54 protein-coding genes and 1 pseudogene (1 of these 55 only partly in view) are annotated in these 54,870 nt (G+C 71.5%); 36 read left to right on the forward strand and 19 right to left on the reverse strand.

What is annotated here, in order from left to right; genetic code table 11:
* The 8 genes from priA to ACFVWW_RS31010 form a co-directional block, all read left to right on the forward strand.
* Positions 1-656, forward strand: the 3' portion of a protein-coding gene (priA, locus tag ACFVWW_RS30975) for a bifunctional 1-(5-phosphoribosyl)-5-((5-phosphoribosylamino)methylideneamino)imidazole-4-carboxamide isomerase/phosphoribosylanthranilate isomerase PriA (protein WP_384188095.1). The gene continues 85 nt to the left of window position 1, outside the view; the window shows 656 of its 741 coding nt (coding positions 86-741); the start codon falls outside the window, past its left edge; the stop codon is at positions 654-656.
* Entirely contained in the window at positions 653-1,048 is a 396-nt protein-coding gene (locus tag ACFVWW_RS30980) for a RidA family protein (protein ID WP_384188092.1), read from the forward strand. The genes priA and ACFVWW_RS30980 overlap by 4 nt, the downstream gene beginning before the upstream one ends.
* On the forward strand, positions 1,045-1,800 hold the full coding sequence (hisF, locus tag ACFVWW_RS30985) for an imidazole glycerol phosphate synthase subunit HisF (RefSeq protein WP_386877828.1): 756 nt from the start codon (positions 1,045-1,047) through the stop codon (positions 1,798-1,800). Before ACFVWW_RS30980 ends, hisF begins: the two co-directional genes overlap by 4 nt.
* Before the next feature lie 213 nt (positions 1,801-2,013).
* Positions 2,014-2,967, forward strand: coding sequence for an alpha/beta hydrolase family protein (locus ACFVWW_RS30990; protein WP_384331499.1), 954 nt, complete (start codon positions 2,014-2,016; stop codon positions 2,965-2,967).
* A 183-nt stretch (positions 2,968-3,150) separates the two neighbouring features.
* Positions 3,151-5,952: a LuxR C-terminal-related transcriptional regulator gene (locus tag ACFVWW_RS30995; RefSeq protein ID WP_384188083.1), complete on the forward strand. Its 2,802-nt coding sequence runs from the start codon at positions 3,151-3,153 to the stop codon at positions 5,950-5,952.
* A 125-nt stretch (positions 5,953-6,077) separates the two neighbouring features.
* Positions 6,078-7,349, forward strand: a complete 1,272-nt coding sequence (locus ACFVWW_RS31000) for a PucR family transcriptional regulator (RefSeq protein ID WP_386877827.1) — start codon at positions 6,078-6,080, stop codon at positions 7,347-7,349.
* 94 nt (positions 7,350-7,443) lie between these two features.
* Complete coding sequence (locus ACFVWW_RS31005) at positions 7,444-8,031, forward strand: ArsR/SmtB family transcription factor (RefSeq protein WP_386877826.1); 588 nt, start codon at positions 7,444-7,446, stop codon at positions 8,029-8,031.
* Positions 8,032-8,106: 75 nt separating this feature from the next.
* On the forward strand, positions 8,107-9,363 hold the full coding sequence (locus ACFVWW_RS31010) for an MFS transporter (protein ID WP_386877825.1): 1,257 nt from the start codon (positions 8,107-8,109) through the stop codon (positions 9,361-9,363).
* A 29-nt stretch (positions 9,364-9,392) separates the two neighbouring features.
* On the opposite strand, the gene ACFVWW_RS31015 is transcribed toward ACFVWW_RS31010, so the two are convergent.
* On the reverse strand, positions 9,393-10,025 hold the full coding sequence (locus ACFVWW_RS31015; protein ID WP_384188072.1) for a TIGR03085 family metal-binding protein: 633 nt from the start codon (positions 10,023-10,025) through the stop codon (positions 9,393-9,395).
* Between the two features lie 85 nt (positions 10,026-10,110).
* Here ACFVWW_RS31015 and hisI point away from each other — a divergent pair, with 85 nt between their 5' ends.
* The 11 genes from hisI (at position 10,111) to lgt (ending at position 19,176) form a co-directional block, all read left to right on the forward strand.
* Positions 10,111-10,488, forward strand: coding sequence for a phosphoribosyl-AMP cyclohydrolase (hisI, locus tag ACFVWW_RS31020; RefSeq protein ID WP_384188069.1), 378 nt, complete (start codon positions 10,111-10,113; stop codon positions 10,486-10,488).
* A gap of 23 nt (positions 10,489-10,511) precedes the next feature.
* Positions 10,512-12,023 carry an anthranilate synthase component I gene (locus ACFVWW_RS31025; protein ID WP_386877824.1) on the forward strand — a complete coding sequence of 504 codons (1,512 nt, stop codon included), beginning with the start codon at positions 10,512-10,514 and terminating at the stop codon, positions 12,021-12,023.
* Between the two features lie 62 nt (positions 12,024-12,085).
* Positions 12,086-12,826: a TIGR02234 family membrane protein gene (locus tag ACFVWW_RS31030; protein WP_386877823.1), complete on the forward strand. Its 741-nt coding sequence runs from the start codon at positions 12,086-12,088 to the stop codon at positions 12,824-12,826.
* A gap of 141 nt (positions 12,827-12,967) precedes the next feature.
* On the forward strand, positions 12,968-13,279 hold the full coding sequence (locus ACFVWW_RS31035) for an HGxxPAAW family protein (RefSeq protein ID WP_386877822.1): 312 nt from the start codon (positions 12,968-12,970) through the stop codon (positions 13,277-13,279).
* 99 nt (positions 13,280-13,378) lie between these two features.
* Positions 13,379-13,825: a DUF2752 domain-containing protein gene (locus ACFVWW_RS31040; protein ID WP_386877924.1), complete on the forward strand. Its 447-nt coding sequence runs from the start codon at positions 13,379-13,381 to the stop codon at positions 13,823-13,825.
* 184 nt (positions 13,826-14,009) lie between these two features.
* Entirely contained in the window at positions 14,010-14,819 is an 810-nt protein-coding gene (gene trpC / locus ACFVWW_RS31045; RefSeq protein ID WP_384188063.1) for an indole-3-glycerol phosphate synthase TrpC, read from the forward strand.
* A gap of 67 nt (positions 14,820-14,886) precedes the next feature.
* Positions 14,887-15,057, forward strand: a complete 171-nt coding sequence (gene trpM, locus ACFVWW_RS31050) for a tryptophan biosynthesis modulator TrpM (protein WP_386877923.1) — start codon at positions 14,887-14,889, stop codon at positions 15,055-15,057.
* 129 nt (positions 15,058-15,186) lie between these two features.
* Positions 15,187-16,425, forward strand: a complete 1,239-nt coding sequence (gene trpB, locus ACFVWW_RS31055) for a tryptophan synthase subunit beta (protein ID WP_384188060.1) — start codon at positions 15,187-15,189, stop codon at positions 16,423-16,425.
* Complete coding sequence (trpA, locus tag ACFVWW_RS31060; protein ID WP_386877821.1) at positions 16,422-17,234, forward strand: tryptophan synthase subunit alpha; 813 nt, start codon at positions 16,422-16,424, stop codon at positions 17,232-17,234. The genes trpB and trpA overlap by 4 nt, the downstream gene beginning before the upstream one ends.
* 76 nt (positions 17,235-17,310) lie before the next feature.
* Entirely contained in the window at positions 17,311-18,153 is an 843-nt protein-coding gene (locus ACFVWW_RS31065; protein WP_386877820.1) for a thioredoxin domain-containing protein, read from the forward strand.
* A 69-nt stretch (positions 18,154-18,222) separates the two neighbouring features.
* Positions 18,223-19,176, forward strand: coding sequence for a prolipoprotein diacylglyceryl transferase (lgt, locus tag ACFVWW_RS31070; protein WP_384188053.1), 954 nt, complete (start codon positions 18,223-18,225; stop codon positions 19,174-19,176).
* A 92-nt stretch (positions 19,177-19,268) separates the two neighbouring features.
* Here lgt and ACFVWW_RS31075 read toward each other — a convergent pair whose 3' ends face one another.
* The 7 genes from ACFVWW_RS31075 to ACFVWW_RS31105 are packed head-to-tail and all read right to left on the reverse strand — an operon-like array spanning position 19,269 to position 27,142.
* A complete protein-coding gene (locus ACFVWW_RS31075; protein ID WP_384188123.1) occupies positions 19,269-20,009 on the reverse strand; it encodes an HpcH/HpaI aldolase/citrate lyase family protein in 741 nt (246 codons plus the stop codon).
* A 47-nt stretch (positions 20,010-20,056) separates the two neighbouring features.
* Positions 20,057-21,310 (reverse strand): CaiB/BaiF CoA transferase family protein, encoded by a 1,254-nt coding sequence (locus ACFVWW_RS31080; protein WP_386877819.1) that lies wholly within the window; start codon positions 21,308-21,310, stop codon positions 20,057-20,059.
* The gene (gene rbsK, locus ACFVWW_RS31085) at positions 21,307-22,191 is read right to left on the reverse strand and encodes a ribokinase (protein WP_386877818.1); all 885 of its coding nucleotides are present in this window, start codon (positions 22,189-22,191) and stop codon (positions 21,307-21,309) included. Before rbsK ends, ACFVWW_RS31080 begins: the two co-directional genes overlap by 4 nt.
* The gene (locus ACFVWW_RS31090) at positions 22,188-23,687 is read right to left on the reverse strand and encodes an ADP-ribosylglycohydrolase family protein (protein WP_384331461.1); all 1,500 of its coding nucleotides are present in this window, start codon (positions 23,685-23,687) and stop codon (positions 22,188-22,190) included. The genes rbsK and ACFVWW_RS31090 overlap by 4 nt, the downstream gene beginning before the upstream one ends.
* Entirely contained in the window at positions 23,684-24,895 is a 1,212-nt protein-coding gene (locus ACFVWW_RS31095) for an ADP-ribosylglycohydrolase family protein (RefSeq protein ID WP_384188042.1), read from the reverse strand. Before ACFVWW_RS31095 ends, ACFVWW_RS31090 begins: the two co-directional genes overlap by 4 nt.
* Positions 24,810-26,120, reverse strand: a complete 1,311-nt coding sequence (locus tag ACFVWW_RS31100; protein ID WP_384331455.1) for an ADP-ribosylglycohydrolase family protein — start codon at positions 26,118-26,120, stop codon at positions 24,810-24,812. Before ACFVWW_RS31100 ends, ACFVWW_RS31095 begins: the two co-directional genes overlap by 86 nt.
* Positions 26,117-27,142 carry an ADP-ribosylglycohydrolase family protein gene (locus ACFVWW_RS31105; RefSeq protein ID WP_386877817.1) on the reverse strand — a complete coding sequence of 342 codons (1,026 nt, stop codon included), beginning with the start codon at positions 27,140-27,142 and terminating at the stop codon, positions 26,117-26,119. Before ACFVWW_RS31105 ends, ACFVWW_RS31100 begins: the two co-directional genes overlap by 4 nt.
* Before the next feature lie 239 nt (positions 27,143-27,381).
* Between ACFVWW_RS31105 and ACFVWW_RS31110 the strand changes: the two genes are divergently transcribed.
* The 5 genes from ACFVWW_RS31110 to ACFVWW_RS31130 all read left to right on the forward strand — a co-directional run bounded on the left by ACFVWW_RS31110 (position 27,382) and on the right by ACFVWW_RS31130 (position 36,166).
* Positions 27,382-28,110: a VIT1/CCC1 transporter family protein gene (locus tag ACFVWW_RS31110; RefSeq protein WP_384188033.1), complete on the forward strand. Its 729-nt coding sequence runs from the start codon at positions 27,382-27,384 to the stop codon at positions 28,108-28,110.
* 422 nt (positions 28,111-28,532) lie between these two features.
* The gene (gene gltB, locus ACFVWW_RS31115; RefSeq protein ID WP_386877816.1) at positions 28,533-33,092 is read left to right on the forward strand and encodes a glutamate synthase large subunit; all 4,560 of its coding nucleotides are present in this window, start codon (positions 28,533-28,535) and stop codon (positions 33,090-33,092) included.
* Positions 33,085-34,545: a glutamate synthase subunit beta gene (locus ACFVWW_RS31120; RefSeq protein WP_386877815.1), complete on the forward strand. Its 1,461-nt coding sequence runs from the start codon at positions 33,085-33,087 to the stop codon at positions 34,543-34,545. The genes gltB and ACFVWW_RS31120 overlap by 8 nt, the downstream gene beginning before the upstream one ends.
* 311 nt (positions 34,546-34,856) lie before the next feature.
* Positions 34,857-35,600 carry a vWA domain-containing protein gene (locus ACFVWW_RS31125; protein WP_386877814.1) on the forward strand — a complete coding sequence of 248 codons (744 nt, stop codon included), beginning with the start codon at positions 34,857-34,859 and terminating at the stop codon, positions 35,598-35,600.
* Positions 35,597-36,166 carry a HutD family protein gene (locus ACFVWW_RS31130; protein WP_384188022.1) on the forward strand — a complete coding sequence of 190 codons (570 nt, stop codon included), beginning with the start codon at positions 35,597-35,599 and terminating at the stop codon, positions 36,164-36,166. The genes ACFVWW_RS31125 and ACFVWW_RS31130 overlap by 4 nt, the downstream gene beginning before the upstream one ends.
* Positions 36,167-36,197: 31 nt before the next feature.
* Here the strand turns inward: ACFVWW_RS31130 and ACFVWW_RS31135 are convergent, their stop codons facing one another.
* Entirely contained in the window at positions 36,198-37,406 is a 1,209-nt protein-coding gene (locus ACFVWW_RS31135) for a hypothetical protein (protein ID WP_386877813.1), read from the reverse strand.
* Between the two features lie 142 nt (positions 37,407-37,548).
* Positions 37,549-38,325: an SDR family oxidoreductase gene (locus ACFVWW_RS31140; protein ID WP_384331440.1), complete on the reverse strand. Its 777-nt coding sequence runs from the start codon at positions 38,323-38,325 to the stop codon at positions 37,549-37,551.
* A 207-nt stretch (positions 38,326-38,532) separates the two neighbouring features.
* On the opposite strand from ACFVWW_RS31140, the gene ACFVWW_RS31145 reads away from it, so the two are divergent.
* Complete coding sequence (locus ACFVWW_RS31145) at positions 38,533-39,393, forward strand: helix-turn-helix transcriptional regulator (RefSeq protein WP_384188014.1); 861 nt, start codon at positions 38,533-38,535, stop codon at positions 39,391-39,393.
* Here ACFVWW_RS31145 and ACFVWW_RS31150 read toward each other — a convergent pair.
* On the reverse strand, positions 39,377-40,333 hold the full coding sequence (locus ACFVWW_RS31150; protein ID WP_386877812.1) for an NAD(P)-dependent alcohol dehydrogenase: 957 nt from the start codon (positions 40,331-40,333) through the stop codon (positions 39,377-39,379). The genes ACFVWW_RS31145 and ACFVWW_RS31150 overlap by 17 nt on opposite strands.
* 129 nt (positions 40,334-40,462) lie before the next feature.
* Between ACFVWW_RS31150 and ACFVWW_RS31155 the strand changes: the two genes are divergently transcribed.
* Complete coding sequence (locus ACFVWW_RS31155; protein WP_386877811.1) at positions 40,463-41,155, forward strand: TetR/AcrR family transcriptional regulator; 693 nt, start codon at positions 40,463-40,465, stop codon at positions 41,153-41,155.
* Between the two features lie 40 nt (positions 41,156-41,195).
* Here the strand turns inward: ACFVWW_RS31155 and ACFVWW_RS31160 are convergent, their stop codons facing one another.
* Positions 41,196-42,296 (reverse strand): winged helix DNA-binding domain-containing protein, encoded by a 1,101-nt coding sequence (locus ACFVWW_RS31160; protein WP_386877810.1) that lies wholly within the window; start codon positions 42,294-42,296, stop codon positions 41,196-41,198.
* On the reverse strand, positions 42,293-42,901 hold the full coding sequence (locus tag ACFVWW_RS31165; protein WP_386877922.1) for a DinB family protein: 609 nt from the start codon (positions 42,899-42,901) through the stop codon (positions 42,293-42,295). Before ACFVWW_RS31165 ends, ACFVWW_RS31160 begins: the two co-directional genes overlap by 4 nt.
* A 101-nt stretch (positions 42,902-43,002) precedes the next feature.
* Here ACFVWW_RS31165 and ACFVWW_RS31170 point away from each other — a divergent pair, with 101 nt between their 5' ends.
* From ACFVWW_RS31170 to ACFVWW_RS31185, 4 genes are all read left to right on the forward strand, one after another.
* Positions 43,003-44,031: a helix-turn-helix transcriptional regulator gene (locus ACFVWW_RS31170; protein WP_386877809.1), complete on the forward strand. Its 1,029-nt coding sequence runs from the start codon at positions 43,003-43,005 to the stop codon at positions 44,029-44,031.
* A 25-nt stretch (positions 44,032-44,056) separates the two neighbouring features.
* Positions 44,057-44,473 carry a hypothetical protein gene (locus ACFVWW_RS31175; protein ID WP_384187999.1) on the forward strand — a complete coding sequence of 139 codons (417 nt, stop codon included), beginning with the start codon at positions 44,057-44,059 and terminating at the stop codon, positions 44,471-44,473.
* Positions 44,470-44,769 carry a transcriptional regulator gene (locus ACFVWW_RS31180; RefSeq protein ID WP_384187996.1) on the forward strand — a complete coding sequence of 100 codons (300 nt, stop codon included), beginning with the start codon at positions 44,470-44,472 and terminating at the stop codon, positions 44,767-44,769. The genes ACFVWW_RS31175 and ACFVWW_RS31180 overlap by 4 nt, the downstream gene beginning before the upstream one ends.
* A gap of 64 nt (positions 44,770-44,833) precedes the next feature.
* Positions 44,834-45,463, forward strand: a complete 630-nt coding sequence (locus ACFVWW_RS31185) for an AAA family ATPase (RefSeq protein WP_386877808.1) — start codon at positions 44,834-44,836, stop codon at positions 45,461-45,463.
* On the opposite strand, the gene ACFVWW_RS31190 is transcribed toward ACFVWW_RS31185, so the two are convergent.
* Positions 45,452-46,378, reverse strand: a complete 927-nt coding sequence (locus ACFVWW_RS31190; RefSeq protein ID WP_386877807.1) for a LysR family transcriptional regulator — start codon at positions 46,376-46,378, stop codon at positions 45,452-45,454. The genes ACFVWW_RS31185 and ACFVWW_RS31190 overlap by 12 nt on opposite strands.
* Positions 46,379-46,512: 134 nt before the next feature.
* Here ACFVWW_RS31190 and ACFVWW_RS31195 point away from each other — a divergent pair, with 134 nt between their 5' ends.
* The gene (locus ACFVWW_RS31195; protein ID WP_386877806.1) at positions 46,513-47,769 is read left to right on the forward strand and encodes an MFS transporter; all 1,257 of its coding nucleotides are present in this window, start codon (positions 46,513-46,515) and stop codon (positions 47,767-47,769) included.
* 150 nt (positions 47,770-47,919) lie between these two features.
* Positions 47,920-48,435, forward strand: coding sequence for a DinB family protein (locus ACFVWW_RS31200; RefSeq protein ID WP_384187985.1), 516 nt, complete (start codon positions 47,920-47,922; stop codon positions 48,433-48,435).
* A gap of 33 nt (positions 48,436-48,468) precedes the next feature.
* On the opposite strand, the pseudogene ACFVWW_RS31205 reads toward ACFVWW_RS31200, so the two are convergent.
* Both ACFVWW_RS31205 and ACFVWW_RS31210 read right to left on the reverse strand, forming a co-directional pair.
* Positions 48,469-48,787 (reverse strand): annotated as a pseudogene (locus tag ACFVWW_RS31205) (transposase); the annotation flags it as partial.
* Positions 48,788-48,840: 53 nt separating this feature from the next.
* Complete coding sequence (locus ACFVWW_RS31210; RefSeq protein ID WP_386877805.1) at positions 48,841-49,824, reverse strand: phosphotransferase family protein; 984 nt, start codon at positions 49,822-49,824, stop codon at positions 48,841-48,843.
* Between the two features lie 211 nt (positions 49,825-50,035).
* On the opposite strand from ACFVWW_RS31210, the gene ACFVWW_RS31215 reads away from it, so the two are divergent.
* Positions 50,036-50,473, forward strand: a complete 438-nt coding sequence (locus tag ACFVWW_RS31215) for a hypothetical protein (RefSeq protein ID WP_386877804.1) — start codon at positions 50,036-50,038, stop codon at positions 50,471-50,473.
* Between the two features lie 160 nt (positions 50,474-50,633).
* Entirely contained in the window at positions 50,634-51,869 is a 1,236-nt protein-coding gene (locus tag ACFVWW_RS31220) for an IS701 family transposase (RefSeq protein WP_386877803.1), read from the forward strand.
* Between the two features lie 24 nt (positions 51,870-51,893).
* Here the strand turns inward: ACFVWW_RS31220 and ACFVWW_RS31225 are convergent, their stop codons facing one another.
* From ACFVWW_RS31225 to ACFVWW_RS31235, 3 genes are read right to left on the reverse strand one after another with little or no spacing between them, the layout of a single operon-like run.
* The gene (locus tag ACFVWW_RS31225; RefSeq protein WP_384187979.1) at positions 51,894-52,109 is read right to left on the reverse strand and encodes a DUF397 domain-containing protein; all 216 of its coding nucleotides are present in this window, start codon (positions 52,107-52,109) and stop codon (positions 51,894-51,896) included.
* 29 nt (positions 52,110-52,138) lie between these two features.
* Complete coding sequence (locus ACFVWW_RS31230; RefSeq protein WP_386877802.1) at positions 52,139-52,354, reverse strand: DUF397 domain-containing protein; 216 nt, start codon at positions 52,352-52,354, stop codon at positions 52,139-52,141.
* Positions 52,338-53,177 carry a Scr1 family TA system antitoxin-like transcriptional regulator gene (locus tag ACFVWW_RS31235; RefSeq protein ID WP_384331411.1) on the reverse strand — a complete coding sequence of 280 codons (840 nt, stop codon included), beginning with the start codon at positions 53,175-53,177 and terminating at the stop codon, positions 52,338-52,340. Before ACFVWW_RS31235 ends, ACFVWW_RS31230 begins: the two co-directional genes overlap by 17 nt.
* 365 nt (positions 53,178-53,542) lie before the next feature.
* Here ACFVWW_RS31235 and ACFVWW_RS31240 point away from each other — a divergent pair, with 365 nt between their 5' ends.
* On the forward strand, positions 53,543-53,995 hold the full coding sequence (locus ACFVWW_RS31240) for an ATP-binding protein (RefSeq protein WP_384187975.1): 453 nt from the start codon (positions 53,543-53,545) through the stop codon (positions 53,993-53,995).
* Positions 53,996-54,078: 83 nt separating this feature from the next.
* Positions 54,079-54,606 (forward strand): pyridoxamine 5'-phosphate oxidase family protein, encoded by a 528-nt coding sequence (locus ACFVWW_RS31245; RefSeq protein WP_384187973.1) that lies wholly within the window; start codon positions 54,079-54,081, stop codon positions 54,604-54,606.
* Positions 54,607-54,870: the final 264 nt, after the last annotated feature.

Raw genomic sequence — 54,870 nt, forward strand, 5'->3', positions numbered from 1 at the left:
AGTCCGGTACGGAGACGTCGTACGGCTCCCCGCTGGAGGCCGCTCTCGCCTGGCAGCGCTCGGGCGCCGAGTGGCTGCATCTGGTCGACCTCGACGCGGCCTTCGGCACCGGTGACAACCGCAAGCTGATCGCCGAGGTCGCCGAGGCCATGGACATCAAGGTCGAACTGTCCGGCGGTATCCGCGACGACGTCTCGCTCGCCGCCGCCCTCGCCACCGGCTGCACCCGGGTCAACCTCGGTACGGCCGCGCTGGAGACGCCGGAATGGGTCGCCAAGATCATCGCCGAGCACGGGGACAAGATCGCGGTCGGCCTCGACGTACGGGGCACGACCCTGCGCGGCCGTGGCTGGACCCGCGACGGCGGCGACCTCTACGAGACCCTGGCCCGGCTGGACTCCGAGGGCTGCGCCCGCTACGTCGTCACCGACATCGCCAAGGACGGCACCCTCCAGGGCCCCAACCTGGAGCTGCTCAAGAACGTCTGCGCCGTGACCGACAGGCCGGTCGTCGCCTCCGGCGGTGTCTCCTCGCTGGACGATCTGCGCGTGCTCGCCACGCTGGTACCCGTGGGAGTCGAGGGCGCCATCGTCGGCAAGGCGCTGTACGCGAAGGCGTTCACCCTGGAAGAGGCGCTGGCGGCGGTGGACCGGTGAGCGACGTACGGAAACTCGCGTCCGGCGGCCCGTGGGAGGAGTCCTTCGGCTACTCCCGCGCGGTGGAACTCCCCAACGGCCTCGTCCTGGTGTCCGGCTGCACCTCGGTGGTCGACGGGAGGATCGCGGAGGGCGGCCCGTACGAGCAGACGAGGACCGCTTTCGCCGTCGCTCTCAAGGCGCTGGCCGAACTGGGCCTCGGCGCCGAACATGTGGTCCGCACCCGTATGTACATCACCCATGTCCGGGACTCCGACGACGTTGGACGCGCCCACAAGGAGCTGTTCGACGCCGTACGCCCGGCCGCGTCGATGATCGTCGTCGCCGGCCTCATCGACCCGAGCCTGGTCGTCGAGGTCGAGGTCGAAGCCTTCCGAGGAGCCTCCGCATGACCTTGGCGGTCCGAGTCATCCCCTGCCTGGACGTGGACAACGGCCGGGTCGTCAAGGGCGTGAACTTCCAGAATCTGCGGGACGCGGGCGACCCGGTCGAGATGGCCAAGCTGTACGACGCGGAGGGCGCCGACGAGCTGACGTTCCTCGACATCACCGCGTCGTCCGGCGACCGCGAGACGACGTACGACGTGGTGCGCCGCACCGCCGAGCAGGTGTTCATCCCGCTCACGGTCGGCGGCGGCGTCCGTACGCCCGAGGACGTGGACAAGCTGCTGCGGGCCGGCGCGGACAAGGTCGGCGTCAACACCGCGGCCATCGCCCGGCCCGATCTGATCCGGGAGATCGCCGAGCGCTTCGGGCGTCAGGTGCTGGTGCTGTCCGTGGACGCACGGCGGACGGCGACCGGGTCCTTCGAGGTCACGACGCACGGTGGCCGCAAGGGCACCGGCATCGACGCCGTCGAGTGGGCACAGCGGGCGGCGGAGCTGGGCGCGGGGGAGATCCTGCTCAACTCGATGGACGCGGACGGCACGAAGGACGGCTACGACACGGAGCTGATCGCGGCGGTGCGCAAGCACGTCAGCGTGCCCGTCATCGCGTCCGGGGGCGCGGGCCGGCTCGCGCACTTCCCGCCGGCCATCGCGGCCGGCGCCGACGCCGTACTGGCCGCGTCCGTGTTCCACTTCGGTGAGCTGCGGATCTCGCAGGTCAAGGACTCTCTGCGGGAGGCGGGCCACCCGGTGCGCTGACGCCGCCGGGGCCGACGGCCGTGCGTGCAGACCGGGGAAGACCCGTGAAGACCCGTGAAGACCGGCGACGTCCGGTGAAGACCGGTGAACTTACCGATGCTTGCCGGCCGGGTGCACCGGGACAGTGGCGACCGCCAGTGAAAACGGCGGTTCCGCTCCGGTGCACCCGATGGCCTCCGGCGTGGCCCCGCCACGACCGAGAGGACCCCCCTCGTGCAGCAGCACTCTCAGCCGCGAGCCCACCCCCGTACCCCCGCCACCCCCGGCCGTCCCCGCACCCGCCGGAGCTTATGGGCCGGGGCGGTCGCGGCCGCGGCACTGGTCGCCGCGCTGATCCCCGGCGCGTCCGGTGCGGCCGGAGCGTACGGCGCGCAGGCCGCGGCCAATCCGTACGAGCGCGGCCCGGCGCCCACCGTGTCGAGCATCGAGGCGTCGCGCGGCTCGTACGCGGTCTCCCAGACCTCGGTCTCCGGGCTGGGCGTCACGGGCTTCGGTGGCGGCACGGTCTACTACCCGACGTCCACCGCGGACGGCACCTTCGGGGCCGTGGCCATCTCGCCCGGCTTCACCGCCACCCAGTCCTCCATCGCCTGGCTCGGACCGCGGCTCGCCTCCCAGGGCTTCGTCGTCTTCACCATCGACACCCTCACCACCCTCGACCAGCCCGACAGCCGGGGCCGGCAACTCCTCGCGGCGCTCGACTATCTGACGCAGCGTTCGACGGTCAGCAGCCGGATCGACAGCGCGCGGCTCGGGGTCATGGGCCACTCGATGGGCGGCGGTGGCACCCTGGAGGCCGCCAAGAGCCGTACGTCTCTGAAGGCGGCCATACCGCTGACCGGCTGGAACCTGGACACCAGCTGGCCCGAGGTGCGTACCCCCACCCTGGTGGTCGGGGCCGACGGCGATACGGTCGCGCCCGTCTCCTCGCACTCCGAGCCGTTCTACGAGTCGCTGCCCGGCTCGCTCGACAAGGCGTATCTGGAGCTGAACGGCGCCACCCACTTCACCCCGAACAGCTCGAACACCACCATCGCCAAGTACAGCCTGTCCTGGCTGAAGCGGTTCATCGACAGTGACACCCGCTACGAGCAGTTCCTCTGCCCGCTGCCCAGGCCGAGCCTGACCATCGAGGAGTACCGCGGGAACTGCCCGCACACCTCCTGATCCGGCTCACCGGCCGGGCAACCGGGGTGCCGGTGGCGGTCCTTCCGCCACCGGCACCCCGGCTGTGCCGGGGCACAGTACGGAACCGGCCCGGATGGGGAGGCGCCCAACACCGGCCACCCCACGCACCGTCGGCGGGCGCAAGCCTTCCGAGGTTGTTTACGCAGAAGTAACGTGACGGTCGTGACCCCAACGACGACCGTGCGCAGTCCCCTCCGGCTGTACGGCCGCAGCGGTGAACTCGCCATCCTGGAAACCCTGTTGACCCGGCTGAGCGGCGGGCGCGGCAGCACGCTCGTGCTGACGGCGCCGCCCGGCCTCGGCCGCAGCGCCCTCGCGCTGCACACCGCCGACGGCCACCGAGGACCGGTCCTGCGCGCCGCGGCGGCCCCCGCGGAACGGCTGCTGCCGTACAGCGGACTGCACGCGCTGCTCTGTTCCGCGCAGGTCCCGTTGCCGGTGCCACCCGCCGACGTCCTGCGCTCGGGCCTCGCGCCCACCGCCCTGCTCGACCTGCTGACCGCCCTCGGCGCCCGCCGCCCACTGCTGGTCTGTGTCGACGACGCCCACGTCTGGGATCCCGACTCGCGCGCCGCGCTGGCCTTCGCGGTCCGCAGGCTCGCGCCCGGCTCCCGGGTCGCCGTCCTGCTCACCGCCGCCGACCGCCAGGATGGCGCGGAGGCCTTCACCGGACTGCCCGCGCTCCGGCTGGGCCCCCTCGACGACGCCGCGGCGGCGGAGCTCCTCGACCGGGTGACGGAAGGGCGGATCGATCCCGCCGTACGGGAGGAGCTGCGGCGCGAGGGCGCGGGCAACCCCCGGCTGCTCACGGCGCTCGCCGGCCACCTCGGCCGGGACCAGGTGACCGGACGTCACCCGCTGCCCCGGCCGCTGCCCGGCGCGGAGGGCGTACTCGCCGCCTACGCCGCCCACTTGGACGCACTGCCCGACGACACCCGCACGCTGCTCCTCTTCGCCGCGGCCGCCGAGGAACACGAGCCCGAGGGGGCGGGCGCGGACACGATCCTGCTGCTGCGCGCCGGGCAGCTGGCCGGGATCGACGCCGGCCGGCTCGCCCCCGCCGAGCTGGCGGGAGCGGTCCACAGCGGCGGCGGCCGGGTCCGCTTCACGCATCCGCTGCTGCGCAGGGCGGTGCTGCGCCGGGCCCCGCTCGCCCGCCGCCGCGCCGTGCACCATCTGCTGGCCACCGCGCTCGACGGACCGCACAGGACCCTGCCCCGGCTGGTCCAACGGGCCTGCGCGGCGGGCGGATACGACCCCGCGCTTGCCGATGCCCTCGCGCGGGCCGCCGTCCCGCCGCGCCCGCACGCCGACCGCGCGGCGGCCCTCGCGCGAGCCGCCGCGCTCTCCACGGACGAGGCCCTGCGCGGCGCCCGGTTCGCCGCGGCGGCGGAGCACGCCTGGCTCGCCGGGGAGCCAGGGCGGGCGCGGATCCTGCTGGCCCGGGTACGCGCCGTGCCCGCGCCCGGCCGGGCGCACTACGTACGGGGACTGCTCGCCCTGCGCGACGGACCGGCGGCCGACGCCCGGGAGGCCCTGCTGACGGCGGCCGCGCTGCTCGCTCCGCGTGACGCGGGACGTACGGTGAGCGCGCTGCTCGGCGCGGCCGAGGCGGCCTGGGCCATGGGCGACGCGGCGGCCTATCTCGACGCGATGAGCCGGCTGCCGGTGCGCGGGAGCGATCCGTCGCTGGAGCGGTACCGCGCGGGGATGTGCGCGGTCTTCGGCGGCAGGACGGCGGAGGGGCACGCGCTGCTGCGCGGCTGCCTCGACGCGGTGGCGCAGGCCCGTCCCGGCTCCACCGGGGGCTCCGACGATCCGGCCCGGGGGCTGCGGGCCGGGGTCGCCGCGCTGGTGCTCGGCGAGGTGGACGACGCCTGCCGGGCGGGGGCCAGGGCGCTGGCCGCCGTACGCGCCCATGGCCCGGACCCGCTGCTGCCGCAGGCGCTGGAGCACCTCGCGTACGGCGAACTGCGCGCGGGCCGCTACGCGCTGGCCCGCGCCCATGCCCGCGAAGGGCTGTGCGCCGCCGGCCGGCTGGGCCAGCGCAATGTGGCCGCCCATCTGCACGCCGTGCTCGCTCTCGCCGCGTCCGTCGAGGGCGACGCGCGGACCTGCGGGGAACACGCCGACGCGGCCATGGCCGGCGCGGGGCCGCACGGGCTCGCCCAGGCGGCGACGCTCGCCCGCTGGGCGGTGGCGCGCGCCGCACTGGCCGACGGCAGATCCGCCGAGGCGGCCGCGCGGCTCTCCCCGCTGGTCCAGCCCGGACCGCGGCGCGGCCACTTCGCCGCCCGGATGCCGGCCGTCCCGTGCTTCGTGGAGGCGGCCGTGCTGGCGGGCCGGGGAACCGAGGCGTACGCACTGGTCGAGGAGTTCGCGGGGTGGACCGCACAGACCGCCGACCCCCAGGCACCGGCCCAACTGGCCCGCTGCCGGGCGCTGCTGGCCCCGCCCGCCGAGGCCGCCGCACGCTACGAAGAGGCGCTCGCCCATCACGACCGCGCCGACGGCGACTTCGAACGGGCCCGTACGCAACTGCTGTACGGCCACTGGCTGCGGCGCCGGCGCAGGACCCGGGAGGCGCGCGGCCCGCTGCGGGACGCCCTGGTGGCCTTCGAGCGGTGCGGCGCCCGGCTCTGGTCGGGACGGGTACGGGGTGAACTGCGCGCCGCGGGCGAGGCGGTGGCGGGGGAGAGCGGGGCCGCCCCGCCGGGACCGCTGGTCCTGCTCACCCCCCAGCAGCAGCGGATCGCCCGGTGCGTGGCGGAGGGCGCGACCAACCGGGAGGTGGCCGTACGGCTCTCCGTGAGCACCCGGACCGTTGACCATCATCTGCGGAATGTCTTCGCGACGCTGGGCGTCCGGTCCCGCACCGAACTCGCGCGACTGCTGGACCGTGACGAGGAGCGTGACGGGGAGCGGGGCGTGCGGCGGGACGAGAAGAATGCGGCAGACCTCTAGGTACCGACCGGGCGGTATGTCATTCTGCGGGCGTCCGGAAGATCCGTCGCGGGCCGGCCCGCCCCGTCCCCAGGTGTGCCACGCCGTGCCGCGCCGGAGTGAGCCGACTCCCGGTGGAGGCCGCAATGCCGCACGTCATACGCACGCGGGTCAGAGCACCGCACGCGCCGTCGACCGCCCTGCCGGCCGCGTGGGCCACCCCTTCGCCGCGCAGCCGCCCCCGCTCCCCGGTCGACGCGGAGGCCGTCGCCGTACTGCACCGCGCCGCCCGGGCGCTGCTCGATGACCTGGCCGGGCTGACCGACCGGCTGGTCGCGGCGCTGCGCGAGCAGGAACCGGCCTACCGCGCGGCGATCGAGACCGACGCGGCCGAGGTGTGGCAGGAGGTGCACCGCTCCCTGCGGCACAACATCGGTTCCCTGATCCAGCCCAGGGAGTCCCGGGACGCCGCCTGCCGCACCTCCTGGCGCATCGGCGCCTCCCGGGCCGAACAGGGCCTGCCGCTCGACGCGTTGCTGCACGCGTTCCGGCTGGGCGGCGCCATGGTGTGGCAGGGGCTCGTCGACGAGACGGCCCGCAGCCATCCCGACGAGATCCGGCTGCTCATCCATGTCGCGGCGCAGGTCTGGAACTTCGTGGACGAACACTGCGGCCTGGTCGCCGACGCCTACCGGCAGACGGAGCGGCGGCTCGCCTGGCGCCGCGAGAACCGGCTGCGGCTGATGACCGCGGCGCTCCTCGACGGCACGGCGCGCATCGCCGACCTCCCGGACGCCGCGGCGATGCTCGATCTCCCCGAGCACGGGCGGTACGTGGTACTGGCGGTGACGGGCTCCCGCACCGGCCCGCCCGTCACGCTGCCGCCCGGCACCCGGGCGCTCTGGCACACCTCGCCCGAAGCGGAACACGCGATCGTGCTGCTGGGGCCGCAGGCGCCGGTCGAGGAGGCGGCCGCCCTGGAGGTGCCGCCGGGCGTCCGCGTGGGGGTCAGTTCCGCCGTCGAGGGGCTCGCCGCCCTCGGGGACGCGCGCCGGCTCGCCGGGACCGCGCTCGGGACCTGTCCGCGCGGGGGCGGGGTCGTACGGCTGGAGGACCATCTCCCGGCCGCGCTCGTCGTCTCCTCACCGGGGCTGGGCGCCGCCCTGGCCGACCGGGTGCTCGGACCGCTGGACCGGCTGGACCCCGGCGACCGCGACGTACTGCTGGCGACGCTGACGGCCTGGTTCGATTCCGACGGCTCCGCGCGGCGCGCGGGGGCCCGGCTCTACTGCCACCGCAACACGGTCCTCAACCGGCTGCGCCGCTTCGAACAGCTCACCGGCCGCTGTCTGTCCCGGCCGTCCGACGCCGTGGAGATCTCCCTCGCGCTCGCCGCGCGGCGGCTGCTCGGAACCTGACCCCGCGCGGCCCGCCGGTCCGTCCCGAGGTCCCGCAAGTTTTATTGCGCAATTTATATTGCGCAACTTTCCTTTCCTGTTTAGGGTCGGAACCATGGCAGACACGGACCCCCGCAGGATCACGGATCTCGACACCCTCAAGGCGTTCGGTCATCCGCTGCGCATGAAGCTCTACCGGATGCTCTACATCGCGCGCTCGGCCACCGCCTCGCAACTCGCCGACCAGGTGGACGAGGCCGTGTCACTGGTCAGCTACCACCTGCGCAAGCTCGCCGATCACGGGCTGATCGAGGAGGCCGAGCAGCAGGGCACGGACGGCAGGGAGCGCTGGTGGAGGACCGCCTCGCAGGGGCTGAGCTTCCATGACGAGGACTTCACCGACGCCCCGGAGAAGGCCGCCACCCACGCCGCCGTCGGCCGGATGTCCTTCGAGCAGCGCTCCGATCTCTACCGCGGCTATCTCGACACGCAGGGCGCCTGGGACGCGGACTGGCGCCGCGCCGCCTTCAGCAGCGAATACCTGGCCCCGCTCACCGCCGGGGAACTCGCCGCGCTCAGCCACGAGATGCACGAGCTGGTCAAGAAGTACGAGGCGGCGGGCCGGGCCGCCGAGGACGCGGGCGACACGGCGGGACGCGAGAACGTCGCACTGCACCTGTACGCGTTCCCGTTCCGCACCTGAGCCCTGCGCCCCGATCCCCGAGCCCAGAGCCCAGAGACCTCCGAGCCCTGAGACCCCCGAGAGGATCACACCGTCGTGAGCGCGACCGTCATACCCACGCCCGCCGCACCGGTCTCCCCGCGCCCCGCCCACCGTGACGGCAACGTCCTGCGCTGGCTCAGCGCCTACACCGCCTCCATGGTCGGCGACAGCGTCTACTACATGGCGCTGTCCTGGGCCGCGACCCGCACCGGCAGCCCCGCACAGGCCGGACTTGTGCTCGCCGTCGGTTCCGTACCGCGCGCCGTGCTGATGCTCGGCGGGGGAGTGCTCGCCGACCGGTTCGGCCCGCGCCGGGTCGTCATCGGCAGCGACACCGCGCGCTGCGTCTTCATCCTGGGGATGGCGGCCGCGCTGCTGTTCACCACCCCCACCCTCTGGCTGCTGGTCGCGGTCGCGCTGGTCTTCGGCGCCGTGGACGCGCTCTTCCTGCCCGCCGTCGGCGCCCTGCCGCCCCGGATCACCGCACCCGGCCAGCTGGCGCGCGTCCAGGGGCTGCGCGGACTCGCGGCGCGCGTCGCCGGCGTCACCGGGGCGCCGCTCGGCGGACTCGCGGTGGCGCTCGGCGGCTCGGTGACCGCCTTCGCCGTGGCCGGGGCGCTGTTCGCGGTGTCGATCCCCCTGCTTCTCTCGGTACGGATCGCCCCGCAGCCCGCCAAGGCCCCGGGAGACGGCGCGCCGGACACCGCCTGGAGCGAACTGGTCGACGGGCTGCGCTACATCCGCCGCCATCGCGTGCTCGGCCCGCTCGTGCTGGTCGTCGCCGTCGGTGAACTGGGCTTCGTCGGCCCGCTCAACATCGGGCTGACCCTGCTCGTCCAGGAGCGCGGCTGGGGCGCCGACGGCATGGGCTGGATCGTCGCGGCGTTCGGGGTCGGCGCGGGCGTCAGCGCACTGGCGCTGACGGTACGGGGGCGGGTGCCGCGCGCCGGACTCGTCCAGACCGCCGGGCTGGCCGCCGGATCTGTCGCGGTCGCCTGCCTCGGGTTCGCGCCCTCGATCGCCCTGGCCGTCGTCGCGGGCGTCTTCATCGGGCTGCTGGCAGGGCTGAGCGGCGCGCTGACCGGAGCCCTCCTCCAGACGGCGGCCGACCCGGAGTACCTGGGCCGGGTCACCTCCGTCGCGACCCTCTTCTCGCTGGGCATCGCGCCGCTCTGCTACCCGCTCACCGGCGCGGCGGTCGGGCTGTGGGGAACCGGTCCTGTCTTCGCCGTCAGCGCGGCGGTGTGCGCCACGGGCGGCCTGATCGGCTTCGCCTTCAAGGCCCTCCGCCGCGCCGAACTACCGGGCTGACGCTCGGAGCCGTACCGCCGTACCACTCCCTAGATGCCGAGCTTGGCCTCCTGCAGCCGCTCGATCGCGTCCTTGTCGCCCTCCAGCTGCACATCCGCCGCGCCCTGCCGTCCGAACGCGAAGAGCACCAGCTCGCCCGGTTCACCGGTGACCGTCACCACCGGCGTGCCGCGGTGGGCCACGCTCGTCTGGCCGTTCGGGCGGCGCAGCACCAGGCCCACCGGGGACTTCCGGCCCAGCAGCCGGCCGCCCTTCTCCAGCCGCGACCACAGCGTGTTCGCGAAGACGCCGTCCAGCTCCCGCGGCGTCCAGTCGGGCTGCGCCCGCCGGACATCCTCGGCGTGGACATAGAACTCGACGCTGTTCGCCGCCTCGTCGATCTGCTTGATGCCGTACGGGGACAGCCGCGGCGGTCCCGTACGGATCAGCTGGATCAGCTCCTCGTACGGCTTCGTGAGATATTCGCGCTGGACCCGCTCCAGACGGTTCCTGAGCGCGGCGAGCACCGTCCCGCCCGCCGCGTCGGGGCGGCGCTCGCGCACCACCACATGGGCCGCGAGGTCCCGGGTCAGCCAGCCGTCGCACAGCGTCGGCGCATCGGGGCCCGTCGCCTCCAACAGGTCGGCGAGCAGAAGTCGTTCACGCTTTGCATGGGTCGACATGTCCGCAAGCCTACGGTGGCCCCGCCCCGTCCGCCCAGTGGACGTCCGTCCCACCCCGCCGTCCGGGCGCGGCACAATGGGCCGTATGACAGGCACGACCCCGGCCCCGGGCCCGACCGGCGGACTCGACCCCGCCCTCGCCGGCCGCCTCAAGCGCAGCGCGGACGGACTCCTCCCCGCCATCGCCCAGCAGTACGACACCGGTGAGGTGCTCATGCTCGGCTGGATGGATGACGAGGCCCTGCACCGCACCCTGACCACCGGCCGCTGCACCTACTGGTCCCGCAGCAGGCAGGAGTACTGGGTCAAGGGCGACACCTCGGGCCATGTCCAGCACGTCAAGTCCGTCGCGCTGGACTGTGACGCCGACACGGTCCTGGTCCAGGTCGACCAGGTGGGCGCCGCCTGTCACACCGGCGCGCGCACCTGCTTCGACGCCGACGTCCTGCCGCTCGGGCAGTGAACCGGACAGTAGGGTCAGCGGCCATGGATCTCGACACCTTCCGCAAGCTGGCGGTGGACCGCCGCGTCATCCCCGTCAGCCGACGGCTCCTCGCGGACGGCGACACCCCGGTCGGCCTGTACCGCAAGCTCGCCGCCGAGCGCCCCGGCACCTTCCTGCTGGAGTCCGCGGAGAACGGCCGCTCCTGGTCCCGTTACTCCTTCATCGGCGTACGGTCCGCCGCCACACTCACCGAGCGCGACGGCGGCACCCACTGGCTCGGCACCCCGCCCGTCGGCGTCCCCGTCGACGGCGACCCGCTGGCCGCGCTGCGCGCCACCGTGGAGACCCTGCACACCCCCCGCGACCTCGCCTCCGGCATGCCGCCCTTCACCGGCGGCATGGTCGGTTATCTCGGGTACGACATCGTCCGCCGCCTGGAGAAGATCGGCGAGCACGCCCGCGACGATCTGCGCATCCCCGAGCTGACCATGCTGCTCACCTCGGACCTCGCCGTGCTCGACCACTGGGACGGCACGGTCCTGCTGATCGCCAACGCGATCAACCACAACGACCTCGATACCGGCGTGGACGAGGCGTACGCGGACGCGGTCGCCCGGCTCGACGCCATGGCCGCCGACCTCGCCGAGCCGGTGCGTTCGGCGCCCACCGCGCTGCCCGCCTCTGAATTGCCCGAGTACACCGCGCTCTGGGGCGGCGCCGACTACCAGGCCGCCGTCGTCGACATCAAGGAGCGGATCAGGGCCGGCGAGGCCTTCCAGGTCGTCCCCTCCCAGCGCTTCGAGACGCCGTGCACCGCGAGCGCGCTCGATGTCTACCGGGTGCTCCGGGCCACCAACCCGAGCCCGTACATGTATCTCTTCCGCTTCCCCTGCGAGGACGGCGGCGCCTTCGACGTCGTCGGCTCCAGCCCCGAGGCACTGGTGAAGGTCGAGGACGGCCACGCGATGGTCCACCCCATCGCCGGCACCCGGCCGCGCGGCGCGACCCCGCAGGAGGACCAGGCCCTCGCGGACGAACTGCTCGCCGACCCCAAGGAGCGCGCCGAGCATCTGATGCTCGTCGATCTCGGCCGTAACGACCTGGGCCGGGTCTGCCGGCCCGGCAGCGTCGAGGTCGTCGACTTCATGTCGGTCGAGCGGTACTCCCACGTCATGCACATCGTCTCGACCGTCACCGGGCGGGTCGCGGACGGCCGCAGCGCCTTCGACGTCCTGACCGCCTGCTTCCCCGCGGGCACCCTCTCCGGGGCGCCCAAGCCGCGCGCCATGCAGATCATCGACGAGCTGGAGCCCACACGGCGCGGACTGTACGGCGGCTGCGTCGGCTATCTCGACTTCGCCGGGGACTCCGACACCGCCATCGCCATCCGCACCGCCCTGCTCCGCAACGGCACGGCGTACGTCCAGGCGGGAGCGGGCGTCGTCGCCGACTCCGACCCGGTCTCCGAGGACACCGAGTGCCGCAACAAGGCGGCCGCGGTGCTCCGTGCCGTACACACGGCGAACCGGCTTGAACGGGGCGTAGAGCGGTAACGACCTGGTGCGCGATGGCGTCGGGGGCCCGCCGCCTATCGTGCACCAGGTCGTAAGGGATAGTGGGGTGCGTGAGTGCCGTACCCGTACCCCAGCCCCGTACCGCCGCCCCGTCGGACACCGCCCCCTCGGCCGCCACGCCGTCGGACGCCACCCCGGCCGCCGCCGCGAGCGGCCGCCGCGCTCTCGCCGCGGCTCTGTTCCTCGGCGCAGTCGGCGCCGCCGTGGTGCTGATCGCCTCGGGCCAGATCTGGGCCGAGGGCACCGCTGCCGTCGGCGGCGGTTCCGTACCCCTCGACGCCGACGGCCGTGATGTCACCGGCGTTCCCGCCGCCCTCGCCGTCGTCGGCCTCGCGGCGCTCGTCGCCGTCTTCGCCGTCCGCGGCGCCGGCCGGCTGCTGGTCTCCGCGCTGCTCGCGCTGAGCGGCGCGGGCGCGGCCGCCGCCGCGTTCCTCGGCGCCTCGGACCGCTCGGCCCTGGACGAGCTGGCCGCGCGGACGACCGGCGACACCGCCGCCACCGTCGACGCGCTGTCGCACACCGCGTGGCCGTATCTGACCGGCGCGGGCGGTGTGCTGATCCTGCTCGCGGGGCTGCTGGCCCTGGGATACGGCAGGCGCTGGCCCGCCATGTCCGGCCGTTACGACCGTCCCGGCGGCGCCGGGGCGGGCGGTTCCGCCGCCCCCGGCGGGAGCGGCGCGGACTCCCGTGCCGCCCGCCGGACGCCGGTCGTGGACCCCGATCGTCCCGAGGACCTGTGGAAGGCCCTGGACCGTGGCGAGGACCCGACGCGCGAGAGCTGACAGCCTGCCGGGCCGGGCCGTATGGGGTGGGTCACATGTGGCGGACCCAACCAGCCCCCCGGCGCTGTTCGGGCAGGGCATGCGGGACAATGTTCGGTGAGCGTCCGACTCACACAGCGCATCAGCAACGAGGAGCAACTCATGGCGGGCAGCAGCCACGGACACACCCCGGCGGCCTGGACCGGTGTCACCATCTCCTTCATCGGCTTCTGCATCTCGGGAGTCTTCATGGTGGCCGCGAACCAGCTCGGCTTCTGGGCCGGCCTCGTGGTCGTTCTGCTCGGTGGTGTCGTCGGTCTGGGGATGAAGGCCGCCGGCCTCGGCATGCCCAAGGAGTCCACGGAGCTGGCGCAGGCCAGGGCCCAGGTAGGACAGTCGCAGTCCGCCGAGGCGCGGACTCCGGCCGAGACCCGGACCCAGGAGAAGGCTCCGGCAGCGGCGCAGACCGTCTGACCGGCCGGGCTCCGCCCCAGACGCAGTCCGGCGAGACCGGGCTGCGTCTTTCTGGCTGCGTCTTTCTGTATGGGCAGCGACAATCACCGGGTGGACGTCATGCCGAGGCCCTCCGGGCCAGTCCCCGCCGGGCCCGCGCGGCCGGCGGCTTCGTTCGTGCGCCGGCTTCTTCCGCCGCTCGCCACCCTCGCCGGGGTCGCCGCCGCCTGCACCTACGTGGGCCTCGTCGACCCGAATGAAACCGGCCACTATCCGGTCTGTCCGCTCTACGCCATCACCGGTGTCTACTGCCCGGGCTGCGGCGGTCTGCGCAGCGCGCACGCCGTCGCGCACGGCGATCTGGCCGCCGCCCTCGGCGACAACGCGCTGGCCGTCGCCGGCTACGCGCTCTTCGCCGTCGTCTGGGTGGTCTGGGTGGCACGGGCCAGGAAAGGGCTCCCCCTGCGGATCACCCTCCCGCCCGTCGCGTGGTGGGCGCTCGGCGGGGTGGCCCTGATCTTCAGCGTGGTCAGAAACCTGCCCTTCGGCTCGTCGCTTGCCCCGTGAAGGACCAGGGAGTGGGATGCTCGGCCCACCGGATGCGGGTCCTTCGGCCACTTCCGGCTAGCATCAATATGGCTGATCCTGCACCAACGGCTGACTTGATCATCACCCGTACCTGATGCGCATGCGTGTCCGCACTGGACGCGGCCGCGTATCGACATCACCGTCCCGGAAGGGGGCCGCTCGCGTGAGTGTGCTCGACGAGATCATCGAAGGCGTCCGCGCCGACCTCGCAGAGCGGCAGGCGCGCGTCGGCCTTGACGAGCTCAAGGAGCGCGCGGCCAGGGCGCCCCAGGCCAAGGACGCCCTCGCCGCGCTGCGCGGCGAAGGCGTGCAGGTGATCTGCGAGGTCAAGCGCTCCAGCCCGTCGAAGGGCGCGCTCGCCGCCATCGCCGACCCGGCGGGGCTCGCCGCGGACTACGAGGCGGGCGGCGCCGCCGTCATCTCCGTGCTGACCGAGCAGCGGCGCTTCGGCGGTTCGCTCGCCGATCTGGAGGCCGTACGGGCCAAGGTCGACATCCCGGTGCTGCGCAAGGACTTCATCGTCACCTCGTACCAGCTGTGGGAGGCGCGGGCCTACGGCGCCGACCTCGTGCTGCTGATCGTCTCCGCGCTGGAGCAGGCGGCGCTGGTCTCGCTCATCGAGCGGGCCGAGTCGATCGGGCTCACCCCGCTCGTCGAGGTGCACGACGAGGACGAGGTCGAGCGGGCCGTGGCGGCGGGCGCGAAGATTATCGGTGTCAACGCGCGCGATCTGAAGACCCTGAAGGTCGACCGCGGCACGTTCGAGCGGGTCGCACCCGAGATTCCGGCCGGCATCGTGAAGATCGCCGAGTCGGGGGTGCGGGGTCCGCACGACCTGATCGCGTACGCCAACGCCGGGGCCGACGCCGTGCTCGTCGGCGAGTCGCTGGTCACCGGGCGCGACCCGAAGGGCGCCGTGGCCGATCTCGTCGCCGCGGGAGCCCACCCGGCGTTGCGGCACGGGAGGGACTGACCTCACCGTGGCCCCTGTCGCCGAAGTCCGTACACCGGGTATCCGGCCGAGCCTGCGCTCGGCCGGTATGTCGGCGTGCGTGCCGCACGCGCCGCTGGCGCGCGGGTGCCGCCCGCGCGGCTGCCGGGCGCCGGCGCGACGGGTGCACGGACGGCGGGTCCGGTATGTGATCGGGGACGAGCCCGGTCAGGTCAACGGGATGCGATGGCGCGAGCGGCCGCGCTGTGAAATGAGCTGAGCCGAGCCCGCGTGGGGTGCCGGTGCCGTGCGTTCGACGTGCGGTGCCATGCCTCCGTGGTCGCGTGCGCGGCTGACTCGCTCATGGCGCATACGGTGATCCAACCCGTTGCTTCTGAGGAGTTCTGGCATGTCCAGCGAGTTTTTCATTCCCGATCCCGAGGGTCGTGTTCCCAACGCTGAGGGGTACTTCGGCGCCTTCGGCGGCACCTTCATTCCCGAGGCGCTCGTCGCCGCCGTCGACGAGGTCGCCGTCGAGTACGAGAAGGCGAAGGGCGATCCCGCCTTCGCCGCCGAGCTGAACGACCTCATGGTCAACTACACCGGCCGGCCCAGCGCGCTGACCGATGTCCCGCGCTTCGCCGAGCACGCCGGGGGCGCCCGGGTGTTCCTCAAGCGGGAAGACCTGAACCACACCGGATCGCACAAGATCAACAATGTGCTGGGCCAGGCATTGCTGACGAAGCGGATGGGCAAGACCCGGGTCATCGCCGAGACCGGCGCCGGTCAGCACGGCGTCGCCACCGCGACCGCCTGCGCGCTGTTCGGGCTCGAATGCACCATCTACATGGGCGAGATCGACACCGAGCGCCAGGCCCTGAACGTGGCCCGGATGCGGATGCTCGGCGCCCAGGTCGTCCCCGTCACCTCCGGCAGCCGGACGCTGAAGGACGCCATCAACGAGGCGTTCCGTGACTGGGTCGCCAATGTGGACCGTACGCACTACCTGTTCGGCACCGTCGCGGGGCCGCACCCCTTCCCCGCGATGGTGCGGGACTTCCACCGGGTCATCGGCGTCGAGGCCAGGCGGCAGATCCTGGAGCGGGCCGGGCGGCTGCCCGACGCCGCCGTGGCGTGTGTGGGGGGCGGGTCCAACGCGATCGGGCTCTTCCACGCGTTCATCCCCGACGCGGGCGTACGGCTGGTGGGCTGCGAGCCCGCCGGGCACGGCATCGAGAGCGGTGAGCACGCCGCCACGCTGACGGCGGGCGAGCCCGGGATCCTGCACGGCTCGCGTTCGTACGTGCTACAGGACGAGGAAGGCCAGATCACCGAGCCGTACTCGATCTCGGCCGGGCTCGACTACCCGGGCATCGGCCCCGAGCACGCGTATCTCAAGGACAGCGGGCGGGGCGAGTACCGGGCGGTCACCGACGACGACGCGATGCGGGCGCTGCTGCTGCTGTCGCGTACGGAGGGCATCATCCCGGCGATCGAGAGCGCGCACGCGCTGGCCGGTGCGCTGGAGCTGGGGCAGGAGCTCGGGAAGGACGGGCTGATCGTCATCAATCTCTCCGGACGCGGCGACAAGGACATGGACACGGCCGCCCGCTACTTCGGGCTGTACGACGGCGAGGGCACGAAGTGAGCGGGAACATCCAGCTGCTGAGCGACACGCTCGCGGCCGCGAAGTCCGAGAACCGGGCCGCGCTGATCGCCTATCTGCCGGCCGGTTTCCCGACCGTGGACGGGGGGATCGAGGCGGTGAAGGCCGCCTTCGACGGCGGCGCCGATGTGGTCGAGGTCGGGCTGCCGCACAGCGACCCGGTGCTCGACGGGCCGGTCATCCAGACCGCCGACGACATCGCGCTGCGGGGCGGTGTGAAGATCGCCGATGTGATGCGTACGGTCCGTGAGGCATACGAGGCGACCGGCAAGCCGGTGCTGGTGATGACGTACTGGAACCCGATCGACCGGTACGGCATCGAGCGGTTCACCACCGAGCTGGCCGAGGCGGGCGGCGCCGGGTGCATCCTGCCCGACCTGCCCGTGCAGGAGTCCGCGGTGTGGCGCGAGCACGCCGAGAAGCACGGCCTCGCGACGGTCTTCGTGGTCGCGCCGAGCAGCAAGGACGAGCGGCTGGCGAAGATCACGGCGGTGGGCAGCGGCTTTGTGTACGCCGCCTCGCTGATGGGCGTCACGGGCACGCGCGTGTCGGTCGGCGCGCAGGCTCAGGACCTGGTGCGCCGTACCCGTGCGACCACCGCGATGCCGGTCTGTGTCGGGCTCGGCGTCTCCAACGCCGAGCAGGCGGCGGAGGTCGCGGGCTTCGCGGACGGCGTGATCGTCGGCTCGGCCTTCGTGAAGCGGATGCTGGACGCGCCCGACGAGGCCGCCGGGCTGGTGGCCGTACGTGAGCTGGCGGGCGAGCTGGCGCAGGGCGTTCGCAAGCGCTGACGGGTGATCTCACCCGTACGGGTGGAACTGGGACCGGGGAGGTGCGTACGCGCCTCCCCGGTTCGTTGCTGAGGGCGTGAGCGAGAAGAACCGTGAGGCAAAGCGGAGCGCGAGAGAGCGGCTCCAGCAGGAACGTGAAACGCACAGGACGCGGGAGAAGCGCAGGCGCGCGCTGATCGTGACCGCGGCGGTGGTCGGAGTGCTCGGCCTGGCCGCGGTGATCGGACTGATCGCCGCGAACACCGGCAAGGACAAGACCAGCGTCGCGGCAGGACCGGTGGCCGCGCCCTCGGGTGCGAACGGCAAGGACGAGCTGGCGATCCCGGTGGGGGCGACGGACGCGCCGTCGACGCTCACGGTGTGGGAGGACTTCCGCTGCCCGGCCTGTGCCCAGTTCGAGAACGGCTTCCGTGACACGATCCACCGGCTGGAGAAGGCGGGACAGCTCAAGGTCGAGTACCACCTCGCCACGATCATCGACGGCAACATGGGCGGCAGCGGCTCGCTGCGCGCCGCCAATGCCGCGGCCTGCGCCCAGGACGCCGGCCACTTCTCCGCGTACCACGACGTGCTGTACCAGAACCAGCCGCCGGAGGCGGACGACGCCTTTGCCAAGGAGAGCCATCTGCTGGAGCTGGCGGGCAAGGTCGACGGACTGGAGTCGGCGCCCGGTTTCCGCGAGTGCGTGGACGGCGGGCACCACGACGAGTGGGTGAAGAAGTCCGCCGAGGCCTTCCAGAAGGGCTCCTTCAGCGGGACGCCGACCATCCTGCTCAACGGCGAGTCGGTCTTCCCGAAGAAGGGCACCGAGAACATCACTCCCGACAATCTGAAGAAGTGGGTCACGGAGGCCAATAAGGGCAAGAAGCCGGGCACCGCCACGCCCTCGGTCCCGCCCGGGGCGACGCCTCAGGCCTGAGCTCGTTATCCAGAAGTTGCCGGGCGGGACGCCGTACGTCCCGCCCGGCCATGTAGCGTCGGTGCTGCCATGGAACTTGCCTACATTCCCAGCCCGTCGACCGGAGTGCTCCATCTCGGACCACTTCCGCTGCGCGGCTACGCGTTCTGCATCATCATCGGTGTCTTCGTCGGCGTCTGGTACGGCGGCAAGCGCTGGGTCGCCCGGGGCGGCAAAGCCGGCACCGTGGCCGACGTCGCCGTCTGGGCGGTGCCCTTCGGCCTGGTCGGCGGGCGGCTCTACCATGTGATCACCGACTACCAGCTGTACTTCAGCGACGGTGAGGACTGGGTCGACGCCTTCAAGATCTGGGAGGGCGGCCTCGGTATCTGGGGCGCCATCGCGTTCGGCGCGGTCGGTGCCTGGATCGGCTGCCGGCGCCGCGGCATCCCGCTCCCGGCGTACGCGGACGCCATCGCGCCCGGCATCGTCATCGCCCAGGCCATCGGCCGCTGGGGCAACTGGTTCAACCAGGAGCTGTACGGCAAGCCGACCGATCTGCCCTGGGCGCTGAAGATCACCTCGGGTACGAACCGGGATCCGGGCCTCTACCACCCGACGTTCCTGTACGAGTCCCTGTGGTGCCTGGGCGTCGCTCTGCTGGTCGTCTGGGCCGACCGCCGCTTCAAGCTGGGACACGGGCGGGTCTTCGCCCTCTATGTCGCGGCGTACTGCGTGGGCCGCGCCTGGATCGAGTACATGCGGGTCGACGAGGCGCACCACATCCTGGGCGTCCGGCTGAACGTCTGGACGTCGGCGGTCGTCTTCCTGCTGGCCGTCGTCTACATGATCGTCTCGTCGCGGGTACGGCCCGGGCGCGAGGAGATCGTGGAGCCGGAGGCGGTGGAGACGCCGAAGGACGCGAAGACCGAGAAGGACGCGAAGAGCGAGCAGGACACGAAGGACGCGCCCGACGACGCGGACGGCTCCGTGGAGAAGCCGGAGAAGACCGACGACGTCGCCGAGGCGGCCGAGAAGAGCTGACGGGCGCCGAGGGTGCCCCCAGGGCCGCCGGACCTTCTGGGTCCGGCGGCCCTTGTGCGTCTCCGGGCATCCGCTGTCTCCAGCGACGCCCCCTAGCGATCCGCCAGGGACAGGGTGCGGCGGGCGGCCGCCACGATCGCCGCGTCCACGAAACGGCCGTCCGACAGCGCGTGCGCGCCGGCGTCCCGCGCCGCCGCCTCAAGGATCTCCTCGGCCTCTCCGATCTCCCGGGGCGTGGGCAGAAAGGCCCGCTCGATGACCGGCAGCTGACGCGGGTGGATCGCCGCCCGCCCCAGCAGGCCCAGCGCGCGGCCCCGGACGCAGGACGCCGCGAGCCCGTCCAGGTCCCGGACATCGGGAAACACCGACTGGGCCGGTGGCGCCAGGCCCGCCGCGCGGGCCGCGACCACGACCCGGCCGCGCGACCAGTCGAGTCCGGTGTCGTGCCGTACCCCCAGGTCGGCGCGGAGGTCCGCCTCGCCCAGCGCGATGCCCCGGACCGACGGGTGCGCCGACGCGATGACATGCGCGTGCTCCACGGCGAGGGCCGATTCGAGCAGCGCGTACAGCGCGAGGTCCGGGGCGCGCGACGCGACGCGGTGGATGTCGGACGCCTGGGTGACTTTCGGCAGGCGCAGTCCTGACAGTCCCGGGAGGCCGACCAGCGAGGGGAGGTCCTGCGAGTCGGCGATCCTGACATGGACCGGGACCGGGTGGGCCGCGGCCAGGAACTCGGCGGTGGCGGTACGCGCGTACTCCTTGCGCTCGGGAGCCACCGCGTCCTCCAGATCCACGATCACCACATCCGCGCCGTAGGAGAGCGCCTTCGCCATCACCTCCGGACGGTCCCCGGGGACGTACAGCCAGGTGAGAGGGATGGTCACAGGGCGCCGTCCGAGCGGAGCGCGGCGATCTCGGGCGCGGACAGACCCAGCTCCTCCAGGATCGCGTCGGTGTCCGCGCCGTGCGGGCGGCCCGCCCAGCGGATGGCGCCCGGGGTCTCGGAGAGCCGGAAGAGGACGTTCTGCATCCTGAGGGGGCCGAGCTCGGGGTCGGGGACCTCCGTGATGGTGTCCAGCGCCCGGTACTGGGGATCGTCCATGACATCGCGGATGTCGTAGACGGGCGCGATGGCCGCCTCGGCCTTCTCGAACACCGCCATGGCCTCCTCGCGGGAGTGCCGGGCGAGCCAGCCGCCGACCGCTCCGTCCAGTACGTCGGCGTGCTCGGCGCGGCCGCTGCCGGTGGTGAACCAGGGCTCCTCGATCAGCTCGGGGCGGCCGACCAGACGCATGACGCGCTCGGCGACCGACTGGGCGGAGGTGGAGACCGCCACCCACGAGCCGTCGGCGGTGCGGTAGGTGTTGCGCGGGGCGTTGTTGCGCGAGCGGTTGCCGGTGCGGGGCTGCACATAGCCCAGCTGGTCGTACCAGAGCGGCTGCGGCCCCAGCACGGTGAGGATCGGCTCGATGATCGCCAGGTCCACGACCTGGCCACGGCCCGTCGCGGCCCGGCCGTTGAGCGCGGTCATCACCGCGTACGCCGTGGCCAGCGCCGCGATCGAGTCGGCGAGACCGAAGGGCGGCAGCGTCGGCGGCCCGTCCGGCTCACCCGTGACGGCGGCGAACCCGCTCATCGCCTCGGCGAGGGTGCCGAAACCGGGGCGGTGGGAGTACGGGCCGAACTGGCCGAACCCCGTCACGCGCGCCAGGACCAGCCGGGGGTTGACCGAGGAGAGTTCGTCCCAGCCCAGGCCCCATCTCTCCAGGGTGCCGGGGCGGAAGTTCTCGATGATCACATCGGCTTCGGTGGCGAGCCGCAGGAGAAGGCGGCGGCCGCCGGGGGTGGAGAGATCGAGGGTGAGGGTGCGTTTGTTGCGGCCCAGCAGCTTCCACCACAGCCCTACGCCGTCCTTGGCGGGGCCGTGTCCGCGCGACGGGTCGGGGCGGGTGGGGTGCTCGACCTTGATCACCTCGGCGCCGAAATCGCCGAGCATCGTGGCGGCCAGCGGTCCCGCGAAGAGGGTCGCGAGATCGAGGACGCGCAGACCGGAGAGGGGCGGATCCCCCGGGGCGAGAACAGGGGCGAGAACGGGGTCGGAAGCGGGCGCGGGGGCGTGGACGGGCGCGGTCATCGGGCCTCGATCTCGGTGCGGTACGGCATGGAGGTGGACGCCCCGTGGCGCTGGACGCAGAGCGCGGCGGCCGCCGAGGCCCAGGCCATCGCCCGGGGCATCGGGCTGCCCTCGCAGAGCGCGACGACGAGGGCGCCCACATATGTGTCACCGGCGCCCGTGGTGTCCACCGCGTCGACCCGGGGCGCCGGCACGGCCACCGGCCGCGCGCCCCGGGCCGCGTACAGACTGCCCGCCGCCCCGAGCGTGATCACGACCTCCGGGACCTGCCGCAGCAGCGCCTCGGCCGCCGCGTGCGGGTCGGCGATTCCGGTGAGGGTGGCCGCTTCGTGTTCGTTGGGGACCAGGAGATCGATGACGCCGAGCAGTTCGGGCGGCAGCGGCTGGGCGGGGGACGGCGTGAGCACGGTCCGCACGGAGTGGCGGCGGGCCGCCTCCGCACCGGACAGCACGGCGCTCAGGGGCAGTTCCAGCTGAAGGAGCAGGGCGTCGGCGGTCTCGATGAGGGTCTCGTCACCGAGGCCGAGGCAGGTGACGGTGCCGTTCGCGCCGGGGACGACGACGATCGCGTTGTGGCCTTCGTCGTCGACGACGATATGGGCGGTGCCTGAGGGGCCTTCCGCCGTGCGCAGGAGATCGATGTCGACGCCGGAGGCGGTGAGCGTGTGCCGGAGCTCCTCCCCGAACCCGTCCGCGCCGACCGCGCCGATCATCGCCACGTCGCCGCCCGCGCGCGCGGCGGCGACGGCCTGGTTGGCGCCCTTGCCGCCGGGGATCGTACGGAACTCACGGCCCGTGACGGTCTCCCCGAGTTTCGGGGCGCGCGCGGTGTACGCGACAAGATCCATATTGGTGCTGCCGAGCACCACGATGGCGGTCATGGGCGGAGTGCCTCCCTGTGGGTCGTGCGGGTCGCGTGGCCGCTGGGGGTGGTCGCTGTCCTGGTCAGTTCCGCGAGAGTGTCGAAGCCGATGTCGTCGAAACCGCCGACGGAGCTGGCGAGCCGGTTCTTGAGCGGCGCGGTCCACCGCTCGGGCAGCCTGGCCGGGTGGCCGGCCAGCAGCCCGGCGATGGAACCGGCCGTCGCGCCGTTCGAGTCGGTGTCCCAGCCGCCCGACACGGCGCGGCAGATGGAGTCGCCGAAGTCGCCGTCGGCATGGGTCAGGGCGGCGGCGAGCAGGGCGGCGTTCGGGATGGCATGGACCCAGTGGTAGTGGCCGAAGGTGGAGTGGAGCAGATCGGCGACGGTATCGAAGCCGGCGTGGGCGCGGGCGGATTCGATACCGAAGCGGACGGCTTCGGCGAGCCGGGAATGCGGCGGTACGACGGACAGCCCGGCCCGCAGGCAGGCGTGCACGTCCGCGCTGTCGGCCGCGGCGGCGATGGTGGCCGCGATGAACATCGCGCCGTACACCCCGTTGGCCGTATGGGTGAGGGTCGCGTCCCGGTGCGCCTGCTCCGCGGCCGCCGCGGGGTCGCCGGGATGCGTCCAGCCGTGCACATCGGCGCGAATGGCCGCCCCGATCCACTCCCGGAACGGATTGTGGTGCCGGGCGGTGTACGGCGGCTCGATCCCGGCGAGCAGATTGCGGTACGCGACGCGCTCGGCCGTGAACGTACGGCCCGCGGGCAGCTCGTCCAGCCAGACGCGCGCCACCTGCGCGGTGGTGAAGTCCCTGCCGTGGCGCTGGAGGAGGAGCAGATTGAGCAGGGGGTAGTTGAGGTCGTCGTCCTCGGGCATCCCGTCGATGTTCTCGGCGAGCGAGGTCGGCGCGGAACGCCGGTTCCAGGGGTACGCGGCGGCGAGGTCCGGGGACAGCCCCTCGGCGGTGAACCAGGTGTGCAGCGGCCAGTTGCCGGTGGCGCGGGCGAGGGCCCGGATGCCGTGCAGGGGCAGCTTCTCGACGGGCTTGCCGAGCAGACAGCCGACGGCCCGGCCCAGCCACGCCGCGTGCAGCTGGAGGACGGTGAGGGCGGGGCGTACGTCTCTCGGTCCGGCGGCGGGCGTGAGTGCGGCGGCCGGGCCGGTGCCAGGTCCGGGGCCGGTGCCGGGGCCGTCCGGGTGCGGTTCGTGCCCGCCCCGGCCGTCCGGCCACGACGGGCACGCCGCCCTGATCGCCGGCAGATCCGTCGGCTCCGCCTCCGCCGACGGCGACGGCAGCTGCTGCAGTTCGTCGAGCAGCTGCCGGGCCAGCGCGCGCAGCCGCGCGGACGCCCGGTCCGGCGTCACGCCCGCGCGGTCCGGCGCGGGGTGGCCGCCCGCCGCGTGCCAGCGGCGGGCGATCCGTGTCGTGTCGCGGCCGTCCTCCGACGCCTGGCGCAGTTCATGGCCGATCAGGTCCTCGGGCTGGACCCAGGTGAGCCGCAGGTCGGTCATCGTGCCTCCGTCAGCCGGGCGAACGCGCTCTCGTGTGCGCGGCGCCGTTCCGTGTCGCGGCGGAAGATCTCGTACGCCACCTCTGTCAGCGCCCGCGCGGGGGCGTGCAGATCGAGTCGGCTCGCCTCGGCCACGCGTGTGGCCCAGTCGTCGGGGACCGCCCGCTCACCGCCCAGCGCCCCCGCGAGCGCGCCGCTCATGGTGGCGATCGAGTCGCAGTCCCTGCCGTAGTTGACCGAGCCGAGCACCGTACGGCGGTAGTCGCCTGCGCCGATCAGCATCATGCCGAGCGCGATGGGGAGCTCCTCGATGGAGTGCAGCCGTGAGGGGCGGCGGGCGCCCAGGGACGGCGAGCGGTAGGCGGGGCCGACCGTGTCGAAGGGGGCAACCGCGTCGCGCAGCCCGCGCAGCGCGGACTCCGTGTCGCGGTGCCGGGCGGCGACCTCGCACACCGCCTCGATCGCGGCGCGCGTGCCGTCCTTGGCGAGGGCGAGACAGGTCTCGACGACCGTCGTGGGCGTGGCGCCCGGGAGGCAGGCCGCCGCGACCGCCGCGGCGAACACCCCGGCGGCCTCCCGTCCGTACGAGGACTGGTGCGCGCCCGCGAGGTCGATCGCCTCGGCGTACGCGGCCGCCGGATGGGCCGCGTTGACCAGCCCCACCGGTGCCATGTACATCGCCGCACCGCAGTTGACGATGTTCCCGGTGCCCGCTTCGCGCGGGTCGACATGGCCGTAGTGGAGGCGGGTGACGATCCACTTCTCGGCCAGGAAGATCCGCTGGAGGGGCAGCGCCTCGGCCTCCAGCTCCGGGATCCAGCGAGGGGTGGAGATCAGGTCGGGTACGAGATGGTCGGCGACCGCGTACGCGTCGAGATGGTCGCGGACGCGCTCGTACACCCGGATCAGCGCCTGCGTCATCAGGGTGTCGTCGGTGACGTGGCCGTCGCCCTTGTGGTACGGGGCGAGGGGGCGGGCCGTACGCCAGTCCTCGTGCCACGGCCCGACGATGCCGGTCACGCGGCCGCCGTGGCGTTCCACGATCTGGGCGGGGGAGTACCCCTCGACCGGGCCGCCGAGCGCGTCACCGACGGCCGCGCCGATCAGGCAGCCGGTGATCCGGTCATCGAGTGGGAGCGCTGTCGTGGGCGGGGCGGCGGCCTGAGCCGGTGGGGGAGGAGCCGTGGGGGGAGTGCTGAGCGTCGTCATGTCGGAATTGTCCACCCGAGGTGGTCAGTTCCGTGGCTGTCAGCAGCCCGGCGAGTTCGACCAGATCGGTGCCGGCGAGCCGGGGGAGCGCACACCCCGCCAGCACGCGGCAGGCGTCCCGCCAGGCGACCGGTACGGCGTCGCCGCCGCCGAGCGCGCCGGTCAGCGCGCCGGCCAGGGCGGGCGCGGAGTCGGCGACCCTGGAGAGACAGGCGGCGGCGGGCACCGCCGCGGTGACATCGCCGCCGGCCGCGAGGGTCAGGGCGAGGGCGACCGGGACGGTCTCCGCCGCGGCGATGCCGTAGCTGTAGACATGGTCGACGATCTGATGCTCCAGCAGCGGCACGAGAGCGAAGGCGCCCGCCGGTTCCCCGGCGAAGTCGCGGGCCAGTTTGAGGGCGTGGCGGGCGTTGCGGCCGATCTCCGTCGTCTCGGGGAGCTGGGCGAGGGCGGCGTCCACGGCGGCCTCGGGGTCCGCGCCGCCGAGCGCGGTGGCGATGGCCGCGGCCATGGCGCGGGCGCCGTGGACACCGTCGCCGTCCTGGGTGTAGCGCGCGTCGAACTCGGCGAGTTCGGCCGCGGCCCACGGGTCGCCGGGGTGGACGACGGCGAGGACGACGGCCCGTACGCAGGCGGCGTCGTCGAAGTAATGAGGGTTGTCGTGGCCGGTGGCGGGCGGGCGCAGGCCGGTGGCGAGGTTGCCGAGGCCCGCGCGTACGGAGATCCGGGCCCGCAGGGGCAGCACGGCGGACTCGACCTCGGGTGCCCGCTCGGCGGCCGCGGCGATCTCGGCGGCGAGGGAGTTCCAGGCGAGATCGACGGCGGCCCGCATCCGGCGGTCGGCGCCGAGACCGTGGAAGAGGTCACCGGCGGCGGTGAGCACGGACTCGGCGGTGAAGGCGGCCCATTCGGCGTCGTCGGAGGGGCCGAGCCTGAGCGGCTCGGGGGGCTGGTTGAGCGCGATGGGCACGGGGAGCGTGGTGGTCGCGTTCTGCTCGGCGAAGGTGTCCAGCTCCCGGGTGAGCCGCCTGGTCCACTCGGGCATCCGCGCTGCCCGGTGCCGGGCGGCCGGCCATCCGGCGGCGTCCCCGGAGGCCAGCCCGAGGAGGAGCCCCTCGATCCGGCGGACGGGGCCGCCACCGCCGCCGAGCAGCGGGCCGGCCGCCCCGCTCCCGGCCGGCGCGTAGGCCGCCCGCCTGGTCTCGTCTTCCTGGTACGTCGTCATGACTCCGCCTGTTCGTCGTCCGGGGTGAGCAGGTCCGCGATGTCCAGGACGTGGTAGCCGCGCATCGACGGCAGGCAGCTGCCCCGCACCGGGCCGATGACCGAGGCCCATTCGGGCGGGATCGCGTCGGCCCCGGACATGGCTCCGGCCAGGGCGCCCGCGACCGCCGCCGTGGTGTCCGCGTCGCGGCCCATGTTGACGGCCGTGAGCACCGACCTACGGAAGTCCCCGCGGGCCGCCGCGAAGGCTCCGAAAGCCAGTCCCACCGCCTCGGGGGCCAGATCGGTCCAGGGATAGCCGCCGATGACCACCGAGGAGCGGACCGCGCGCTCCATCGTGAGGGTGTCGGGGTACTCCCGGTGCGCGGCGACGACACCGCGGCGCAGGGTGCGGGCCGTCCAGGAGTCCATCGGTACGACGGAGAGCGCGGCGGCGATCACCGAGGACGGGCCGGCGCCGGTCATCGCGGCCGCGACTCCGGCGGCCACCGCCCGGCCGCCGTAGATGCCCTCGCCCTCATGGCTGACGCGGCCGTCGACGGCGACCAGCCGGGCGGCCTCCCGGGGGCGGCCCGCCGCGAAGACGCCGAAGGGGGCCGCGCGCATCGCGAGTCCGTCGCTCCAGGCGTGCCGGTGCTGGGCCGTGATGGGCGCGGCGAGTCCGCGTCTGAGGTTCTCCAGCGTGCCGCGTTCGCTGAAGCCCGCGCCGCGGAACGGGCCCTCGTCGAGGTCCGCGATCCAGTGGTGCCAGGCGGCCTCGACATGGGCGACGGTCAGGGCCGAGCCGTGCCGGGCGAGCAGCAGTCCGGAGAAGATGGCGTACTCCGTGTCGTCCGTACCCGCCGGACTGTCGGACACGAAGCCCTCGATACGCCCCCAGCGGCGCCGGATCTCCGAGGGCCGCATGTTCTCCGCGGGAGCGCCGAGCGCGTCGCCCACGGCCAGACCGAGCAGTGCGCCGCGCGCCCGGTCGCGGAGTACCGCGCCCGCGGCGGAGGCGGGGTCGCGTGCCGTCAACTCCATCGTGTGGCCCTTTCGCGCGAGCCGGTGGTCCCTGCATCTGTGCCACGCGGAACCCCCAGGGAGTCCGAGAAACGCCGCAGTCACCCGGGTGACCGCTCCGCCGGCCCCGGATCAGACCAGGTAAGTACGGCCTTCCTTGCTGGCGGGAGCGATTTTTCGTGCGTATTTTCGAGGAGTTGGGAGGGGCGGGGACCGGTCCGCGGACGGAGCCGGAACCACCTTCTCGGAAGGGGAGAACCATGGCCATCATCGAGACCGAGGCAACGCTCCACGAGGCGCACCGCGACAATCACACGCACCGCGATGTGAACGGCGGCTGGCTGCGTCCGGCGGTGTTCGGCGCGATGGACGGACTGGTCTCCAATCTGGCGCTGATGACCGGGGTCGCGGGTGGCGCGGTCTCCCAGCACACGATCGTGATCACCGGGCTCGCGGGCCTCGCGGCCGGCGCCTTCTCGATGGCCGCGGGCGAGTACACCTCGGTGGCCTCCCAGCGTGAGCTGGTCCAGGCGGAGCTGGACGTGGAGCGCCGGGAGCTGCGCAAGTACCCCGCGGACGAGATGGAAGAGCTGGCCGCGCTCTACGTGTCGCGGGGCGTGGAGCCCGAGCTGGCCCGTGAGGTCGCGGAACAGCTCTCGAAGGACCCCGAGCAGGCGCTGGAGATCCACGCGCGCGAAGAGCTGGGGATCGACCCGGACGACCTGCCGTCCCCCACGGTCGCCGCGGTGTCGTCCTTCGGCTCCTTCGCCCTGGGCGCGCTGCTGCCCGTACTGCCGTATCTGCTGGGTGCCACCGCGCTGTGGCCGGCTCTGCTGCTCGCGCTGACCGGGCTCTTCGCCTGTGGCGCGCTGGTGGCGCGGGTGACCGCGCGCAGCTGGTGGTACAGCGGGCTGCGTCAGCTGGTCCTCGGCGGGACGGCCGCGGCGCTCACCTACGGTCTCGGAGCCCTGTTCGGCGCGGCGCTCTGACCTCGGCGCTCTGACGCTTCGGGCGGTCGTCGGGCGGGTCGTCGGGCGGCTCGTCGAGAGGCGTGTCCAGCCCGCGGGAGGAAACGCCTGCTCCAGGACGTATCATCCCGGGCATCCGGAGCGCCGGGATGCGACACTGGGCGCAGGCGCCACCCATACGGCCGTTACCGCGCGGTTTCGAGTCGGTAATCACCGGGCATGACCCGTAGGCGCCGCGGGCAATGAAGCCTGCTCCGCCCCTGCCGATCGGACGACGATCTGTCCGTCTGCGCCCCCCATTACCGCTACGAGCGGTGTCCACATGCTGGAATGAGCTATCCGCTTCCTGAGAAGCCGCCCATCATGTAACCTGCACGAAATTTCTGGAGGGCCAACGTCGTCCCTCGGTACTTGCATATGCCACGACGACGACGGGAGAGCCGATGCGTTCCGACGCCTGGTCGCCCATGGACGGTCGCCCCGCCCCTCAGGGGATGTACGACCCCCGTAACGAGCACGACGCCTGTGGCGTCGGGTTCGTGGCCACCCTCACCGGTGTAGCCAGCCACGCACTGGTGGAGCAGGCGCTGACCGTACTGCGCAATCTCGAACACCGTGGCGCCACCGGCTCCGAGCCGGACTCCGGCGACGGCGCCGGAATCCTCCTCCAGGTGCCGGACACCTTCCTCCGCGAGACCGTCGATTTCGAGCTGCCCGAGGCCGGCTCGTACGCCGTCGGCATCGGCTTCCTGCCCGCGGACGACGCCACGGACGCCGTCTCACGGATCGAGACGATCGCCGCCGAGGAGGAGCTCATGGTCCTCGGCTGGCGTGAGGTGCCCGTCGCCCCCGAGCTGCTCGGCGCCACCGCCCGCTCGACGATGCCGGCCTTCCGCCAGCTGTTCGTCGCGGACGGCACGAGCACCGGCATCGCGCTGGACCGCAAGGCGTTCCTGCTGCGCAAGCGCGCCGAGCGCGAGGCCGGGGTCTACTTCCCCTCGCTCTCCGCGCGGACGATCGTATACAAGGGGATGCTCACCACCGGCCAGCTGGAGCCGTTCTTCCCCGACCTCTCCGACCGCCGCTTCGCGACCGCCATCTCGCTGGTCCACTCGCGGTTCTCCACCAACACCTTCCCGAGCTGGCCGCTCGCCCACCCGTACCGCTTCGTCGCCCACAACGGCGAGATCAACACGGTCAAGGGCAACCGCAACTGGATGCGCGCCCGCGAGTCCCAGCTCGGCTCGGACCTCTTCGGGGCCGAGAAGCTGGAGCGGATCTTCCCGCTCATCACCCCCGACGCCTCCGACTCCGCCAGCTTCGACGAGGTCCTGGAGCTGCTCCACCTCGGCGGCCGGTCGCTGCCGCACTCCGTGCTGATGATGGTCCCCGAGGCGTGGGAGAACCATGACTCCATGGACCCGGCCCGGCGTGCCTTCTACCAGTTCCACGCCACGATGATGGAGCCCTGGGACGGCCCGGCCTGTGTCACCTTCACCGACGGCACCCAGGTCGGCGCGGTCCTCGACCGCAACGGTCTGCGCCCCGGCCGCTACTGGGTGACCGACGAAGGACTGGTCGTCCTCTCCTCCGAGGTCGGCGTCCTCGACATCGACCCGGCCAAGGTCGTCCGCAAGGGCCGCCTCCAGCCCGGCCGGATGTTCCTCGTCGACACCGCGGAGCACCGCATCATCGAGGACGACGAGATCAAGGCGTCCCTCGCCGTCGAGAAGCCGTACCAGGACTGGCTGGAAGCCGGCGAGATCGAGCTGGAGGACCTCCCCGAGCGCGAGCACATCGTGCACACCCACGCCTCGGTCACCCGCCGCCAGCAGACCTTCGGCTACACCGAGGAGGAGCTGCGCGTCCTGCTCGCTCCGATGGCACGGGCCGGCGCCGAGCCGATCGGCTCCATGGGCACGGACTCCCCGATCGCCGCGCTCTCCGCGCGGCCCCGGCTGCTCTTCGACTACTTCACCCAGCTCTTCGCACAGGTCACCAACCCGCCGCTGGACGCCATCCGCGAGGAACTGGTCACCTCGCTGCGCTCCTCGCTCGGCCCCCAGGGCAATCTGCTGGAGCCGACGGCCGCGTCCTGCCGCAGCGTCACGCTGCCCTTCCCGGTGATCGACAACGACGAGCTGGCCAAGCTCGTGCACATAAACGCCGACGGCGACATGCCGGGCATGAAGGCCGCCACGCTCTCCGGTCTCTACCGGGTCGGCGGCGGCGGTGACGCCCTCGCCGCCCGGATCGAGGAGATCTGCGCCGAGACCGACGCCGCGATCGACAGCGGCGCCCGGATCATCGTGCTCTCCGACCGGCACTCGGACGCCGAGCACGCCCCGATCCCGTCGCTGCTGCTCACCGCGGCCGTGCACCACCACCTCATCCGCACCAAGCAGCGCACCCAGGTGGGCCTGCTGGTCGAGGCCGGCGATGTCCGCGAGGTGCACCATGTCGCGCTGCTCATCGGCTACGGCGCCGCCGCGGTCAACCCGTACCTCGCGATGGAATCCGTCGAGGACCTGGTCCGCGCGGGGACGTTCATCGAGGGCCTGGAGCCCGAGCAGGCCATCCGCAACCTGATCTACGCCCTCGGCAAGGGCGTCCTCAAGGTGATGTCCAAGATGGGCATCTCCACCGTCGCCTCCTACCGAGGCGCGCAGGTCTTCGAGGCCGTCGGCCTGGACCAGGCCTTCGTCGACAAGTACTTCAACGGCACCGCCACCAAGATCGGCGGCGCCGGTCTCGAGGTCGTCGCCACCGAGGTCGCCGCCCGGCACGCCAAGGGCTACCCCGCCTCCGGCATCTCCGCGAGCCACCGCAAGCTGGAGATCGGCGGCGAGTACCAGTGGCGCCGCGAGGGCGAGCCGCACCTCTTCGACCCGGAGACGGTCTTCCGGCTCCAGCACGCCACGCGCTCGCGCCGCTACGACATCTTCAAGCAGTACACGGGCCGGGTGAACGAGCAGTCCGAGCGGCTCATGACGCTGCGCGGCCTGTTCAACTTCGCCTCGGGCCGTCAGCCGGTCCCGGTCGACGAGGTCGAGCCGGTCTCCGAGATCGTCAAGCGCTTCTCCACCGGCGCCATGTCGTACGGCTCGATTTCCCGCGAGGCGCACGAAACCCTCGCCATCGCCATGAACCAGCTGGGCGGCAAGTCCAACACCGGCGAGGGCGGCGAGGACGCGGACCGGCTGTACGACCCGGCCCGCCGCTCCGCCATCAAGCAGGTCGCCTCCGGCCGCTTCGGCGTCACCAGCGAGTACCTGGTCAACGCGGACGACATCCAGATCAAGATGGCGCAGGGCGCCAAGCCCGGCGAGGGCGGCCAGCTGCCGGGGCACAAGGTCTACCCGTGGGTCGCCAAGACCCGGCACTCCACCCCCGGAGTCGGTCTGATCTCCCCGCCGCCGCACCACGACATCTACTCCATCGAGGATCTCGCCCAGCTGATCCACGACCTCAAGAACGCCAACCCGCAGGCGCGGATCCACGTGAAGCTGGTCTCCGAGGTCGGGGTCGGCACCGTCGCCGCGGGTGTCTCCAAGGCGCACGCCGATGTGGTGCTGATCTCCGGGCACGACGGCGGTACGGGCGCCTCGCCGCTCACCTCGCTCAAGCACGCGGGCGGCCCCTGGGAGCTGGGCCTCGCCGAGACCCAGCAGACCCTGCTGCTCAACGGCCTGCGCGACCGGATCGTCGTCCAGACCGACGGTCAGCTGAAGACCGGCCGTGACGTGATCATCGCCGCGCTGCTGGGCGCCGAGGAGTTCGGTTTCGCGACCGCCCCGCTCGTCGTCTCCGGCTGCGTCATGATGCGCGTCTGCCACCTGGACACCTGCCCGGTCGGCATCGCCACCCAGAACCCGGTACTGCGCGAGCGCTTCTCCGGCAAGGCCGAATACATCGTCAACTTCTTCGAGTTCATCGCCGAGGAGGTCCGTGAGCTCCTCGCCGAGCTGGGCTTCCGTACGCTCGAAGAGGCCGTCGGCCACGCCGAACTGCTGGACACCGAGCGGGCCGTGAACCACTGGAAGGCCCAGGGCCTCGTCCTCAAGCCGCTCTTCCACGTGCCCGCGCTGCCCGAGAACGCCGTACGCCACCGCGTCATCAGCCAGGACCACGGTCTGGCGAAGGCCCTCGACAACCAGCTGATCAAGCTCGCCGCCGACGCCCTGGGCGCCGACAGCGCCGAGGCCGCCCAGCCGGTGCGCGCCCAGATCGGCATCCGCAACATCAACAGGACCGTCGGCACCATGCTCGGCCACGAGGTGACCAAGAAGTTCGGTGGCGCGGGCCTGCCCGACGACACCATCGACATCACCTTCACCGGCTCGGCCGGCCAGTCCTTCGGCGCCTTCCTGCCGCGCGGTGTGACGCTGCGCCTGGAGGGCGACGCCAACGACTACGTCGGCAAGGGCCTCTCCGGCGGCCGGGTCGTCGTCCGCCCGGACCGCGGCGCCGAGCATCTCGCCGAGTTCTCCACCATCGCGGGCAACACCATCGCCTACGGCGCGACCGGCGGCGAGCTCTTCCTGCGCGGCCGCTCCGGCGAGCGCTTCTGTGTCCGCAACTCCGGCGCCACGGTCGTCTCCGAGGGTGTCGGCGACCACGGCTGCGAGTACATGACCGGTGGCTACGCCGTCGTCATCGGCGAGACGGGACGTAACTTCGCGGCCGGTATGTCCGGCGGCACGGCGTACGTCATCGACCTCGACCCGGACAACGTCAACGCCGGGAACCTGGCGGCCGTCGAGCCCCTCGGCGACGCCGACAAGCAGTGGCTGCACGATGTGGTGCTCCGTCACCAGGAGGAGACGGGCTCCACCGTCGCGGAGAAGCTGCTCGCCGAGTGGAACACCGCGGCGGACCGTTTCAGCAAGATCATCCCGACCACGTACAAGGCAGTGCTCGCCGCCAAGGACGCCGCCGAGCTGGCCGGTCTCTCGGAGACCGAGACCACCGAGAAGATGATGGAGGCGGCGACCCATGGCTGACCCGAAGGGCTTTCTCACCACCGGGCGCGAGGTCGCCAGGACCCGCCCCGTCGAGGAGCGCGTCAAGGACTGGAACGAGGTCTACGTTCCGGGCTCGCTGCTCCCGATCATCAGTAAGCAGGCCGGCCGCTGCATGGACTGCGGCATCCCGTTCTGCCACAACGGCTGTCCGCTGGGGAATCTGATCCCCGAGTGGAACGACTACGCGTACCGCGAGGACTGGACGGCGGCGAGCGAGCGCCTGCACGCCACCAACAACTTCCCGGAGTTCACCGGGCGGCTCTGCCCCGCCCCCTGTGAGTCCGCGTGCGTGCTCGCCATCAACCAGCCGGCCGTCACCATCAAGAACGTCGAAGTCTCGATCATCGACAAGGCGTGGGACAGCGGCGATGTCACCCCGCAGCCGCCGGAGCGGCTCTCCGGCAAGACCGTCGCCGTCATCGGCTCGGGCCCGGCCGGACTGGCCGCCGCCCAGCAGCTGACCCGGGCGGGCCACACCGTCGCGGTGTACGAGCGGGCCGACCGCATCGGCGGACTGCTGCGGTACGGCATCCCCGAGTTCAAGATGGAGAAGGTGCACATCAACCGCCGTATCGAGCAGATGCGCGCGGAGGGCACCAAGTTCCGTACCGAGGTCGAGATCGGCCGGGACATCGACGCGGCGAAGCTGCGCAAGCGGTACGACGCCGTGGTCATCGCCGCCGGCGCCACCATCTCGCGCGACCTGCCCGTGCCCGGCCGTGAGCTGAACGGCATCCACTTCGCGATGGAGTACCTGCCGCTCTCCAACAAGGTGCAGGAGGGCGACCTCACGGTCTCCCCGATCACCGCGGAGGGCAAGCACGTCGTGGTCATCGGCGGCGGCGACACCGGCGCGGACTGTGTCGGTACGGCGCACCGCCAGGGCGCCGCGTCCGTCACCCAGCTGGAGATCATGCCGAAGCCCGGCGAGGAGCGCGCCGCGCACCAGCCGTGGCCGACCTTCCCGATGCTCTACAAGGTCACCTCCGCGCACGAGGAGGGCGGCGAGCGGGTGTACGCCGTCTCCACCACCCACTTCGAGGGCGACGAGGACGGCAACGTCCAGAGCCTGCACCTGATCGAGGTGGAGTTCACCGGCGGCAAGCTGGAGCAGAAGCCCGGCACCGAGCGGACGATCCCGGCCCAACTGGTCACGCTCGCCATGGGCTTCACCGGCACGGACCAGGAAAACGGCCTGGTCGAGCAGTTCGGCCTGGAGCTGGACGAGCGCGGCAACATCGCCCGTGACGCGGACTTCGCGACCAACGTCCCCGGGGTGTACGTTGCCGGTGACGCCGGCCGCGGCCAGTCCCTGATCGTGTGGGCCATCGCCGAGGGCCGCTCGGCGGCGCGCGGGGTGGACCGCCATCTGACGGGGGTCAGCGATCTGCCGGCCCCGATCCGTCCGACGGACCGCGCGCTGACGGCCTGAGCGACCGCGCCCCAAGTCCCCCTAAGCAAAACAAAGACTCCCGTACAACGGCGTACGGGCGGTGTCGGCCCGGGGAGCGTCTCCCGGGCCCTCCGCAAGACACGGCGTCTGCCCCAGTCCCCGACCGGACCGATGGCAGGCGCCGTGCATGCGACCGGGGGCTTGCACCGTGGCGTGCGATCCGTGCCGTGCCGTGGCATGCGACCGGGGTGCCGTGGTGTGCGAATGGGGCGTGCGACCGGGGCGGCGGGCACAGGCCCCGGTGGCATAATCGCGGGACTTCCGTCCCCGTCGACCGAAGGAGACCACGCATGGTCACCGCAGCCGCCCCCACCGGGCCGGCCATCAGCCTTCGTAAGATCGAGGAGACCGCGCCCGCGCTCGTCAGTCTCTACAAGCACGCGGCGCTCTCGCTGGAGAAGAACGGACTGCGCGGGCAGCGGGCCGCCGTCTATCTGGTCCTCGACCACTCCGGCTCCATGCGGGACTACTACAAGGACGGCAGCGTCCAGGCGCTCGCCGACCGGGTCCTCGGTCTCTCCGCGAACCTCGACGACGACGGCATCGTCCCGGTCGTCGTCTTCTCCACGGACATCGACGCGGAGACGGACATCTCGCTGGCCAATCACCACGGACGCGTCGACGAGATCGTCGCCGGGCTCGGGCACATGGGCAGGACCAGCTATCACCTGGCCATGGACGCGGTGGTCGACCACTACCTGGACAGCGGCGCGACCGCGCCCGCGCTGGTGGTCTTCCAGACGGACGGCGGCCCGGTCAGCAAGCCCGCCGCCGAGCGGTATCTGTGCAAGGCGGCCGCGCTGCCGCTGTTCTGGCAGTTCATCGGCTTCGGCGACCCGGACAGCCGGCAGTTCGACTTCCTGCGCACGCTGGACGCACTCGCCGTCCCGGCGAAACGCCCCGTCGACAACGCCGGCTTCTTCCACGCCGGCAAGGACCCCCGGCAGGTCGGCGACGCCGAGCTGTACGACCGGTTGCTCGGCGAATTCCCCCAGTGGCTGCGCCAGGCACGGGCGTTGGGCATCGTACGGTGACGCCGCGCATCCTGCGGGCCGCCGGCCGGACGGCGGTGCCATGGAAGAACGGCGGCGGAATCACCCGCGAGTTGGCGTCCTGGCCCGAGGGCGCGGGGACGGACGGCTTCGACTGGCGGATCAGCCTCGCGGAGGTCGCGGCGGACGGCCCGTTCTCCACCTTCCCCGGCGTCGACCGGACGCTGACCGTGGTCGAGGGCGCGGGCATGGACCTCACGGTCGGCGGTCGGCGCCGCCTGGTGGACGAGCGCTACGTCCCGCAGCACTTCCCGGGCGACCTGCCGACGCACTGCCTGCTGCTGGCGGGCCCGGTGGTCAACTTCAACGTCATGTCCCGCAGGGACAGGGTCGCCGCGTCGGTCGCCGTCGTACGGGGCTGCCTCCCGGTCCCCGTACCGCCAGGGGCGACCGTCCTTGCCGTCGCCCTGGAGACCACGCTGACGCTCGGGGACACACGGCTCGCCCGCTACGACGCGGCGATCGTGGCGCCCCCGGAACCGGGAAGCGCGCCGCTGACCCTCCTGAGCGAGGGCCAAGCGGCGCTCGTCACGCTCCGCCCGGTCTGAACTCGCCGCACGGCGCCGCGACCGGACAGTCCTAGGACCGCCCGGTCCTGCGACGCGCGGTGAGGGCGAATCCGCCGGCTACGAGGAGGGCCGCGGCGACCGCTCCTCCGACGAGTACGGTGCCGGCGCTCCCGGTGTCGGCCAGCTCGTCGTCCTGAGCGCCACCGCTCGGGGTGCCACTGCCTGGCGTGGCGCCGCCGGAGCTGCCGCCGGCCGACTGCGCCTCCTCACCCGTGCCGCCGGTGGACGCGTTGACGACGAGAGAAGCCGCGTTGTTCTTCGGGTTCTTGTCGAACGGCAGCGTTCCCCAGCGGTGATCGCCCTTGACGAACGCCACCTTGCCGGTGGCGTTCGCGACGACCTTGTCGATCCGCAGCCCGAAGACGTACGCACGCTCGCTGTTCTCGTCGACGTAGTTGTACGGCGTCGTGCAGCGGTAGGCCGAGGAGCCCGACGGAACGCAGAACTCCGGGGCCTTGGTGACCTTGGTGCCCTGCGGGATACCGACGTCGAAGACACCGATGGGGGAGCCGACATCGTTCTTCACCCAGGCCGGTCCCTGGTTGGCGAACGTCACCTCCGCGTTGACGGTGTCGCCCGCCTTGCCCTTGACCTTCGCTCCGGTGAGCGCGAAGTCCGCGGTGTTCTCCGCGGTGATGAAGACGTACTGCTGCTGCTGACCGTAGACGGCGCCGGGATCGGCCGGCGGCTCCTGCGCGACGAGCCGCAGCACCGGATCCGCCCCGCCACCGTGCTGGGTTCCGCCGGGGAAGGTGAGCGAGTCCTCCTGAATGGTCAGGCTCAGATGCTCGTACAGCGCACGGTCCAGGAGGGTGACGCCCACAGGCTCCTCAGGCACGTAGACGACACCGGGCTCCAAGGTCTGCTCGATGTCGCAGACCGCGTTCACCTGCGCCGGGCCCTCGTCCTGGGCCGGGGTCTTGTCGTAAACGCAGTTCGAGTACTCCTTGGCGAAGGACAGCCCCTGCGACCCGTCGATGAACAGCGACAGACCGGAGGCGGGCGCGTCGCCCTTGTTCTTCACCGTGAACGCGACCCCGGTCGTGCTTCCCGGCTCCACTCCGTCGATCGGAGCGGTCTGTCCGAACGCCAGGTCAGGACCCGGCTCCGCCCGGTCGGCGGCGGCGACGGGAGCTGCCGCCAGCGCCCAGGCCAGCCCCGCGACGGTGACCGCCCCGGCCGCGCGCCGCAGCGCGCGGGCTGTGGAAGCAGATCTCATGGTGCCCCTTTGAGGAGTGCGCATACGGATCACTCGCCCGCACAGTCGAGCAGGTGTGTGAAGAGAAGACACGCACAGGGGCCGGACGGTTGTACGAGAACCCGCCCCGGTCTCGGCGAGGCATGGAACCGCTCCGGTGCGGTCAGCTGGGCTGGCCGGTCGGCATGATGGTGACCTGCTGGAGGTTGACGCGCGGCGGCAGGGTGGCGATGAAGCCGATCGTCTCCGCGATGTCCTGCGGGGTCAGCCACTCCATCGTGTCCTTGGAGCCGTCCAGCCACTCCCGCGCTCCCGGGTCCGTGACGTGGTTCTGCAGTTCCGTGCCCACGATGCCCGGCTCGATCGCCGCCACCCGTACGTTCTTCGGGCCCAGCTCCGTCCGCAGCGTGCGGGAGAAGTGCGTGACGTACGCCTTGGTGCCGGAGTAGACGGCGAAGTTCGGGAAGATGTTCTGCGCCGCGATCGACGCGGTGTTGATCAGGTCGGCGACCCCGCGCTTCCCGGCCGACTCGACCAGCTGCGGGGTGAACGCCCCGACGACGTTCATCAGGCCGGTGATGTTGAGGTCGATCTGGTGCTGCCACTGGTCGGTGCGCAGCTCTTCTATGGGGGCCGGGAGCATCACACCAGCGTTGTTGAACAGCAGATCGGCCCCGCCCAGCTCGGACCGTACCCGGTCGGCCGCGGCGTGCACCGCGGCGGTGTCGGTGACATCGGCGGTCAGCGCCAGCGCGGTGCCGCCGTCCTTCTCGATCCGGGCGACGAGGTCATCCAGCTTCTCCGCGCGGCGCGCGAGGACGGCGACCTTGGCGCCCAGCGCGGCCAGATGCTCGGCGGAGGCCTCTCCGATGCCGCTGGAGGCGCCGGTGACGACCGCCACGCGGCCGGCGAGAGGCTGGGAGTGAGTATGTGTCGACATGAGGTGGTCACACCTTCCGAAACGGCGAACGAACAGGAGCCGGGACCGACGGCCGGTGACCGCCGGGCCCCTATCCAGCACACCACTCCCCACCCTCCTCCGCACCCGGTCGAGAGGGCTCTGACCAGGCAGGTACCAGGAAAACAGGTACCGGCAGGACCACCCGGCGCGCAGGTCGACGCCCCGCGGGGCGACCACACTGGTGCTATGGACCGCAGCTCCGAGACAGCCGACTTCCTGCGCTCACGCCGTGCCCGGATCACCCCGGGCCTGGCCGGGCTGCCCGCGGACGGACGGGCCCGACGCGTGCCCGGGCTCCGCAGGGACGAGGTGGCCCGTCTCGCCGGTGTCAGCACCGAGTACTACACGCGCCTGGAGCAGGGCAGGGCCGGCAACCCTTCGCCCGAGGTCATCGAGGCCCTCGCCCGCGCTCTCCAGCTCGATCCGGCCGAACGCGAACATCTCACCGATCTGCTCGCCCGCCCCACCGCCGCCCGACGGACCCCCACCGGCCCGCAGCGCGTGCGGCCCGGTCTGCATCTGATGCTCCAGACCCTCGACCACGTACCGGCCTTCGTCCTGGGGCGGCGCACCGATGTGCTGGCCTCCAACCGCCTGGCCCGCGCCGTCCTCACCGACTTCGACGCGCTGCCCGCACCCCGCCGCAACCTCGCGCGCTTCTACCTCCTGGACCCGGAGGCCCGCGAGCGGGTCACCGACTGGGCCCAGCTCTCGGCCGAGACGGTCGCCATGCTGCGCCTGGAAGCCGGCCGCTACCCGCACGACCGGCGGCTCGCCGACCTGGTGGGTGAGCTCACCCTGAAGTCACCGGAGTTCACCACCTGGTGGAACGACCACCGCGTCCTGCGCCGCACCCACGGCACCAAGCGCTACCGCCATCCCGTCGCCGGTGACCTCGTCTTCTCGTACGAGTCCTTCCAGCCCCCGGGCGACCCCGACCAGACCCTGTGCGTCTACAACGTCGAGCCCGGATCCGACAGCGCCCAGGCGATGCGGCTCCTCGACAGCTGGACCGCCCCTGAGCACGACGTCACACGATCTGGATGACGTGCTTTCCCCGTACGCCGCCGGCCTCCAGGGCGCGGTGGGCGGCGGCGATCCCGGCCAGCGGGTGGACGGTGTCCACGACGGGGCGGATGGCGCCGCTCTCCACGTACCGGGTCAGTTCGGCGAACAGCTCATGCCGGGGGTTGCCGCTGAAGAAGCGCACCCTGCGGGTGCCGTGGACGGCGGACGCGAGAAGGTAGCCGAGGCCGGCAGGGATGTGGTCGACGTCGAAGGTGATGGACACCATGCGTCCCCCCGGGGCCAGGAGTCGCCGGAAGGCGCGGTGCTGGGTGCCGACGGTGTCCAGGACGACGTCGAAGGTGCCCAGTTCGGACGGGTGGGCCGTGGTGTAACTGATGGCCTCGTCCGCTCCCAGGTCCTGGACGAAGCCGAGGTTCTTCGGGCCTGCCAGTGCGGTGACGTGGGCGCCGAGTGCCTTGCCGAGCTGGACGGCGACGCTGCCGACGCCGCCGCTGGCACCCCGTACGAGAAGCCGTTCGCCCGGCTCGAGCCGCGCCTTGGCGCGTAGGGCGGTCATCGCGGTCGTACCGACGGGAAGAGAGGCCGCCTCGACAAGGGTCAGGTTCTTGGGGGCGAGGGACAGCTGCCGGGGGCGGACGGCCACGTACTCGGCCGCACTGCCGAATCGGCGGCGGGGCAGGACCCCCCAGACCCGGTCGCCCTCCCGCAGTCCGGTCACCGCGGCATCCACCTCCGCGATCTCGCCGGCGAAGTCGAGCCCCGTCCGTTGGGGAAAGCGGCGGCCGGTCACCAGACGCACGCGGCCGGCCCGTCCGTACAGCTCGCCCCCGTTGACGCTGGCCGCGTGAACCCGGACCAGTACCTCGCCCTGCTTGAGGGAGGGCACGGGGACCGTGCCCTCGTAGAGCACCTCGGGAGGGCCGTAGCTGTCGTAGAGCGCCGCGCGCATTTCCTTCACCTGCTGGTCCTGTCTCTTCTGTGCTCGGCGCCGGGTGCCGGCACCGTAAGCGGTAGGGGGATTCCACTTGCGTTCCCACGCTAACGCCGTAAACGGACGGACCCTTCCACTTGGGCTAAAGTGAGAGACATGCCTGCTCAGCCCTCTCAAAAGGATGCGGTCGATGCCGCTGATTCCGGCGCGGCCGCCGATACGAAGGAACTGCGCGCCGATGCCCGGCACAACCGCGACCGCATCCTCAGGGCCGCGCGCGAGGCGTATGCCGTCCACGGGATCGATGTGCCCATCACCGCCATCGCCCGGCGGGCCGGTGTCGGGGTCGCCACCCTCTACCGGCGCTTCCCCACCCGTGCCTCGCTCGTGACCGAGGCCTTCGCCGAGCAGCTCGCCCTCTGTGTGGCCGTGCTCGACGAGGCGCTGGAGGACCCGGATCCCTGGCACGGATTCTGCTCCGTCATCGAAAAGGTGTGCACGATGCAGGCCGCCGACCGCGGCTTCACCCGCGCGTTCCTCTCCCAGTTCCCCGACAGCGTCGACTACGACCGTGAACGCGCCCGCGCCGAGAAGGGTCTCGACGAGCTGGTGCGGCGGGCCAAGGACGCCGGGCAGCTGCGCCAGGACTTCGACCGCAGCGACATCACGCTGGTGCTGCTGGCCAACAGCGGCGTCGGGGGCGAGTCCCCGGAGACCTCGCCGGCCGCGTCCCGACGCCTGGTCGCCTACCTCCTCCAGTCTTTTCGGGCCGACCGCACCGAGCCCCTGCCCGCGCCCGCACCGCTGGGACTGCACCAGATCCACGAGCCCCCGCGACAACGTCCGTAGGGCCTGCTTCAACCGCTGAACCGCTGAACCGCTGAACCGCTCAGCGAGGAGAGGCGGCGACTCGTACGCGGTGGCTTTCGTTGTCGGAGAGGAACGAGGCCAGTTCCCTCCCCTGCTCGGCGACGGTGGCGCGGTCGGCTTTGGAAAAGCCGCGCAGCGGGGTGACGACCACGGTGCCGGCGTTGACGGTCCAGGTCGCGGCGACCCGGCCGTCGACCAGCACAACGCGCTCACCGGCGACCGAGAGACCGCGGTGCGCGTCGTCGATGATCCGGCCGCGGTCCTGGTAGCCGAGGATCGCGTTGTCGAACGCCGGCAGGAACCGCACGGGGGCGGGTGTGCCGGTGTCGGGGCGTGGCGCGTCGGGGAGATCGAACAGCTCGCGGCCGCGTTCGTCGCGGAAGGTGACCAGTTCCTCGCGTATCGCGGCCACCGCGGCCGGGAGTCCGGCGAGACCGCACCAGGCGCGCAGGTCGGCCGAGGCCGCAGGGCCGAAGGCGGCCAGGTAACGCCGTACCAGCGCCTGGCCGACCGGGTCGGAGCCATCCAGCGTGGGTGGGTCGATCTCTCGGCCCAGCCAGGAGGAGAGCAGGACGTTGCGCACCCCTGCCTTGGTGCGCCACAGCCCGCGCGGCGGCAGCTGCACCACCGGGACGAGGGCGGCGACCAGCATCTCGCCCAGGGCCCGCGGTCCCGGCGTCGGCCAGCGCTCGGGGAGAGCCCGCACGAGCTCGGTCATCGAGCGGGGCTCGCCGTCGGCCATCACCGCCCGGCCCGCCGCGGCGAGCTCGTCGAGATCGGTCCCGTCGAGCTCGCGGCGGTAGGTCCCCAGCACCCGTTGGCGCAGCATGGCGTCGTGGCGGGCTCGCCAGGCGAGGGCGTCGTCGGCGGTGACGAGGTGGACGGTGCGGCGCATGAGGTGGGTCCGCACCACGCTTCGCCGGGTCAGCAGGTCCGAGAGGACCGCCGGGTCGAACGCACGTACCCGCGACCAGAGCCCGACGAACGGTTCCTGCGGCTCCTGCGCCTGGAGACCGCCGAGGTGCGCGACGGCGTCGAGGACCGGTAGATCGGCGCGATCGAGCAGCATCTGCCGGGCGAGCGTCGCGCGGTTGAGCGCCCGGCTGTCGAGAACGGTCATCGGTCGGTCGACTTCTGCCCGTCGAGGGACTCGCGCAGGATGTCCGCGTGCCCGGCGTGCTGGGCGGTCTCGGCGATGACGTGCGTCAGCACCCGGCGTACGCTCCACACCGCTCCCGGCTCGTTCCAGGGCGCCTCCGGCAGCGGGTGCGTCGCCGACAGGTCGGGGACGGCGGTGATGATCTCCTCACTCCGGGCTGCGACCTGCTCGTACTGCTGGAGGATCCCGGCCAGCGTCTCGCCGGGCAGCATCCGGAAGTTGTTCTGGTGGTCGATCGCCCACTGCGGGAACTCGCGCGCGGTACCGGCCGCGAGGTCGGCCCAGGTGACACCGTCGGGCAGGTCGTAACGCATCGCCGAAGGCCCCTCGACCGCGAAGCGCAGCCATCCGTCCTCGATGGACGCGACGTGCTTGATCAGGCCGCCCAGGCACAGCGCGCTGACCGTCGGGCGCTCGCCGGCCTGCTCGTCGCTGAGCCCGCGTGTCGTGTCCGTCAAGGCGGATCGCGCGGTCGCGAGCCCGGCGAGCAGATCGGCCCGCTCGCTGTCGAGAGCTGCGGCCGACTTGCCGTCGAGAGCGGAGGGGGGCGTGTTCGTGGCGGTCACAGTGATCGGGTCCTTCTGGTCGTTCTCGTTGTTCGGCACGGGACCACCGTCGCAGGGGAAGAGGACAGGATGTGTCCGCTTCTCGGGGCAATACTGGCGTCATGCCGAAGACCTCAGCGCGACTGCTGTCCCTGCTCTCCCTGCTTCAGGCGCGCCGGGACTGGCCGGGGCAGCTGCTGGCCGAGCGGCTGGAGGTCAGCCCGCGCACCGTGCGCCGAGATGTCGACCGTTTGCGCGAGCTCGGCTACCCGGTCGTGGCCAGCAAGGGCCCCGACGGGGGGTACCGGCTCGACGCCGGTGCGGAACTGCCGCCGCTGCTGTTCGACGACGAGCAGGCCGTCGCCCTCGCCGTCGCACTTCAGACCGCCACCACCACCGGCGCCGGCATCGGGGAAGCCGCGGCGCGCGCCCTGAACACCGTCCGGCAGGTCATGCCCGCCCGGCTGCGCCATCGCGTCGACGCCCTCCAGGTCACCGCCGTCGAACGCGCGGGAACCCAGCCGAATCCGCAGGCCGACCCGCATGTTCTCGTGATGCTCAGCGCGGCCGTCCACGCCCGCGAGGTGCTGCGCTTCGACTACACCTCCGCGTCCCCGCCGGGAGCCGCCGCCGACCCCGCTGCGACCGCGCCACGCCGGGCGCAGCCGCACCACCTCGTCACCTGGGGCGGGCGCTGGTACCTCGTCGCCTGGGACCTCGACCGCGACGACTGGCGCACCTTCCGCGTCGACCGGATCACCCCACGCACCCCCACGGGGCCCCGCTTCACCCCGCGCGAACTGCCCGGAGGGGAGGTGGCCGCCTTCATCGCCGGCAGGTTCCAGGGATCCGACGGCTCCGGCGACCGGCCCTGCCGCGGTGAGGTGATCCTCGACCTGCCCGCCCCCGTCGTGTCCAGCTACACCCGCGACGGCATCGTCGAAGAACTCGGCCCGGACCGCTGCCGGCTCGTCCTGGGCGCGTGGTCATGGCCCGGACTGGCCGCCACCATCGGCAGATACGACGCCGACATCCAGGTCATCGGGCCGCCCGAGCTCACAGACGCCTTCGCGCACCTGGCCCGCCGTTACGCCAACGCCGCGACCAACGGCCCCACCGAGCTTTCCGGAAGGCCACTACTTGAAAATTAGGAAAGTACGTTCCATCATGGCAACCATGGACGCCGAAGAAGCCCGACGTAACCTCGAACAGGCCCGCCAGTCCTACGACGCCTCCGTGCAGCCCGCGCTGCCGCGCTGGGCCCCGCCCACCTGCGCCGTCCTGGTGGCCGCCGCGCTGGCCCTGGCCGGCGCCGGTTCCTCCAACGGCTTGCTGAAGGCGCTGACCGTAGCGGCGGGCCTGCTGTGCGCACTCGCCGCCGCCCAGCTCGTGCTGCGTATCCGCGCCCGCCAGGGAGTCACCGGCCTGCGTGGCCCGGCCCGGCAGAAATGGCGGTCCGTGGCCGCCAGCTGCGTAGCCATCCTGATCTGCGCGCTGAGCGCCACCCCGGACACCCGCTGGATCTGGGCCGGCCTGGGGATCGTGGCGGGCACCTACACCTGGGTGTCGCTGCGCAAGCAGGTGCGTGCATGACGGACGAACTGAACGATGCCTTCCGGACCGCCAACCGCCTCCGGATCGCGGCGTTTCTGTCGGGCTGTGACGAGGCGGAGTTCCGGGCGGTTCAGGAGTACTGCGATCTGTCGCCCTCGAACCTGTCGAAGAACGTCACCGCGCTGGAGCAGCTCGGCTACGTCGCGGTCCGCAAGGGGCACGTCGGAAAGACTCCACGGACCTGGCTGGCGCTCACCGAGGACGGACGCGACGCGCTGGCCGGCCATCTGGCCACACTGCAACGCATCGCCGACACCGCAGCCCGCCACGCCTGAACGGCCACGGCGGGCCTGACCCCGGCGGACGCGGAGAGGATCCGGGCTGCGGCACACTGACGCCGTGACCGACAACGCCTTCGTGATCGTCTCCGGTCTCCCGGCCAGCGGAAAGACCACCCTCGCCCGAAGGCTCGCCGAGGAACTGGCTCTGCCGGTCATCGACAAGGACGTGATCCTGGAGTCGCTCTACGACTCCCTCGGCGTCGGCGACCAGACATGGCGCTACCGGCTCAGCCGAGCCGCCGACGACATCCTGTTCGCCCTCGCGGCCCAGGCGGCGCGGGCGGTGCTCGTCAACTGGTGGCACCACGACACCGCCCCCGGACGACTGCACCAGCTCGACGCCCGTCTGGTCGAAGTGTTCTGTGACTGCGACACCGAACTGGTCGTTGACCGGTTCCGTACACGCAAGCGCCACCCAGGACATCTCGACGAGGACTTCACCCGCGACCAGATCCGCGAACGCGTCGCCACCTGGGCCGCGCACCCGGGCCCACTACGACTGAACGGCCGCCTCCTGACCGTCGACACCTCCCGGCCCGTCGACACCACCACGCTCGCCAAGACGATCAGCACACTCCTCGCCGAACCCCGGGACACCTCGATCGCACCCCGCGAACACTCCAGGGCACAGGGGTCACAGGACGAGGGCCTGTCCGGCGGGTCTTGGTCCTGGCCGCTATGCCCATGACGGTGTCCAGGTCTCGGCGGTGGGGGGTTCGCGGCGGCCGGGGGAGAGGTGGTCGCGGAGCGTGGCGAGTGCCGGGTGGGGGTTGTCGCGGTGCCATAGCAGTGAGTGCGGGTAGACCGGGGTCGGACCGCACACAGCGATGCGTCGCAAGTCGTGGTCGGCGGGCCAGAGGAGATGTGTCCGCTCGCCGACGAAGGTCGCCAGTGACCGGGAGTCGGCGAGGGTGTCCAGCAGGGGCTCGGTGCCGAAGTCGGGGCCGGTGGTCTCGATGGTGAGAGCGAACGCGGTGGCGAGAGCGTCGTAGTAGGCGGCCCACTCGGTTCCGGGCACGATGCCGGGCACCCAGATCCGGTGCCCGGCGAGCTCGGCGGGGGTGACCGCGCGAGCGGCGGCGAGCTCGTGGGCCGGCCCGGTCAGAAGCTGGATTGGCTCGTCAAAGGCCCGGGCGACCCCGATGTCGTCGGGGAGCTGCCGGCCGGGCATGGTGACGGCACGGAAAGACGCGTCGATCGTGCCGGCCCGGATAGCGTTGATGGCCGCGTCGACGTCGAAGAGGGTCACGACATCGAGCTCGATCTCGGGACGCTCGCGATGGAAGTCGTGCAGCAGGGCGGCCGGGGCGAGTCGCCGGCCGATCACGTCGACACGCAGCGCACGGCGGCCGGGACGTACGGAGGCGACCGCCCGCTCTTCGGCCCGTAGGAGGTCGCGGGCGTGGGGCAGGAACGCCTGTCCGTCGATGGTGAGCTTCACTCCGCGCGCGGTACGGGTGAACAGCCGCACGCCGAGGGTCTTCTCCAGTGTGGCGATGCGCTTGGAGACGGCCTGCTGGGTGATCGACAACTCGGCGGCGGCGTCCTGGAACCGTCCCGCGTCCGCGGCGGTCACGACGGTGCGCACAGCATCGAGATCCATGCCGGTCAAGCTATCTGCACAACGAATGGTTGTGCCTTCCTCGCGGATCGGTTGTTTGATCCGGACCTCCCCTCTTCGCTTTGATGCCGGTGGTCAGCGCGTGTTTGTTCGGGTCGGCGAGAGGCGCATCGGGTATGGCGGGCAGGCGGGCGTTAGGGAGGCGGTTCGGGTGGTTGTGGGCGGCGTTCGCGGTCAGCTCGTACGGCACTGGGCTCGGCTTCGGCGCGTTTCCCCTGATCGCGGTCCTCGTGCTGCACAGCGGGCCGGCCCAGGTGGCGGCGCTGGCTGCCGTGGGACGGGCAGTGGGGGCCGTGGTGGCGGTACCGCTCGGCCCATGGGTGGAGTTCCGCCGTAAACGGCCGGTCATGATGGCGATGGACCTGACCCGGTTCGCGGCGTTGATGAGCATCCCCGCCGCGTACGCGCTCGGCCGGCTCAGCTTCACCCAGCTCCTTGTCGTCTCCGTCGTCGTCGCCGCGGCCGACATCGCCTTCAGGGCGGCTGGCGGCGCGTATCTGAAGGCGCTCGTGCCGCGGGAGGACCTGCTCGTCGCGAACAGCCGGTTCGAGTCCACGACATGGACCGCGACCATGGTCGGCCCGCCGCTCGGCGGGGCCGCGATCGGGCTGTTCGGCCCGGTGACGACCTTGGCCGCCAATGCGGTCAGCTATCTGTTCTCGGCGCTGGGCATCCGCGCCATCGTCGGCACGGAACCGCGCCCCGCGCGGGCCGGCGCACCGCGGCTGCGAGCACGCGATCTGCTCGAAGGATGGCGCCACATCCTCACCCACCCCGCGCTGCGCCCGCTGTTCCTCAACGCCATCGCGGTCAACGGCCTGATCATGGCGTCCGAGCCGCTGCTCGCCGTACTCCTGCTGGACCGCTTCGGGTTCGCGCCCTGGCAGTACGGTCTCGTGTTCGCGGTCCCGTGCGTCGGTGGTCTCATCGGCTCACGCCTCGCGCACCGGCTCGTGGCGCGGTTCGGTCAGCACAAGGTGATGCTTACCGCGGGGACGCTGCGTGCGTGCTGGCCGCTCGGATTGGCGTTCGTCCAGCCCGGCGTCCCCGGGATCGTCCTCGTCATCGCCGTCCAATTCGGTCTGGTGACCTGCTGCGGCCTGTTCAACCCCGTGCTGGCCACCTACCGGCTCGACCACATTGACCCCAACCGGCTCGCCCGCACCCTGGCGGCCTGGTCGATCAGCGGCAACGCTGCCATCGCGACGCTGACCGCCCTGTGGGGGTTGCTCGCCGCCGTCACCGGCCCCCGCACTGCGATCGCAGTCGCCGGAGTCCTCCTCCTGGCAACTCCGCTGCTGCTTCCGCGCCACGAGAACGCGCCTCAGAACAAGATCCGTGCCGGAGCCCAAGAAGCCATCGACCGCGTCTGAGGCCGATGTGCCGGGCAGTACCCAGGGCCTGTCCGGCGGATCTTGCAGGCCGTGCCGGCGCAAGGCGGTGGTTGATTGCTTGCCTGCGCGGCTTCACGCGGCTTCTAAATCACGCGACGCCGCCTCCGAGCTGTGGGAACCTCACCCGCGATGACACAACGAACCGATACACCCCCCACGTGGGACGAACGTACACAGTTGGCCACCTTTCTGGATTACTCCCGTGCCACGGCGCGAGCCAAGTGTGAGGGCTTGTCCGAGGAAGATGCCCGCAAGGCACCGCTCCCGAATTCACCGTTGATGACGATGTGCGGGCTGATCAGCCACCTGCGATGGGTCGAGCATCACTGGGTCCAGGTGATGTTTCTCGGTGAGGAGCCCGAGGGGCCGCTCACGGCTGCGACCGACGACGACCCCGACCCCGAGATGCGGACCGCGGTCGACGTCCCGTTGCCCCAGCTTCTCGCCGAGTACGAGGAACAGAGCACCCGCTATCGCCGCCTGGTGGCCGACCGCGACCTGAACTCAACGGCCGAGCGTCCCATCAGCGACGGCCGCCACGTGGACCTGCGCTGGGTGCTCCTCCACCTCATCGAAGAGATCTCCCGCCACAACGGTCACCTCGACGTCGTGCGTGAACTCGTCGACGGACAGACCGGCGTCTAGGCCCTGCCTGGCATTGATGGGCGGAGCCAGAGCCTGATCGAGGCGAGGGTGACGGTGCCGTGGAAGATGTAGGCGCGTCTGGCGTCGGCCCAGGTAGCGGTGGTTGCGGAGGGAGGAGTACGCCTTGTCGCCGCCGAGGTGATCAGGCCGGGTGCGCGGGTGTCCGCCGCTGAGGCGGCTGACGCGGATGCGTTCCATGACCGGGATGAGCTGCGGGGCGTCGCCCCACTGCCCCGGCGTGATCAGCAAGGCCAGAGGGCGGCGCCGACCAGTGTCGATGCCGCTCGTACACGGTCTTCCACGGACCGAAACCGGCAGGCAGATCCCGCCACGGCATTCCGGTGCGCAGCCGATTCACCGAGTTGGCAGGGTGGAAACGGCCGGTTTTGGGGCTGGTGGTTGCCGTTACGAGGATCGAATCGTGGGTGGGTTGAGGACGTACTCGCCCGGCGCGCTGTGGGCCAGCGCGGCCACGATGTCGGCGTTGGACCGTACTTCGTCCCAGCGGCGTTGGAAGGTGCAGTAGGCGATGGCATCGAGGCCGATATGGATGAGGTAGGCGTGGAGGCGCTCGCGCAGGTGGGTTGGAGGCGGGCCGGTGGTGCGCCAGTGGTCCAGCAACGCGGCGTAGATATCGACTCCGCGCCACTGCGGGTACCACGGCCACCAGTAGATGAGCCAGGCCGCATCGTAGAGGCTGTCGCCGTACAGGGCGTTGCCCCAGTCCAGCACGGCGGTGACGGTGCCGCCGGCAGCGAGGACGTTGTGACTGAGCAGGTCGCCGTGGATCATGTGGCGCTCGTCGGGCAGGTACGGCGCCAGTGCGGCGAGCGCGGCCAGCCCGGCTTCCACCGGCCCGAGCCCGAACTCGGAGTTGGCCAGCGCCGCTCTCCAGCCGGGCACCCGGGCCGTCTCGGTGCCGATGGCCAGCAACGCGTCCGGCCAGGAGTCGTACGGAGCTTGCCCGTCCGGGGTCCAGATGCCGTAGCCGGCGGTGCCGGCCAGGTCGATTCTGCCGATGGCGTCGAGCGTGGTCAGCAGGCTCGGCAGCGTCAGCGCCACGTCGGTTGCGGGGAGGTCGTCGAACCCGATCCCGTGGGCGCGTGTCGAGATCGCATAGTGCCAGGTGTCGACCACGCCCCGGGCCAGCACCGGCGGCACGGGCAGGCCGGGCCCGGCGAAACCGGCGACGAGTTCGTCTTTGGCGAAGTCCGTACCCTGTGCCCCGATGCGCAGGACCGCCTCCACGCCATCGATGGTCATCTCGAACGCCTGAGACCAGGCGCCGGCCGCCAGCGGCTGTGGTTCGGTCGCGCGCGCCCCGAAGGCCGTGTGCACGAGCCGTCGGGCCAGGTCCAGCAGCACGGCGGGGGCAGGTTCGTTGGGCACCCGGGCATGCTAGTGCTGTGACCGTATCGCCGCCGACCGGATGCGTCGTCACATCCAAGCGACGCAAGGTCGGTCAGCGCCAACCCGGTGATCGTTTCCGGTCGCAGCACTAGTACTCCGGCTGTAGATCGTGATCTTGATGCTTTCGGCGGGGTTCCCTGGGCTCGTGCGGGGGCTGTCCCGAGGCCGTCTGAGCAGACACCATGCACGGGTGAGCATCATCATCAAGTACTTCATCGCCCCTGACGACACCTCGGCGGCAAGCATCGTGGAGAGCGGGCCGGAGGGAGTCTTCGGCTCATTGAGCTGCGGCAACTTCGATGCATCCGAGGCGGTGATCGAGTGGGAGAGCCTGCTCACCGGGCAGAGCTTCGAGGCTCTCGTCGCATCCGATGAGCCGCATACGATTGCTGACCCGGGAGAAGAGGACGGCCCACTTCTGTTCGTCATCTCGTCTGCGCTTCAAGGGGCGCTGGCCGGTGCTTCGGCAGATCGCCTTGCCGGAGTCGGCGAGTTGTGGATCCAGGAACGGGCCACCGAGGGCGAGGCGTTCGACCCGGAGATGGCGGGGGAACTCATGAGTGATCTGGCGGGCCTGGCCCGCACCGCCGAGGCGTGGGGGCACGGCCTGTACTGCTGGATGGCCTAGCGTCCCGGCCGTCGCCGCGCGATCCCGCCATGCGAACCAGGGACGAGATGGTTGCGGCCACCGGTGATCATCGCGGTTTGTGAAGACAACGAACGATCAAGCGGTGGCCGCAGGTCACAGCGTAGACCCGGCCCGATGGCAGGACGCGTTCGAGGGCCTGATGAACCGGATCGCGGGTCGTTTCGCGCGCGTGGAACCCCGGCGGCGAGTCAAGCGGCTGGTGCTTGGACTCCTGTCGGACCTTCCGCGCAAGAACTGCTGGATGATCGCCGAGTGGGTCGGGGAATCCAGTCCGGACGCCATGCACCACCTGCTCAGCCGGGCCAAATGGGACGCCGACGCGGTCCGTGACGACGTGCGGGGCTATGTGGTGGAACATCTGCACGACGAGCGGGCGGTGCTGGTAGTCGACGAGACCGGCGACGTGAAGAAGGGCATCGGCACGGTCGGCGTCCAGCGCCAGTACACCGGCACCGCCGGCAGGATCGAGAATGCACAGGTTGCCGTCTACCTGGTCTACGCCGGTCGGCGCGGGCACGCCGCGGTGGACCGGGAGTTGTACGTCCCACGTTCCTGGACCTCTGATCCCGACCGCTGTCGTGTCGCCGGGCTCGGTGAGGACACCACCTTCGCCACCAAGCCGGAACTGGCCGCGCGCATGGTTGCCCGGTTCCTGGACGCCGGCCACCGGGCTGCGTGGGTGGCGGGCGACGAGGTCTACGGCGGTAACCCGAAACTGCGCACCGCACTGGAGGAACGCAGCACCGGCTACGTTCTCGCGGTGGCCTGCTCACACGAAGTCGCCACCGCGGCCGGGAAGTTCCGCGCCGACACCCTGGCCAAGAAGGTACCCAAACGCGGCTGGCAGAAGCTGTCGGCCGGAGCCGGAGCGAAGGGCCACCGCTATTACGACTGGGCTGTCATCGATCTCGTCGACCCCCGGCCCGGGAGTCGGCAGCTGTTGATCCGACGGAACCGCAGCAGCGGCGAACTCGCCTACTACCGTTGCTATTCGCCCACAGCGGTGCCGCTGACCGAACTGGTGCGAGTGGCTGGATCGAGGTGGCGAGTGGAGGAGTTCTTCCAGTCCGGCAAGGGCCTGGCCGGACTGGACGAGCACCAGGTCCGCCGCTACATGTCCTGGTCCCGATGGGTCACCCTCAGCGTGCTTGCCCACGCCTTCCTCGCTGTCGTCCGAGCCGACGAGCACGACCGCCAGCCGATACCGCAAGGCCTCATACCGCTCACCTGCAACGAGATCCAGCGCCTGTTCATCACCCTCGTCATCCGGCCCACGCACGATGCCGCCCACCGGCTCAGTTGGTCCGACTGGCGACGCCGACACCAGGCCGGATCCCAAACCAGTCATTACCAGAGGCAAGCCGCTGAAGTATGAAGATCACGATCTACAGCCGGAGTACTAGGCGGGAAGTTCTCCGTGTTTGACGGCGGTGATGAAGGTGGACCAGTGGTGGGTGGGGAAGAGGATGGCGGGGCCGTGCGGGTTCTTGCTGTCGCGGACGGGAACGGCGGCGGGGTAGCCGTCGGAGACCTCGACGCACGCGCCGTCTCCGTTGTTGCTGTAGCTGGACTTGCGCCAAGCGGCCAGAGCGGATGCGTCAGGAATCGTCTTCATCTTCGTATTCTCCCAGGTGTCCAGTGCGTTCAGGCGGGAAGTTCTCCGTGCTTGACGGCGGTGATGAAGGTGGACCAGTAGTGGGTGGGGAAGAGGATGGCGGGGCCGTGCGGGTCCTTGCTGTCACGGACAGGGACGGCAGCGGGGTAGCCGTCGGAGACCTCGACGCACCCGCCGGCCGCGTTCTCGCTGTAGCTCGACTTGCGCCAGGTGACCAGAGCGGAAGCGTCAGGAATCGAGTTCATCTTCATACTCTTTCAGGTATCTGCGGATCAGGTCGAGAGATTCATCGACCGTCGAAGCCATCGCGCGAACCACGTCAAAGCGCTCAGTCAGCTCAACCACCGCCTTCGTTGACTCTACTGCTTCGCCGGAGTCGAAGCTCTCGACCAGCGCAATCGTCCCGCCCTCCCCCAAGGTCATGAGGGTCATACTCCCTCCCAGCATGGCGTGCATGCCCCTGTTGAACGGGAGAATCTGAATCACCGTGCGAGGCCGAGTGGCCATCTGTAGGAGATGGCGTAGCTGCTCAACCATGTGCTGCGTGAACAGCATTGGGCGTTTCAGGGCGGCTTCGTCGATGATCGCCCAGTAGGGGAGTGCCTCTTCGCGTTGAAAAATCCGCTGTCTGCGCATACGGATAGCGACGCGCTCGTTCAGCTCGTCTTCCGGCTCGCTGGGGAGCGCCCTGCGGAACAGCTCCCGTGCATACTCTTCTGTCTGGAGGAGTCCGGGGATCAGGCTGCTCGTGAAGACCTGGATTCGCTCGGCCGACGGCTCCTTGCTGATAAATCGCCGACTGTAGTCGGGAATCAGCGAGTCGTGCGCCATCTCCAACAGCTCGGCCAACACCCCATCGGTGTCGAAGAATTGGTCCAACAGACTCACCAGAGCTTCGGACGGTAGCTGGTCTCCCAACTCCACCCGACCGAGATAGCTGTGCGAGTAGCCGCCCACATGTTCGGAGAGTTGACGGAGTGACAGTCCCTTCCGTTCTCGCAGGCGACGTACCCGCCTGCCCAGCCTCAACCGTGGTGTGAGCTTGCCCGATTCGTTGTTCAGCTCCACTTCGATCGAACCTTCCTTCGCCTAAGTCGCCGTCTACGGACGGCCTTTGGTGACAGCTCGGATATGTACTCAGTGTGCCCGATGGGGGAGGGTGTTACCACCCCTTCCCTAATCGGAACAGAGCCGAAGTGAGGCTTCTCCGAAGGGAATTCAATAAATGCCGTGGGGGCGGTTCCGCCTGGCCACATCGCCACATGGAAAGACCCCCGCGACGTTGCTGGACGTCCGGGGGCGTGGCCGACGCTTAGTGAAGGAGCGCCAACAATGGTGGAGTTTATCGTCCGCCTCTTCGATTCGCTGCCGCGAGTCTTGTTTTCGCCAGTGGGCTGTCGGCCGGCGGTGGCCTGATGGCGCACGGACCGGGCATGAGCGACGCCCACTCCCCGTTCGGCGACGCCGTCGTTCTGCGGTGGAGCCGGCATGCCAGCTGTGTCGGACTCGCGCGGCTGGAGTTGCGTAAGGCGCTTGCCGACTGGGGGCTTTCGGCCCTGGAGGACTCGGCCCTGCTGATCCTCTCCGAGTTACTCACGAACGCCGCCCGGCACGCCCGGGTGTCCCCGGGGCGGGAGATCGAGACCCGGTATGTGCCGCGCCCCGACGGCGGGCTGCGTATCGAGGTGCACGACGCCTCCTCCGAGCAGCCGCAGCAGCGGACGCCGGAGCTTGATGACAGCGGTGGCCGGGGGCTGATCCTCGTGGACGCGTTGTCGGACGTCTGGGGTGTCAGTGAGCGCCGTGGGCCCGGGAAGATGGTCTGGGCGCATGTGTCGCTCCCGCCCGGCACGGAACCCGGTCACGCTCCGTCGTCGCCCCGCTGAGAGGTAGGCCCGCCGGTCTGGTTGCGCGCATCCCGTCGGGAAAGGCGACAGAAGATGTCTGGTATCCGGGGTTGGCTGGACGTATGACACACACCTGGGCCGATTTCGTCTCGGCGGAGCCCCGCTTCGCCGAGACCGTGCGGCGGCGATTCGAGCAGTACACCCACCATGTCCTCGCGACTCTCCGCAAGGACGGCTCCCCGCGGGTGACGGGGCTCGAAGTCTTCTTCCGTTCCGGGGAGCTGTGGCTCGGCATGATGCCCAATTCCCGCAAGGCCCAGGATCTGCTGCGCGATCCGCGCTTCGCCGTGCACGCGAACCCGGGCGGAGGCGGCGACAGAGGCGACGGGAACGGCGACGGGATCGCGGCGGACGGAGACGTCAGGGTCGGCGGGCGGGCGGTGGAGGTGAGCGACGAGAGCGTGATCGCGCGGTTCGTCGCGGAGGTCCGGCCGCCGCTGCCGTTCCATCTCTTCCGGGTGGAGCTCGCCGAGGTCGTACAGACCCGGGTCGAGGGAGAAGATCTTGTCGTACGGGTCTGGCGGCCGGGCCGGCCGCTGCGCACCGTACGGCGCGGGAACGACGACAGCGCGCCGCGCGAGGACGGCTGAGGGCGAGGGGCAGGCGAGGGCGCGCGGGGGGAGATCCGGCCGTCGGCGGGGGTCGTGATCATCGGGGTGTGTCGGGCTCGATGTGCGCGGCCGGGGCGTGCTAGGCTGACTGCGTTGCAGTTTTGGTACCCATGAACTTTATGTGCGCCTGACGGGAATGTTCCTCAGGCGCATTATTGTTTTTGCCGGCTTCTCCGGATGGGGCTCAATGCGGCGACGAGGAATTCGTAAAGTGCGGATTTCCGGCTCTGCACCTGTTTTAGG

The organism is Streptomyces sp. NPDC058198 (assembly GCF_042882605.1).
Classification (GTDB): Bacteria; Actinomycetota; Actinomycetes; order Streptomycetales; family Streptomycetaceae; genus Streptomyces.

What these genes read in the sequence shown, in the direction of transcription:
- hisF (WP_386877828.1), top strand. Translation starts at nt 1,045, where the DNA reads ATGACCTTGGCGGTCCGAGTCATCCCCTGCCTGGACGTGGACAACGGC.
- ACFVWW_RS31000 (WP_386877827.1), top strand. Translation starts at nt 6,078, where the DNA reads ATGCCGCACGTCATACGCACGCGGGTCAGAGCACCGCACGCGCCGTCG.
- ACFVWW_RS31005 (WP_386877826.1), top strand. Translation starts at nt 7,444, where the DNA reads ATGGCAGACACGGACCCCCGCAGGATCACGGATCTCGACACCCTCAAG.
- ACFVWW_RS31015 (WP_384188072.1), bottom strand. Translation starts at nt 10,025, where the DNA reads ATGTCGACCCATGCAAAGCGTGAACGACTTCTGCTCGCCGACCTGTTG.
- hisI (WP_384188069.1), top strand. Translation starts at nt 10,111, where the DNA reads ATGACAGGCACGACCCCGGCCCCGGGCCCGACCGGCGGACTCGACCCC.
- ACFVWW_RS31025 (WP_386877824.1), top strand. Translation starts at nt 10,512, where the DNA reads ATGGATCTCGACACCTTCCGCAAGCTGGCGGTGGACCGCCGCGTCATC.
- ACFVWW_RS31035 (WP_386877822.1), top strand. Translation starts at nt 12,968, where the DNA reads ATGGCGGGCAGCAGCCACGGACACACCCCGGCGGCCTGGACCGGTGTC.
- ACFVWW_RS31040 (WP_386877924.1), top strand. Translation starts at nt 13,379, where the DNA reads ATGCCGAGGCCCTCCGGGCCAGTCCCCGCCGGGCCCGCGCGGCCGGCG.
- trpM (WP_386877923.1), top strand. Translation starts at nt 14,887, where the DNA reads ATGTCGGCGTGCGTGCCGCACGCGCCGCTGGCGCGCGGGTGCCGCCCG.
- trpB (WP_384188060.1), top strand. Translation starts at nt 15,187, where the DNA reads ATGTCCAGCGAGTTTTTCATTCCCGATCCCGAGGGTCGTGTTCCCAAC.
- lgt (WP_384188053.1), top strand. Translation starts at nt 18,223, where the DNA reads ATGGAACTTGCCTACATTCCCAGCCCGTCGACCGGAGTGCTCCATCTC.
- ACFVWW_RS31075 (WP_384188123.1), bottom strand. Translation starts at nt 20,009, where the DNA reads ATGGCGAAGGCGCTCTCCTACGGCGCGGATGTGGTGATCGTGGATCTG.
- ACFVWW_RS31080 (WP_386877819.1), bottom strand. Translation starts at nt 21,310, where the DNA reads ATGACCGCGCCCGTCCACGCCCCCGCGCCCGCTTCCGACCCCGTTCTC.
- rbsK (WP_386877818.1), bottom strand. Translation starts at nt 22,191, where the DNA reads ATGACCGCCATCGTGGTGCTCGGCAGCACCAATATGGATCTTGTCGCG.
- ACFVWW_RS31090 (WP_384331461.1), bottom strand. Translation starts at nt 23,687, where the DNA reads ATGACCGACCTGCGGCTCACCTGGGTCCAGCCCGAGGACCTGATCGGC.
- ACFVWW_RS31095 (WP_384188042.1), bottom strand. Translation starts at nt 24,895, where the DNA reads ATGACGACGCTCAGCACTCCCCCCACGGCTCCTCCCCCACCGGCTCAG.
- ACFVWW_RS31100 (WP_384331455.1), bottom strand. Translation starts at nt 26,120, where the DNA reads ATGACGACGTACCAGGAAGACGAGACCAGGCGGGCGGCCTACGCGCCG.
- ACFVWW_RS31105 (WP_386877817.1), bottom strand. Translation starts at nt 27,142, where the DNA reads ATGGAGTTGACGGCACGCGACCCCGCCTCCGCCGCGGGCGCGGTACTC.
- ACFVWW_RS31110 (WP_384188033.1), top strand. Translation starts at nt 27,382, where the DNA reads ATGGCCATCATCGAGACCGAGGCAACGCTCCACGAGGCGCACCGCGAC.
- gltB (WP_386877816.1), top strand. Translation starts at nt 28,533, where the DNA reads ATGCGTTCCGACGCCTGGTCGCCCATGGACGGTCGCCCCGCCCCTCAG.
- ACFVWW_RS31120 (WP_386877815.1), top strand. Translation starts at nt 33,085, where the DNA reads ATGGCTGACCCGAAGGGCTTTCTCACCACCGGGCGCGAGGTCGCCAGG.
- ACFVWW_RS31125 (WP_386877814.1), top strand. Translation starts at nt 34,857, where the DNA reads ATGGTCACCGCAGCCGCCCCCACCGGGCCGGCCATCAGCCTTCGTAAG.
- ACFVWW_RS31135 (WP_386877813.1), bottom strand. Translation starts at nt 37,406, where the DNA reads ATGAGATCTGCTTCCACAGCCCGCGCGCTGCGGCGCGCGGCCGGGGCG.
- ACFVWW_RS31140 (WP_384331440.1), bottom strand. Translation starts at nt 38,325, where the DNA reads ATGTCGACACATACTCACTCCCAGCCTCTCGCCGGCCGCGTGGCGGTC.
- ACFVWW_RS31145 (WP_384188014.1), top strand. Translation starts at nt 38,533, where the DNA reads ATGGACCGCAGCTCCGAGACAGCCGACTTCCTGCGCTCACGCCGTGCC.
- ACFVWW_RS31155 (WP_386877811.1), top strand. Translation starts at nt 40,463, where the DNA reads ATGCCTGCTCAGCCCTCTCAAAAGGATGCGGTCGATGCCGCTGATTCC.
- ACFVWW_RS31160 (WP_386877810.1), bottom strand. Translation starts at nt 42,296, where the DNA reads ATGACCGTTCTCGACAGCCGGGCGCTCAACCGCGCGACGCTCGCCCGG.
- ACFVWW_RS31170 (WP_386877809.1), top strand. Translation starts at nt 43,003, where the DNA reads ATGCCGAAGACCTCAGCGCGACTGCTGTCCCTGCTCTCCCTGCTTCAG.
- ACFVWW_RS31175 (WP_384187999.1), top strand. Translation starts at nt 44,057, where the DNA reads ATGGACGCCGAAGAAGCCCGACGTAACCTCGAACAGGCCCGCCAGTCC.
- ACFVWW_RS31180 (WP_384187996.1), top strand. Translation starts at nt 44,470, where the DNA reads ATGACGGACGAACTGAACGATGCCTTCCGGACCGCCAACCGCCTCCGG.
- ACFVWW_RS31190 (WP_386877807.1), bottom strand. Translation starts at nt 46,378, where the DNA reads ATGGATCTCGATGCTGTGCGCACCGTCGTGACCGCCGCGGACGCGGGA.
- ACFVWW_RS31195 (WP_386877806.1), top strand. Translation starts at nt 46,513, where the DNA reads ATGGCGGGCAGGCGGGCGTTAGGGAGGCGGTTCGGGTGGTTGTGGGCG.
- ACFVWW_RS31200 (WP_384187985.1), top strand. Translation starts at nt 47,920, where the DNA reads ATGACACAACGAACCGATACACCCCCCACGTGGGACGAACGTACACAG.
- ACFVWW_RS31220 (WP_386877803.1), top strand. Translation starts at nt 50,634, where the DNA reads ATGAACCGGATCGCGGGTCGTTTCGCGCGCGTGGAACCCCGGCGGCGA.
- ACFVWW_RS31225 (WP_384187979.1), bottom strand. Translation starts at nt 52,109, where the DNA reads ATGAAGACGATTCCTGACGCATCCGCTCTGGCCGCTTGGCGCAAGTCC.
- ACFVWW_RS31230 (WP_386877802.1), bottom strand. Translation starts at nt 52,354, where the DNA reads ATGAACTCGATTCCTGACGCTTCCGCTCTGGTCACCTGGCGCAAGTCG.
- ACFVWW_RS31240 (WP_384187975.1), top strand. Translation starts at nt 53,543, where the DNA reads ATGAGCGACGCCCACTCCCCGTTCGGCGACGCCGTCGTTCTGCGGTGG.
- ACFVWW_RS31245 (WP_384187973.1), top strand. Translation starts at nt 54,079, where the DNA reads ATGACACACACCTGGGCCGATTTCGTCTCGGCGGAGCCCCGCTTCGCC.